Annotated in this window: 63 protein-coding genes, 1 tRNA gene and 1 pseudogene (1 of these 65 running past the window's edge); 26 read left to right on the forward strand and 39 right to left on the reverse strand. The window is 71.9% G+C overall.

Annotation, left to right across the window (positions count from 1 at the left end; genetic code table 11):
• The first annotated feature begins 163 nt into the window (after nucleotides 1-163).
• The gene (gene selA / locus BBK14_RS29970; protein WP_083391342.1) at nucleotides 164-1,660 is read left to right on the forward strand and encodes an L-seryl-tRNA(Sec) selenium transferase; all 1,497 of its coding nucleotides are present in this window, start codon (nucleotides 164-166) and stop codon (nucleotides 1,658-1,660) included.
• Nucleotides 1,661-1,684: 24 nt separating this feature from the next.
• On the forward strand, nucleotides 1,685-2,296 hold the full coding sequence (locus BBK14_RS29975; protein WP_071066516.1) for a hypothetical protein: 612 nt from the start codon (nucleotides 1,685-1,687) through the stop codon (nucleotides 2,294-2,296).
• A 5-nt stretch (nucleotides 2,297-2,301) separates the two neighbouring features.
• On the opposite strand, the gene BBK14_RS29980 is transcribed toward BBK14_RS29975, so the two are convergent.
• From BBK14_RS29980 to BBK14_RS29995, 4 genes are all read right to left on the reverse strand, one after another.
• Nucleotides 2,302-2,991 carry an ABC transporter permease gene (locus tag BBK14_RS29980; RefSeq protein WP_071066517.1) on the reverse strand — a complete coding sequence of 230 codons (690 nt, stop codon included), beginning with the start codon at nucleotides 2,989-2,991 and terminating at the stop codon, nucleotides 2,302-2,304.
• Nucleotides 2,988-4,016 (reverse strand): ABC transporter ATP-binding protein, encoded by a 1,029-nt coding sequence (locus BBK14_RS29985; RefSeq protein WP_338045524.1) that lies wholly within the window; start codon nucleotides 4,014-4,016, stop codon nucleotides 2,988-2,990. The genes BBK14_RS29980 and BBK14_RS29985 overlap by 4 nt, the downstream gene beginning before the upstream one ends.
• 145 nt (nucleotides 4,017-4,161) lie before the next feature.
• Nucleotides 4,162-4,905 (reverse strand): HD domain-containing protein, encoded by a 744-nt coding sequence (locus BBK14_RS29990; RefSeq protein WP_071066518.1) that lies wholly within the window; start codon nucleotides 4,903-4,905, stop codon nucleotides 4,162-4,164.
• A 226-nt stretch (nucleotides 4,906-5,131) separates the two neighbouring features.
• Nucleotides 5,132-6,667, reverse strand: coding sequence for a hydantoinase B/oxoprolinase family protein (locus tag BBK14_RS29995; RefSeq protein WP_071066519.1), 1,536 nt, complete (start codon nucleotides 6,665-6,667; stop codon nucleotides 5,132-5,134).
• A 307-nt stretch (nucleotides 6,668-6,974) separates the two neighbouring features.
• Between BBK14_RS29995 and BBK14_RS30000 the strand changes: the two genes are divergently transcribed.
• The 4 genes from BBK14_RS30000 (at nucleotide 6,975) to hpnH (ending at nucleotide 13,441) form a co-directional block, all read left to right on the forward strand.
• Nucleotides 6,975-8,624 (forward strand): NAD(P)/FAD-dependent oxidoreductase, encoded by a 1,650-nt coding sequence (locus BBK14_RS30000; RefSeq protein ID WP_071066520.1) that lies wholly within the window; start codon nucleotides 6,975-6,977, stop codon nucleotides 8,622-8,624.
• A gap of 1,216 nt (nucleotides 8,625-9,840) precedes the next feature.
• On the forward strand, nucleotides 9,841-10,314 hold the full coding sequence (locus BBK14_RS30005; protein ID WP_071066521.1) for a peroxiredoxin: 474 nt from the start codon (nucleotides 9,841-9,843) through the stop codon (nucleotides 10,312-10,314).
• A gap of 611 nt (nucleotides 10,315-10,925) precedes the next feature.
• Nucleotides 10,926-11,297 (forward strand): hypothetical protein, encoded by a 372-nt coding sequence (locus BBK14_RS30010; RefSeq protein WP_020463613.1) that lies wholly within the window; start codon nucleotides 10,926-10,928, stop codon nucleotides 11,295-11,297.
• A 1,145-nt stretch (nucleotides 11,298-12,442) separates the two neighbouring features.
• Complete coding sequence (hpnH, locus tag BBK14_RS30015; protein WP_020463614.1) at nucleotides 12,443-13,441, forward strand: adenosyl-hopene transferase HpnH; 999 nt, start codon at nucleotides 12,443-12,445, stop codon at nucleotides 13,439-13,441.
• Between the two features lie 123 nt (nucleotides 13,442-13,564).
• Here hpnH and BBK14_RS30020 read toward each other — a convergent pair whose 3' ends face one another.
• The gene (locus tag BBK14_RS30020) at nucleotides 13,565-14,419 is read right to left on the reverse strand and encodes a helix-turn-helix domain-containing protein (protein ID WP_241831961.1); all 855 of its coding nucleotides are present in this window, start codon (nucleotides 14,417-14,419) and stop codon (nucleotides 13,565-13,567) included.
• Between the two features lie 462 nt (nucleotides 14,420-14,881).
• Between BBK14_RS30020 and BBK14_RS30025 the strand changes: the two genes are divergently transcribed.
• The gene (locus BBK14_RS30025) at nucleotides 14,882-15,121 is read left to right on the forward strand and encodes a hypothetical protein (RefSeq protein ID WP_071066523.1); all 240 of its coding nucleotides are present in this window, start codon (nucleotides 14,882-14,884) and stop codon (nucleotides 15,119-15,121) included.
• A gap of 197 nt (nucleotides 15,122-15,318) precedes the next feature.
• On the opposite strand, the gene BBK14_RS30030 is transcribed toward BBK14_RS30025, so the two are convergent.
• From BBK14_RS30030 to BBK14_RS30045, 4 genes are read right to left on the reverse strand one after another with little or no spacing between them, the layout of a single operon-like run.
• Entirely contained in the window at nucleotides 15,319-16,290 is a 972-nt protein-coding gene (locus tag BBK14_RS30030) for an LLM class flavin-dependent oxidoreductase (RefSeq protein WP_071066524.1), read from the reverse strand.
• Nucleotides 16,291-16,337: 47 nt separating this feature from the next.
• Nucleotides 16,338-17,528 carry an XdhC family protein gene (locus BBK14_RS30035; RefSeq protein ID WP_071066525.1) on the reverse strand — a complete coding sequence of 397 codons (1,191 nt, stop codon included), beginning with the start codon at nucleotides 17,526-17,528 and terminating at the stop codon, nucleotides 16,338-16,340.
• Nucleotides 17,521-18,693 carry a vWA domain-containing protein gene (locus tag BBK14_RS30040; protein WP_071066526.1) on the reverse strand — a complete coding sequence of 391 codons (1,173 nt, stop codon included), beginning with the start codon at nucleotides 18,691-18,693 and terminating at the stop codon, nucleotides 17,521-17,523. Before BBK14_RS30040 ends, BBK14_RS30035 begins: the two co-directional genes overlap by 8 nt.
• Nucleotides 18,690-19,568, reverse strand: a complete 879-nt coding sequence (locus BBK14_RS30045) for an AAA family ATPase (protein WP_071066527.1) — start codon at nucleotides 19,566-19,568, stop codon at nucleotides 18,690-18,692. Before BBK14_RS30045 ends, BBK14_RS30040 begins: the two co-directional genes overlap by 4 nt.
• Before the next feature lie 83 nt (nucleotides 19,569-19,651).
• Between BBK14_RS30045 and BBK14_RS30050 the strand changes: the two genes are divergently transcribed.
• From BBK14_RS30050 to BBK14_RS30060, 4 genes are all read left to right on the forward strand, one after another.
• Complete coding sequence (locus BBK14_RS30050; protein ID WP_071066528.1) at nucleotides 19,652-20,287, forward strand: nucleotidyltransferase family protein; 636 nt, start codon at nucleotides 19,652-19,654, stop codon at nucleotides 20,285-20,287.
• Between the two features lie 141 nt (nucleotides 20,288-20,428).
• Nucleotides 20,429-21,934 (forward strand): molybdopterin cofactor-binding domain-containing protein, encoded by a 1,506-nt coding sequence (locus BBK14_RS30055; RefSeq protein ID WP_338045522.1) that lies wholly within the window; start codon nucleotides 20,429-20,431, stop codon nucleotides 21,932-21,934.
• The gene (locus BBK14_RS43050; RefSeq protein WP_338045523.1) at nucleotides 21,931-22,308 is read left to right on the forward strand and encodes a molybdopterin cofactor-binding domain-containing protein; all 378 of its coding nucleotides are present in this window, start codon (nucleotides 21,931-21,933) and stop codon (nucleotides 22,306-22,308) included. Before BBK14_RS30055 ends, BBK14_RS43050 begins: the two co-directional genes overlap by 4 nt.
• Nucleotides 22,309-22,319: 11 nt before the next feature.
• Nucleotides 22,320-23,018, forward strand: coding sequence for an SRPBCC family protein (locus BBK14_RS30060; RefSeq protein ID WP_071066529.1), 699 nt, complete (start codon nucleotides 22,320-22,322; stop codon nucleotides 23,016-23,018).
• Here BBK14_RS30060 and BBK14_RS36150 read toward each other — a convergent pair.
• Both BBK14_RS36150 and BBK14_RS30065 read right to left on the reverse strand, forming a co-directional pair.
• A pseudogene (locus BBK14_RS36150) lies at nucleotides 22,982-23,143 on the reverse strand ((2Fe-2S)-binding protein); the annotation flags it as partial. The gene BBK14_RS30060 and the pseudogene BBK14_RS36150 sit on opposite strands and share 37 nt — an antisense overlap.
• Before the next feature lie 88 nt (nucleotides 23,144-23,231).
• The gene (locus tag BBK14_RS30065) at nucleotides 23,232-23,975 is read right to left on the reverse strand and encodes an ankyrin repeat domain-containing protein (protein WP_071066530.1); all 744 of its coding nucleotides are present in this window, start codon (nucleotides 23,973-23,975) and stop codon (nucleotides 23,232-23,234) included.
• Between the two features lie 130 nt (nucleotides 23,976-24,105).
• Here BBK14_RS30065 and BBK14_RS30070 point away from each other — a divergent pair, with 130 nt between their 5' ends.
• A complete protein-coding gene (locus tag BBK14_RS30070) occupies nucleotides 24,106-24,432 on the forward strand; it encodes a DF family (seleno)protein (protein ID WP_083391343.1) in 327 nt (108 codons plus the stop codon).
• Between the two features lie 673 nt (nucleotides 24,433-25,105).
• A complete protein-coding gene (locus BBK14_RS36155) occupies nucleotides 25,106-25,480 on the forward strand; it encodes a hypothetical protein (RefSeq protein ID WP_241831970.1) in 375 nt (124 codons plus the stop codon).
• 107 nt (nucleotides 25,481-25,587) lie between these two features.
• Here the strand turns inward: BBK14_RS36155 and BBK14_RS30075 are convergent, their stop codons facing one another.
• The 4 genes from BBK14_RS30075 to BBK14_RS30090 form a co-directional block, all read right to left on the reverse strand.
• Nucleotides 25,588-25,950 carry a hypothetical protein gene (locus BBK14_RS30075; RefSeq protein ID WP_131802458.1) on the reverse strand — a complete coding sequence of 121 codons (363 nt, stop codon included), beginning with the start codon at nucleotides 25,948-25,950 and terminating at the stop codon, nucleotides 25,588-25,590.
• A gap of 65 nt (nucleotides 25,951-26,015) precedes the next feature.
• Nucleotides 26,016-27,023: a helix-turn-helix domain-containing protein gene (locus tag BBK14_RS30080; RefSeq protein WP_071066532.1), complete on the reverse strand. Its 1,008-nt coding sequence runs from the start codon at nucleotides 27,021-27,023 to the stop codon at nucleotides 26,016-26,018.
• Nucleotides 27,024-27,121: 98 nt separating this feature from the next.
• Nucleotides 27,122-27,541, reverse strand: coding sequence for a hypothetical protein (locus BBK14_RS30085; protein ID WP_071066533.1), 420 nt, complete (start codon nucleotides 27,539-27,541; stop codon nucleotides 27,122-27,124).
• 30 nt (nucleotides 27,542-27,571) lie between these two features.
• Nucleotides 27,572-27,790, reverse strand: a complete 219-nt coding sequence (locus tag BBK14_RS30090) for a hypothetical protein (RefSeq protein ID WP_071066534.1) — start codon at nucleotides 27,788-27,790, stop codon at nucleotides 27,572-27,574.
• A gap of 185 nt (nucleotides 27,791-27,975) precedes the next feature.
• Between BBK14_RS30090 and BBK14_RS30095 the strand changes: the two genes are divergently transcribed.
• The 8 genes from BBK14_RS30095 (at nucleotide 27,976) to BBK14_RS30130 (ending at nucleotide 32,886) form a co-directional block, all read left to right on the forward strand.
• Entirely contained in the window at nucleotides 27,976-28,614 is a 639-nt protein-coding gene (locus BBK14_RS30095) for a hypothetical protein (protein ID WP_071066535.1), read from the forward strand.
• The gene (locus BBK14_RS30100) at nucleotides 28,611-28,892 is read left to right on the forward strand and encodes a hypothetical protein (protein WP_071066536.1); all 282 of its coding nucleotides are present in this window, start codon (nucleotides 28,611-28,613) and stop codon (nucleotides 28,890-28,892) included. Before BBK14_RS30095 ends, BBK14_RS30100 begins: the two co-directional genes overlap by 4 nt.
• On the forward strand, nucleotides 28,889-29,140 hold the full coding sequence (locus tag BBK14_RS30105) for a hypothetical protein (RefSeq protein WP_071066537.1): 252 nt from the start codon (nucleotides 28,889-28,891) through the stop codon (nucleotides 29,138-29,140). Before BBK14_RS30100 ends, BBK14_RS30105 begins: the two co-directional genes overlap by 4 nt.
• Nucleotides 29,137-29,409 carry a hypothetical protein gene (locus tag BBK14_RS30110; protein WP_071066538.1) on the forward strand — a complete coding sequence of 91 codons (273 nt, stop codon included), beginning with the start codon at nucleotides 29,137-29,139 and terminating at the stop codon, nucleotides 29,407-29,409. Before BBK14_RS30105 ends, BBK14_RS30110 begins: the two co-directional genes overlap by 4 nt.
• Nucleotides 29,406-30,164: a hypothetical protein gene (locus BBK14_RS39210; RefSeq protein ID WP_071066539.1), complete on the forward strand. Its 759-nt coding sequence runs from the start codon at nucleotides 29,406-29,408 to the stop codon at nucleotides 30,162-30,164. The genes BBK14_RS30110 and BBK14_RS39210 overlap by 4 nt, the downstream gene beginning before the upstream one ends.
• Nucleotides 30,161-30,412 carry a hypothetical protein gene (locus tag BBK14_RS30120; protein ID WP_071066540.1) on the forward strand — a complete coding sequence of 84 codons (252 nt, stop codon included), beginning with the start codon at nucleotides 30,161-30,163 and terminating at the stop codon, nucleotides 30,410-30,412. Before BBK14_RS39210 ends, BBK14_RS30120 begins: the two co-directional genes overlap by 4 nt.
• The gene (locus BBK14_RS30125; protein ID WP_241831962.1) at nucleotides 30,409-32,529 is read left to right on the forward strand and encodes an FtsK/SpoIIIE domain-containing protein; all 2,121 of its coding nucleotides are present in this window, start codon (nucleotides 30,409-30,411) and stop codon (nucleotides 32,527-32,529) included. The genes BBK14_RS30120 and BBK14_RS30125 overlap by 4 nt, the downstream gene beginning before the upstream one ends.
• 138 nt (nucleotides 32,530-32,667) lie before the next feature.
• The gene (locus BBK14_RS30130; RefSeq protein WP_071066541.1) at nucleotides 32,668-32,886 is read left to right on the forward strand and encodes a hypothetical protein; all 219 of its coding nucleotides are present in this window, start codon (nucleotides 32,668-32,670) and stop codon (nucleotides 32,884-32,886) included.
• A gap of 103 nt (nucleotides 32,887-32,989) precedes the next feature.
• Here the strand turns inward: BBK14_RS30130 and BBK14_RS30135 are convergent, their stop codons facing one another.
• Both BBK14_RS30135 and BBK14_RS30140 read right to left on the reverse strand, forming a co-directional pair.
• A complete protein-coding gene (locus BBK14_RS30135) occupies nucleotides 32,990-33,547 on the reverse strand; it encodes a GNAT family N-acetyltransferase (protein ID WP_071066542.1) in 558 nt (185 codons plus the stop codon).
• On the reverse strand, nucleotides 33,544-34,842 hold the full coding sequence (locus BBK14_RS30140) for an NsdA family TPR-like regulatory protein (protein WP_071066543.1): 1,299 nt from the start codon (nucleotides 34,840-34,842) through the stop codon (nucleotides 33,544-33,546). The genes BBK14_RS30135 and BBK14_RS30140 overlap by 4 nt, the downstream gene beginning before the upstream one ends.
• A 311-nt stretch (nucleotides 34,843-35,153) precedes the next feature.
• On the opposite strand from BBK14_RS30140, the gene BBK14_RS30145 reads away from it, so the two are divergent.
• The gene (locus BBK14_RS30145) at nucleotides 35,154-35,786 is read left to right on the forward strand and encodes a hypothetical protein (RefSeq protein ID WP_083391345.1); all 633 of its coding nucleotides are present in this window, start codon (nucleotides 35,154-35,156) and stop codon (nucleotides 35,784-35,786) included.
• Here BBK14_RS30145 and BBK14_RS30150 read toward each other — a convergent pair.
• A complete protein-coding gene (locus tag BBK14_RS30150; protein ID WP_241831963.1) occupies nucleotides 35,783-36,172 on the reverse strand; it encodes a hypothetical protein in 390 nt (129 codons plus the stop codon). The genes BBK14_RS30145 and BBK14_RS30150 overlap by 4 nt on opposite strands.
• A gap of 155 nt (nucleotides 36,173-36,327) precedes the next feature.
• On the reverse strand, nucleotides 36,328-36,465 hold the full coding sequence (locus BBK14_RS40890; protein ID WP_241831964.1) for a hypothetical protein: 138 nt from the start codon (nucleotides 36,463-36,465) through the stop codon (nucleotides 36,328-36,330).
• A 15-nt stretch (nucleotides 36,466-36,480) separates the two neighbouring features.
• On the opposite strand from BBK14_RS40890, the gene BBK14_RS40895 reads away from it, so the two are divergent.
• On the forward strand, nucleotides 36,481-36,861 hold the full coding sequence (locus BBK14_RS40895) for a hypothetical protein (RefSeq protein ID WP_241831965.1): 381 nt from the start codon (nucleotides 36,481-36,483) through the stop codon (nucleotides 36,859-36,861).
• Nucleotides 36,861-37,118: a hypothetical protein gene (locus tag BBK14_RS30160; RefSeq protein WP_131802459.1), complete on the forward strand. Its 258-nt coding sequence runs from the start codon at nucleotides 36,861-36,863 to the stop codon at nucleotides 37,116-37,118. The genes BBK14_RS40895 and BBK14_RS30160 overlap by 1 nt, the downstream gene beginning before the upstream one ends.
• Before the next feature lie 543 nt (nucleotides 37,119-37,661).
• Here BBK14_RS30160 and BBK14_RS30165 read toward each other — a convergent pair.
• The 15 genes from BBK14_RS30165 to BBK14_RS30235 all read right to left on the reverse strand — a co-directional run bounded on the left by BBK14_RS30165 (nucleotide 37,662) and on the right by BBK14_RS30235 (nucleotide 46,386).
• Nucleotides 37,662-38,477, reverse strand: a complete 816-nt coding sequence (locus BBK14_RS30165) for a hypothetical protein (RefSeq protein WP_071066545.1) — start codon at nucleotides 38,475-38,477, stop codon at nucleotides 37,662-37,664.
• A gap of 202 nt (nucleotides 38,478-38,679) precedes the next feature.
• Nucleotides 38,680-39,225, reverse strand: coding sequence for a hypothetical protein (locus tag BBK14_RS30170; protein ID WP_131802460.1), 546 nt, complete (start codon nucleotides 39,223-39,225; stop codon nucleotides 38,680-38,682).
• A gap of 124 nt (nucleotides 39,226-39,349) precedes the next feature.
• Entirely contained in the window at nucleotides 39,350-39,904 is a 555-nt protein-coding gene (locus BBK14_RS40900; RefSeq protein ID WP_241831966.1) for a hypothetical protein, read from the reverse strand.
• Between the two features lie 64 nt (nucleotides 39,905-39,968).
• Nucleotides 39,969-40,322, reverse strand: a complete 354-nt coding sequence (locus BBK14_RS30180; protein WP_131802461.1) for a hypothetical protein — start codon at nucleotides 40,320-40,322, stop codon at nucleotides 39,969-39,971.
• Nucleotides 40,319-40,489: a hypothetical protein gene (locus BBK14_RS38595; protein WP_157904365.1), complete on the reverse strand. Its 171-nt coding sequence runs from the start codon at nucleotides 40,487-40,489 to the stop codon at nucleotides 40,319-40,321. The genes BBK14_RS30180 and BBK14_RS38595 overlap by 4 nt, the downstream gene beginning before the upstream one ends.
• Nucleotides 40,486-40,824 (reverse strand): FDXHR family putative zinc-binding protein, encoded by a 339-nt coding sequence (locus BBK14_RS30185; protein ID WP_071066548.1) that lies wholly within the window; start codon nucleotides 40,822-40,824, stop codon nucleotides 40,486-40,488. Before BBK14_RS30185 ends, BBK14_RS38595 begins: the two co-directional genes overlap by 4 nt.
• 56 nt (nucleotides 40,825-40,880) lie before the next feature.
• Entirely contained in the window at nucleotides 40,881-41,252 is a 372-nt protein-coding gene (locus tag BBK14_RS30190; protein WP_071066549.1) for a hypothetical protein, read from the reverse strand.
• Nucleotides 41,253-41,306: 54 nt separating this feature from the next.
• Nucleotides 41,307-42,116, reverse strand: coding sequence for a phage Gp37/Gp68 family protein (locus BBK14_RS30195; protein ID WP_071066550.1), 810 nt, complete (start codon nucleotides 42,114-42,116; stop codon nucleotides 41,307-41,309).
• A 71-nt stretch (nucleotides 42,117-42,187) separates the two neighbouring features.
• Nucleotides 42,188-42,814 carry a hypothetical protein gene (locus BBK14_RS30200; protein WP_131802462.1) on the reverse strand — a complete coding sequence of 209 codons (627 nt, stop codon included), beginning with the start codon at nucleotides 42,812-42,814 and terminating at the stop codon, nucleotides 42,188-42,190.
• A gap of 68 nt (nucleotides 42,815-42,882) precedes the next feature.
• Nucleotides 42,883-43,074, reverse strand: a complete 192-nt coding sequence (locus BBK14_RS30205; RefSeq protein ID WP_071066552.1) for a DUF6011 domain-containing protein — start codon at nucleotides 43,072-43,074, stop codon at nucleotides 42,883-42,885.
• The gene (locus BBK14_RS30210; protein WP_071066553.1) at nucleotides 43,071-43,403 is read right to left on the reverse strand and encodes a DUF4326 domain-containing protein; all 333 of its coding nucleotides are present in this window, start codon (nucleotides 43,401-43,403) and stop codon (nucleotides 43,071-43,073) included. The genes BBK14_RS30205 and BBK14_RS30210 overlap by 4 nt, the downstream gene beginning before the upstream one ends.
• Complete coding sequence (locus tag BBK14_RS30215; protein WP_071066554.1) at nucleotides 43,400-43,588, reverse strand: hypothetical protein; 189 nt, start codon at nucleotides 43,586-43,588, stop codon at nucleotides 43,400-43,402. The genes BBK14_RS30210 and BBK14_RS30215 overlap by 4 nt, the downstream gene beginning before the upstream one ends.
• A complete protein-coding gene (locus BBK14_RS30220; RefSeq protein ID WP_071066555.1) occupies nucleotides 43,585-45,594 on the reverse strand; it encodes a DUF3987 domain-containing protein in 2,010 nt (669 codons plus the stop codon). The genes BBK14_RS30215 and BBK14_RS30220 overlap by 4 nt, the downstream gene beginning before the upstream one ends.
• Before the next feature lie 259 nt (nucleotides 45,595-45,853).
• Nucleotides 45,854-46,135, reverse strand: a complete 282-nt coding sequence (locus BBK14_RS30230) for a hypothetical protein (protein ID WP_071066557.1) — start codon at nucleotides 46,133-46,135, stop codon at nucleotides 45,854-45,856.
• Nucleotides 46,132-46,386, reverse strand: a complete 255-nt coding sequence (locus tag BBK14_RS30235) for a helix-turn-helix domain-containing protein (RefSeq protein ID WP_083391346.1) — start codon at nucleotides 46,384-46,386, stop codon at nucleotides 46,132-46,134. Before BBK14_RS30235 ends, BBK14_RS30230 begins: the two co-directional genes overlap by 4 nt.
• Nucleotides 46,387-46,505: 119 nt before the next feature.
• On the opposite strand from BBK14_RS30235, the gene BBK14_RS30240 reads away from it, so the two are divergent.
• Entirely contained in the window at nucleotides 46,506-47,591 is a 1,086-nt protein-coding gene (locus tag BBK14_RS30240) for a hypothetical protein (RefSeq protein WP_131802463.1), read from the forward strand.
• Between the two features lie 800 nt (nucleotides 47,592-48,391).
• Here the strand turns inward: BBK14_RS30240 and BBK14_RS40905 are convergent.
• The 5 genes from BBK14_RS40905 to BBK14_RS30270 form a co-directional block, all read right to left on the reverse strand.
• Nucleotides 48,392-48,892, reverse strand: coding sequence for a hypothetical protein (locus BBK14_RS40905; protein WP_241831967.1), 501 nt, complete (start codon nucleotides 48,890-48,892; stop codon nucleotides 48,392-48,394).
• A gap of 280 nt (nucleotides 48,893-49,172) precedes the next feature.
• A tRNA-Ser gene (locus BBK14_RS30255) sits at nucleotides 49,173-49,263 on the reverse strand.
• A 155-nt stretch (nucleotides 49,264-49,418) separates the two neighbouring features.
• Nucleotides 49,419-51,857 carry a [protein-PII] uridylyltransferase gene (locus tag BBK14_RS30260; protein WP_071066560.1) on the reverse strand — a complete coding sequence of 813 codons (2,439 nt, stop codon included), beginning with the start codon at nucleotides 51,855-51,857 and terminating at the stop codon, nucleotides 49,419-49,421.
• 165 nt (nucleotides 51,858-52,022) lie between these two features.
• The gene (locus tag BBK14_RS30265) at nucleotides 52,023-52,361 is read right to left on the reverse strand and encodes a P-II family nitrogen regulator (RefSeq protein ID WP_020463624.1); all 339 of its coding nucleotides are present in this window, start codon (nucleotides 52,359-52,361) and stop codon (nucleotides 52,023-52,025) included.
• Nucleotides 52,358-53,641 carry an ammonium transporter gene (locus BBK14_RS30270; protein WP_071066561.1) on the reverse strand — a complete coding sequence of 428 codons (1,284 nt, stop codon included), beginning with the start codon at nucleotides 53,639-53,641 and terminating at the stop codon, nucleotides 52,358-52,360. The genes BBK14_RS30265 and BBK14_RS30270 overlap by 4 nt, the downstream gene beginning before the upstream one ends.
• Nucleotides 53,642-54,111: 470 nt before the next feature.
• On the opposite strand from BBK14_RS30270, the gene BBK14_RS30275 reads away from it, so the two are divergent.
• Nucleotides 54,112-54,591, forward strand: partial view of a C40 family peptidase gene (locus BBK14_RS30275; protein WP_071066562.1) — the 5' end (the start) only. Its footprint extends 786 nt past the window's final position; only the first 480 of its 1,266 coding nucleotides appear in the window; its start codon is at nucleotides 54,112-54,114; its stop codon lies beyond the right edge, outside the window.

The raw sequence follows: 54,591 nt of genomic DNA on the forward strand, positions 1-54,591 counted from the left end.
ACACGGCGGGGCTACTCCCCTTCAGCTCCGAAGCTACCCCCAACAACGCCCTGACGGAACCCACGGCGATCCCGTCTCAGGACGACAGTCAGGCCACGCATCGGGGACAGACGACGGAGAGCCAACCATYCATCACAGATAAGTGCCATTAACATCACCCAAGGTGACCGCCGATCCAGGTCGACCTCTTACCGAGCCGACGCGGTTCCTCACCACGCCCGCGCCGACCGCCGTGCTGGTGGCGCCCGCCCGGCAGGCCGGAGGCCCACGCCCGGTGATCAACGCCACCGGCATTCTCCTGCACGACGGCCTCGGCCGCGCGCCGCTGTCCCCGGCGGCCCGCACCGCGCTCGACGCCGCGGCCGGGACCTGCGACGTCGAGGTCGACCTGGTCACGGGTCGCCGCGGCCGGCGCGGCCGCACGGCGATGACCGCGCTGGCCGCGGCCGTGCCAATGGCCCGTTCCGTGCACGTGGTCAACAACAATGCGGCCGCGCTCATCCTGTCGGCCGCGGCGCTCGCGGGCCGCCGGGAGATAGTCATCAGCCGCGGCGAGCTCATCGAGACAGCCGACGGGCTCCGCCTGCCCGAGCTGCTGACGTCGACCGGAGCCCGGCTGCGCGAGGTTGGGGCCACAAATCGGACCACACTCGGCGACTACGCCGACGCCATCGGGCCAGGCACCGGTTTCGTACTTCGGGTACATCCGCCCAGCTACCGGGTCGTCGGGCTGACGACGGCCCCGGCGCTCGCCGATCTCGCCGAGCTGTGCGCCGGCCGCGGTGTGCCACTCGTCGGCGATCCCGGATCCGGACTGCTGCACCCCGAGCCCGCCCTGCCCGACGAACCGGACGCCTCGACCTGGCTGAGCTGCGGGGTCAGCCTGGTCACCACCTGCGGCGACAAGCTTCTCGGCGGGCCGCAGTGCGGCCTCGTCCTGGGCCGCGCGGACCTGGTCGACCGGCTGCGCCGGCATCCGCTCGCCCGCGCCCTGCGGGTGGGCAAACTGACGTTGGCCGCGTTGGAGGCCACGCTGGGCACCGGGGACAACCCCGTCCGCAGGTCGCTGCGCGCCGAGCCCGCCGAGCTGCGGCACCGGGCCGAGCGGCTGGCGTCCTGGCTGCGGCAGTCCGGGGTCCCTGCCTCCGCCGTGACCAGCCGGGCGGTCGTCGGCTCGGACGGCATCGACGACACCGCCCGGGCCGGGGCCGCCGTGCGCCGCGGCGCCGTCGGAACCGGAGCGGGCCACGGCGGCCACACGGTCTACGGGTCGGGGCCGGACGTGTGGGAGAGCGGCCTGCCGAGTGCGGCCGTCGCGCTGGACGCGGCCCTGGCCGCCTTCCTGCGCCGCGGCCGCCCGTCCGTCCTCGGACGGGTCGAGCAGGGCTGCTGCCTGCTGGATCTGCGGTCGGTTCCACCGGACCTGGACCCCGTCCTCGCCGCGACGGTGCTCGCCGCCGCGGCCGAGTCGGGTACCGCCACCGCCGGCGACCTCCACGCGCTCTCCGCGGACACGCCCGCCTCCACCGTTCCTTCGGCGGCCACCGGCTGGACGGATCCGGCACGCCGGGAGGATCCGGCGGGCTGGGAAGGGCCGACGGGCTGGGAAGGGCCGGGCGCCGACGCCGGGTCCGACGTCGACGCGGTCACCTTGCAGTGAGCGAACCGGCGTGAGCGTGGCCCGGTGACCCTCGGCCCGGTCAGCGAGGGCTCGGTAAGCCGTGGCCCCGTCAGCCGAGACTCGGTCGGCCGCGGCGCGGTCAGACGTGGCGCCAGCTGGGCCGGCGGATTCGTCATCGTCACCCACGGCCTGGTGCACCTGCTGGTCTGGCCGGGCGCACCGCTCGGGACGGCCGGCGTGGGCGGCGGCAAGCGCCTGCGCTGGAACGGCGACTCGTGGTCGTGGCAGCCGGGGTGGCTGCCGGCCGTCGTGGTCCACTCCGTCGGGGGGGCGCTGCTCGCGGGCGCGGTCCTCGGTTGTGTGCTGGGCGGGCTCGCGCTGCTCGGGCTGCCCGGCGTCCGCCGCTTCCCGCTGCTGACCAGCGCGGTCGGGGCCATCTGCTCGCTGCTGCTGTTCGCCCTCGTCTGGCCCGGCCTCGAACCGGACGCGGCCGAGTTCACCGCCGGGCCGGTGCTCAGCGGAGTCCTGCTGGCCGGGGCGGGCGTCGCCGCGCTGCTACGCCGACGAGCCCGCCGCTCCTCCGGCGACGCACCCGCCACCAGCCCGCCCGCCGGCAGCCCGCCCGCCGGGCATCCGACGCCTGGCGGACGTCCGACACCCGCCACCGGCAGGTGAGGCCGTCAGGAGACCTCGCGGCGCAGGGTGCGGACGAAGCCGGCCACCAGCGGCACCAGGACCCACAGCGCAGACGAGACGGCCATCTGGCCGAGATGGCCGTCGAACCGCGCCTCCTGCATCCAGGTCACCGACTGCGCGCTGTCCAGCCACGGACTCAGCTTCCGCAGCACTCCGAACGAGAAGACGACGCCCCACAGGGTCGGGATGAGGTAGACGCTCACGATCGCGGCCGCGCTCGAGCCGAACAGCGCCGCGAAACCCATCGCCGAGACCGTCCCGACCACCGAGGCGAGCACGAGCCCCAGGACGAGCAGGCCCCACGGGCGGTCGGCGACGACCGAGCGGCCCAGCCCCCACTCGGCGACCGCCATCCCGCCCAGCCCGATCACGAAGGTCGCGACGACCGCGAGCAGGGCCAGGATCACGCCGACCGGCAGCAGCACGCCGAACCCGACCGAGCCGAGGCCTAGATAGACCGATGCCCACTGGTCGACGTCGTCCGGGAGCAGGAGCGGGACCAGCTGGCACAGGACGGACACGGCGGTGGCGACGGCCAGCAGCCATCGCGTGGCGCGGGTGCCCAGGCACTTGTCCCACTCCACCCGCACCAGCCGGGCGAACGGGATCGGGACGGCGGCCGGCCGCGGTGCCACCGCGCCGGGGCCACCGGTTCTCGTGGCGGTGACGGTCATCGGGCCACCTCGGTCCGGGCAGCGGTGCCGGCGGCGGAGCCGGCAACGGAGCCGGCGGCACCGCTGCCGCTGCCGGTGCCGGTGCCGGTGCCGGTGCCGGTGCCGGTGCCGGCGGGCGTATCCGTGGGGAGGGAGGCGGTGAGCGAGAAGAAGAGGTCCTCGAGGGTTCCGTGGTCCGCCGGGCGCAGCTCGGTCACGAGCACGCCGGCGCCGACGGCGGCCCGGGCGACGTCCGCCGCGGTCGTGCCGGACGAGACGTCCACCAGCAGGGCCCCGTCCGGATTCGGCGTGAACGGGATCGCCGCCCGGGACAGTGCCGCCGCCAGCGCGGCCCGGTCCGGCGCGCCGACGATCAGCCCGGCGGGGGCGAGCAGCTCGTCCAGCCGCCCGCGCGCCACCACCGCGCCCGCGGCGATGACCACGAGCCGGTCGACGGTCGCCTGCACCTCGCCGAGCAGATGACTCGACAGCAGCACCGTCCCGCCGCGCGCGGCGAACTCCCGCAGCAGCCGGCGCATCCAGGCGATGCCCTCCGGGTCGAGGCCGTTCGCCGGCTCGTCCAGGATGAGGACGTACGGGTCGCCGATCAGCGCCTGGGCGAAGCCGAGCCGCTGGCGCATCCCCAGCGAGTAGGTGCCCGAGCGGCGGCCGGCCGCCGGGCCGGCGAGACCGACCAGGTCGAGCATCTCCTCGACCCGCCGGCGGGGTACGCCGGCCATGTCCGCGGCCGTCCGCAGGATCGCCCGGCCGCTGCGACCGCGGTGGGTCGCGGACGCGTCCAGCAGCGTGCCGACCGCGCGGGAGGCGTTGGGCAGCGCGGCGAACGGATGTCCGTCGACGGTGGCCTGGCCGGCGTCCGACCTGGTCAGGCCGGTGATCATGCGCAGTGTGGTGGACTTGCCGGAGCCGTTCGGGCCGAGGAAGCCCGGCACCGTCCCCGGTTCGCAGGTGAAGGAGACGTCCCGTACGACGGTGGACGCCCCGTAACGTCTGGTCAGCGACTCGACACGAATCGTGGCGATGATCGTGCCGGCCGACGCCCGTCGCGGGCATCGGCCGAACGGCGACTCCGCATCGACGACCGGCTCTGTCTCCGCTCCGGCCAGCGACGGTCGGCCGTGGCCGGAAGGTGATCCGCGCCGGCGGCCGAAGACAGCCCTCAGACAGCCCTCAGGTCAGGGAGAGCGCCGAGAGCTCGCGGTTGAGGTTGGCGCGGGCGGCCGGCTCCCAGTGCCTGCGGGCCCAGGAGGTCGCGTAGATCTCCCCGTCCAGCAGATGCCGCAGGATGGCGCCGCGTCCGGAGGCCCAGGTGCCGCCACCGACCCAGGCGTACTCCAGGCGCACCCGGCGGACATACCGGTCGTAGGCGGGCGCGGGACGCGCGAGCACCCGCAGGTCGGCGTCGTTGACGAACGCCTCGTCGGCGGACACCGCCCGGTGCCCCGCCGTGGCCTCGACCAGGCGGCACACGTCGGCGATCGCCTCGGCCTGGCAGCCGAGACGGGTCAGGACGCCGGCGGCGAGCTCGGCGGAGCGCTGTTCGTTGTCCCTCGCCCGGGAGTCGTAGACGACGTCGTGGAAGTGCACGGCGAGGAGGCAGACCGGTAGCCGCACCTCGGCGGCCTCGGCACGGTCGGCGGCGATCAGCAGGTGGAAGGCGGCGGTCGTCTCCGCCACGTGCCGCAGGGTGTGGTAGTGCCGACCAGGTTCCTGGTACCTCCGGACAAGGTCCACGAACGCGGCGACCCGTTCCCCCGGGTCCGCCGTCGCGCCGACCGCGACCAGCGCGCCGTCGAACGCCCTGGCCAGCGGTGAGCGTGGGGCAGGGGCGGTCACGGCCGCGGGCACGGGCACGGGCACACCGGGCACCGCGGCCACCGCCATCGCGGCGCCAACACCGAACTCAGCCTCCATGCGGCCTCCCGGTTCCTCGCATCCCGGTCGGGTCATCCTCGATCGTGAACGCTGTGTGGTCCGTCCGCAGCCGATTACATAGATCTACCGATCACACCTTTGGCCTATGGGTAGCCCAGTGCACAGTGCCGCAGTCGAACACGCGCGCGAAGGTGGGCGTGTGGCCGTCCAGATAACGATCGACAGCCAGACGTACACCCTGCGTGACGATGTCGATCCCGAGGAACTACGGCGGCGGGCCCCATCCGCCACCGCCCGGTGTGCGCAGGGTGACGACCGACCCGGCAGGGAGCTGCCGGGTCGCCTTCGGCGGGAGCGGAACACCGTCAACATCGTTGTGCCCGACCGCGCCGGGCCCACCGCCCGCCACCCCACCGGGCGCGTGCCGCCGCCGGTCGGTCAGGACGGACAGCGTCGCCGGCTCCAGCACCCGCACCGAGCGCACGAGGCCGTCCCCGCCCGGATGCCTGCCGGGCCCACCCGTGCCGTCGGCCAGCTCGTAGCGCTCCACCCGCATCGGGTATTCCAACTCGAGCGCCTCGATCGGGGTGTTCAGCGTGTTCGTCATCCCCACGTGCACCCCGGAGGGGCCACGGCCGCGGGCGGACGCGCCCTGCCCCCCGCCCAGCGTCTCGTAGTACGTCCAGGTCGCGCCGCCGATCACCAGATTGTTCATCGTCCCCTGCCCGGGCGCCGCCAGGACGTCCGACCCGGCGCCGACCGCCAGCCGCAGAGCCGCCAGCACCGTGTCGGCGATGCGCTGCGATGTCTCCACGTTGCCCGCCACGACGGCGGACGGGCGTTGCGCGTCGACCAGCGAACCGGGCTCGGTCACCACGGTCAGCGGGGCGTAGGTGCCGTCGCCGGTCGGGACGTCGTCGGGCAGCAGCACCCGCAGCGCGAAGCAGCACGCGGAGCGGGTCACGGCGCGCGGGCAGTTGACGTTGCCGCGCACCGCCGGTGACGTGCCGGTGAAGTCGACGGTGATGCCGTCGCCCTCGATGGTCACCGCGACCCGCAGCGCTATGTCCCGGTCGTCGACGCCGTCGCCCTCGAGCTCGCTCTCCACCCGGTGGACGCCGTCGGGCAGCCGCGCGATCACCGCCCGGCTGCGCCGCTCGCCGTAGCGGAGTACCTCGGCGAACGACTCCAGGACGAGCCCGGTGCCGTGCCGGCGCGCGAGCTCAACCAGCCGGGTGGCGGCCAGCCCGTTCGCCGCCGCCTGCGCGCGCAGGTCACCGCGGCGCAGGTCGGGCGTCCGCGAGTTCGCGCAGATGAGGTCGAGCAGGTCCTCCTCCCAGCGCCCCGCCCGGACGAGTCGGACCGGCGGGATGATCAGGCCCTCGGCGAAGATCTCGGTGGAGTCCGCGGGCATCGACCCGGGACGCATCCCGCCCATGTCGGAGTGGTGCGCCCGGGTGGCCGCGTAGCCGACCACCTCGCCGTCGAACGCGAGCGGGGAGATCAGCGTGACGTCGGGCAGGTGGTTCCCGCCGGAGAACGGGTCGTTGAGCACCCACACGTCACCAGGCAGCGGCCCGCGCTCGGCGACCACCCGGACCGACTCGTACATGGCGCCCAGGTGCACCGGCACGTGGGCGGCCTGAGCGATCATCCGGGCGTCCACGTCGAAGATCGCCGCCGAGCAGTCGCGCCGCTCCTTGATGTTGGACGAGTACGCGCTCCGGACGAGCAGCGTCCCCATCTCCTCGGCGATGCCGCCCAGCGCACTGGACACCACCGACAGCGTCACCGCATCCATGCCACATCCATGCCACCAGCGTGGCAGCCCGCCGGCCGCCGCCGTGCCGGGACGGGCCCGCCGACGACTCTGCCCAACGGACGATTCCGGGCATTTACCTTAATTGGTAAATATCGGGCGAAAACTCTATACCAAACGATATCAGGAGAATTGCCCGTCCATCCGAGTTTATATTGCGTTTATCTAGACCAACGGACGGATAAGTGGTTCAGTACGCGATTGTGAAGGGATCGGGGGATCTCGAGAGCCCGCAAGCGGAGCGAGACCCGCCGATCATCTCCGATAGCGGCGTACAGGGAGTCACGCAATGAGCGAGTACGACTATTCGGTTGCCATTCTCGGCAGCGGCATCGCCGGCTCGACCCTGGCCAACATCCTCGCCCGCCACGGTCACAGTGTGGTACTCATCGACAGTGGAACACACCCGCGATTCGCACTCGGGGAATCGACGATCGGCGAGACGACCTATCTGCTGAAACTGCTCGCGCAACGTTTCGACGTCCCGGAACTCGGCCATGTCAGCAGCTTCGAGGGCGTCCGGAAGCACGTCTCGTCCGCGTGCGGCGTGAAACGCAATTTCGGCTTCGTCTACCACCGGGAGGGGGAGGTCCAGGACCCGGAGGAGGTCACGCAGTGCAGTGTCTCGGAGTTCCCGAACGGCCCTGAGATGCACATGCACCGCCAGGACATCGACTCCTACCTCTTCTACTCCGCGGTGCGCCACGGCGCCCACCCGCGGCAGCGGACCTTCGTCGACCATGTAGAGATCACCGACGACGCGGCCACCCTGACGACGCGGGCCGGCGAGCGGATCCGGGTCCGCTACGTCGTCGACGCCTCCGGGCGGAACTCGGTGCTGGCCAACCAGTACGGCCTGCGCGAGGACCCCTGCCGGTTCAGGACACACTCGCGGACGCTGTTCACCCACATGGTCGGGGTCACCCCGTTCGACGAGGTGACCCGGCCCAGCGGACAGCCGTCGCCGTGGCACCAGGGGACGCTGCACCACATCTTCGACGGCGGGTGGCTCTGGGTGATCCCGTTCGACAACCACCAGAGCGCCACCAACCCGCTGTGCAGCGTCGGCCTCAACCTCGACACCCGCCGCTTCCCGAAGCAGCCCGGCGTCACCGCCGACGAGGAGTGGCAGACCTACCTGGACCGTTTCCCCAGCGTGGCGCGCCAGTTCGCCGCCGCCCGGCCCACCTGGGACTGGGTGTCCACCGGGCGCACCCAGTACTCCAGCACCCGGACGGTGGGTGACCGCTGGACCATGATGAGCCACGCCGCCGGCGCCATCGACGCATTGTTCTCCCGCGGCATGGCGAACACCATGCAGGTCATCTACGCCTTCGCGCCCATGCTCATGGACGCCCTCACCGACGGCGACCTCTCGGCCGAGCGCTTCGCCTCCATCGACCAGCTCAACCAGACGATCCTTGACGTGAACGACCGGCTGGTGGCCAGCTCGTACACGTCCTTCCGGGACTTCGACCTGTGGCGGGCCTGGTCCAAGGTGTGGTTCATGGCCTGGAACCTGGGCATCTCGCGGATCGTCGGCACCTACTTCGGCTTCCTCGAGCGGGGCGACCCGGCGCTGTTCGACCGGCTCTTCGACGCCCCCTTCCCCGGTACCTTCTGCCCGGACCTGCCCGAGTTCCAGGACCTGTTCCGCCGGCTCGGCGGTGTGATGGACGAGGTGGACCAGGGCCAGGCGACACCCACCGAGGCGGTCGGACGCCTCGCGGACCTGCTCGGCACCGCCGCCTTCCTGCCCGAGCCGCTGCGCCTGGGCGACGTCCTGCGCAGGTGGCACGATGGCTCGTTCGACGCGCAGCGCCAGATGTACGAGTGGGGCCGCTCGGCATCGCCGCGGCTGCTGCGCCGCTGGTACGACTACGACCTCGACGTGCTCCTGGCCCGCAGCGGCGGCGTTCCGCAACCCGTCACCTTCTGAACCAGCCATTCCGCCGTACCGCCGAGCGCGTCGCCTGCTCGGCGCTTCGGCGCTACGGCGCTACGGCGCTACGTGACGCAGTGGCGTGACAGGACTACGGAGCTGCGATTCCGCGGTTCCACGGAACCGCGGCTGGGCGGCTCCGCGGAACCGCGGCGGCTCCGCGGCTCGGCTACCGCGGGAGGGCATGCTCGGCTACCGCGGGAGGGCATGGCGGAGCCGCGAGCGCGGGGCGTGGACGCGAGCCACCAGCGCGTAATGTGACTCAAAGTAGTCGACGGAGACGGCCAGCGGATACGAAAGAAGTCGCTCGGCGACGGTTCCACCGCGTCATAAATCGACCCTTCTTTCACCGCCGAAGAGGTCATCCTCCACCATTCCGCGCGCTACGGAACCCGACGGAACGCAGGTCGACCAGCTGGAGGATCCGGGGCCTCCGACCACGTGCCGCAGAGCCATCCGACGACGCAGCCGCCGGCGGAATACCAGGACCGTGCGGTATGCGTTCCGTGTAACCAGAAATGCCAGCCATTCACTTTATCGGCACATTGGCGACTCGATATGAGCCGGACCTGGGTGGGCAGGCCTTCGCTCGGAGCGGTGCCACAGGCCTGCAATCCCGACCGGCCATTGTCGCGGCGCGGAAGGCACCGCGGACTCCGATTCCCGGAAGCCGGGACCATCGCCGCAGACCAGGGCCCTTGGTCCCTCAATAGAAGAACAATGTCCAGACGACACCACCGCGCACCACCCGCCCCTACACCGGACCTCCCGGCACCTGCCCCGAGGCCCGAGCCGCACCCCAACCCGATCCCATCCCGGCACCGGACAGAAGCGTGGCGACCGAGTGACACCATGGACTCTCTCAGTCGCCACACTTCAGATCCCACGCCCGCTCGGGGCTCGGACGCCCCGCTCCGCGGCCCGTGGGTGGGCGGAAAGGTGACCGAAACAGCCGAAAACGTGACACGGCGCTTTACGCCACCGGTACGGTTACCTAATTCAGCCATCCACGGCTTGGCCGTCATCCACCACGGGCGCGGGTCCAGCGACCCGGCGCACGCGACCGGTCCCCGCCGCGGCACACCCGGAAGGAGCCAGATGTCGAGTCTTCTCGACGATCCCACCAGGCGGGTTCACCCCGGCTGCCCCCGTGACCCGGGCCGCCGTGTCATGCCCGGCGGGTCGCTCGGCCGCGAGTGGGGGGTGGCCTGAGATGGCGACGCCCGCGATCGGTCAGCCGGCGCCCGACTTCACCCTGCCCGGCCTGACGCTGACCGGTGAGGAGGCCACCCGGTCCGAGTTCGCCCTCTCCGGGGAGCGGGGCCACCCGGTCGTCCTCGCCTTCTACCCGGGTGACAACACTCCGGTCTGCACGAAGCAGATGTGTTCCTACGCCGCCGGCATCGAGGTGTTCCGTGACCTCGGAGCCCTGGTCTGGGGAATCAGCCCGCAGGACCTCGACAGCCACGAAGCCTTCGCCCGTTCGTATTCTCTCAGCTTTCCCCTGCTCGCGGACGACGACCGCACGGTCGTCAAGCAGTATGGCATCTCCCTGCCAGGACTCGGACTACGCCGGTCGGTGTTCCTCGTGGATGCGAACGGCATACTACGCTGGAAGCAGGTCGGGCTGATCGGTGTGACCTACTCCGATGTGGAGACGATCGCCAAGCAGCTCGCTCAGCTCTGAGCACACGTTCCGCCCTGAGCACACGTTCCGCTCTGAACGCGTGCTCGGCGTGGCCCGTGGCATCGCGGGCGGCTCCCGGTTGTGGGCCGTAGGACCGGAGGGCCGTCCACGGAACGATGGTGGATCGCCTGCCACGTGGGGGCTTCGGGGCGGTGTGGCGGGGCCGAGACCACCGCGGCCACGGGACGAATCGGCCGGGTCGCGTGCCCGTCCCGCCGGCGCCGCCTGCTCCTGGGGCTCGACACCTGTCTTGACCTGCGGTTATACGAATTCAGGTAGACAATCCCACGGACCTCTCAATTTATGCACTCGCGACACTCTAATTGCCTGGTCAGCCGATCACCGTGCGAAGTGCTCCACCAATGCACGGGTCAGATCTGCCCGAATCCTGGTGAGATGACCCTGACAGGCACCTGCGAGTTGGCATTGCCGGGAGAGAGGGCCGCCACGACATGGCGCTCGACGACCCGGAGAGTGCCCCCATTTTCAGGTGGGGCGAAATGCGGATAAGGCTCGGGGCCTGGTGGTTTGCACGAGCGGACCGATCCGCCAACGACGAAGGCAGTGACCTGGCTGCCCTGGAAGAAGTTGATGATCACGTGGGAGGCGACATGAACAGCGTCGACGTTGCGCTGAAGGAATCGCTGGAGATCGAGGGGGCGACCGGGGTCGCCCTCGTCGACTTCACGAGTGGGATGACGCTCGGCAAGCTGAGCAACATCCATAACTTCGACCTGGAGATCGCGGCCGCCGGGAACACCGAGGTCGTCCGGGCGAAGATCCGCACGATGGAGAGCCTCGGCCTGCAGGACACCATCGAGGACATCCTCATCACCCTCGGTCGGCAGTACCACCTGATCAGGCTTCTGAGCAGCCACACTGGGCGCGGCCTGTTCCTGTATCTGGTGCTGGACAAGAGCCGCGCGAATCTGGCGATGGCCCGCCACCGGTTGCGCACCATCGAGTCACGCCTCGACATGTGACGTCCGCCAGCTCGTGGTCGGCCGCCGCCGGCACGGTCCGCCCGGGACGGCGCTCCCGCGGCGGGGCCGAACCACGAGCGCGCCGGTGCCGGCCCCAACGACGCTGACCGGCACCGTTCCCGATGACGCCGCCCGACAACGGTTCCTGACAACGGTTCCCGACAACGCCGCCCGGCACCCGCCGGATCGTGTCGGCTACGAAGCCACCCCGGCTCCAGCACTGGACGATCAGGCGCACCGCGCCCGGCACCGTGATCACCACCGGTGCACACCACCTCGACGGCACCGACGCCCAAGCCGGCGAACGGAACCGTCGGCCCGCGCGACCGGGCGGGCCATACGTGGCCGCGCACCGCCCGCGCCCACGCGATCTCCGCCGTCTCCTCGACTGCCTCTGCGCCCCCGTCTCCTCCGCGCGTTCCACTCCCTCTGCGCCCGCGGGCTCCTTCGTCTCCCCCAGGCCGGGATGCCGCGGCCGAGCGTCTGCTCCCCCGCATACACGTCGATCGCCCCCGCCGGCCGCCGGGACCGGCTCCGCCGGGCGCCCCCGTACTGGTATCGGCGCCCCGAGGCCGCGCCGGGACGATTCCGCGTCCCGGGACCGGGCCCGGTGCCGGTGCCCGCCGAGACGTACCGCGTGACCGGGGTCTTCAGTCCGGTGGCGGCATCCGACGGCCCGCCCGCGTCCCGGTACCGGATGGCACGGTGACCCGCCCGCCCGATGACCCGGCACGTTCGGGCGCGGCGCATTTCCGCCCACCGGGTTACGGTCGTGGCTCCGACCTGCTTCGCCGGGCCTGACTGGCCGGGCAACGGCTTTCGCGGGTGCGTACGCGAGCAGTCGGACGTCCGCCGCCTCGACGGGCGTTGTGCCCTTGACGATGACCTAAGACGGGCCCAAAGGTCCAGTTCGATGTGAGACCGCGGTAGCCGGCGGGTACGTGAAAATCGCATCTCGCTTCGGTAAACGGGCTGGTGGCGACATAGTTGACCGGAAAAAGATCTCGGCCAGCCGGTTAAGTAGCTCTCATCGAAGAATTTTTCCAAGAACTAGATAAGGCGCCTCCTTAGACTTAGGGGAGCGGTACGGCATCGCGACTCCACCACCCACCAGGCGAACGTAGATCAACACCGGAAGGGTGAATATGAGCATTCCGCGGCGTCAGGCGATCAAGATCGGTGCCTATCTGCTGAAGCAGAAAATCGCACGTCGAGACAAGTTCCCGATCACGCTCGAGCTGGAACCGCTGTTCGCGTGCAACCTCTCCTGCGAGGGCTGCGGCAAGATCCAGCACCCCGCGGACGTCCTCAAGCAGCGCATGCCGGTCGAGCAGGCGCTCGCCGCCGTCGACGAGTGCGGCGCGCCCGTCGTGTGTCTGGCGGGTGGCGAGCCGCTGATGCACCCACAGATCGAGCAGATCGTGGAAGGCCTGGTCAAGCGCAAGAAGTTCATCTACCTCTGCACAAACGCGGTGCTGCTCCCGCGCAAGATCGACAAGCTGAAGCCCTCGCCGTACCTGTCGCTCGCGGTGCACATCGACGGRCTCGAGGACCGCCACGACGAGTCCGTGGCGAAGAAGGGCGTCTTCGCCCAGGCCGTCGACGCGATCAAGGACGCGCAGGACCGCGGATTCCGGGTGACGACGAACACCACGTTCTTCAACACCGACACCCCGCAAACCGTCATCGAGGTGCTGGACTTCCTGAACAACGACCTCAATGTCGACGGCATGATGCTCTCGCCGGCCTACGCCTACGAGAAGGCCCCTGAGCAGGACAAGTTCCTGGGCGTCAAGGAGACTCAGGAGCTTTTCCGCAAGGCGTTCGCCGACGGCCGGCGCAAGCGCTGGCGCATCCAGCACTCGCCGCTGTTCCTCGACTTCCTCGAGGGCAAGGTCGACTTCCCCTGCACCGCGTGGGGAATTCCGTCGTACTCCCTCTACGGCTGGCAGAAGCCGTGCTATCTGATGGGTGACGGATACGCCTCGAGCTACCAGGAGCTTCTCGACACCACCGACTGGGAGTCGTACGGCCGCGGCCGCGACCCCCGCTGCGAGAACTGCATGGCCCACTGCGGCTACGAGCCGACGGCCATCGCCGCCACGCTGACCTCGCTGCGGGAGTCCATCCGCGCGACGCGCTGAGACACTCGGCGAGCGGATGCGGAAGATGATCTCGGTGACGGCGGTCGCGTCCTCCGGCCGGAGGGCGACGACCGCCGCGCCGAGGTCCTCCACGCTGCTCCGGCTCGCCGGTTCCAGCGGCCGTCACGCCACCTTCGGAAACTGTTTCTTGAGGCGGTCGATCAGGGTCACGGTGGCCTCCTCCGAACGAGCCATCGCTCCCCACCCCTCGATGAACAGGCCGTCGTAGCTGAGGCCGACCCAGYGGCCGGTGAGCCGGTCACCGTGCGGGTGCAGCGAGAGGAACAGCGTGCCCTTCGACCGCACCGGGCCGTCGACCGCCACGTACCACCCCATGACGATCTCGTTGTCGAAGACGCGCAGCTCGCCCGACCAGAGGTAGCCGCCCTCCTCCAGGGCCAGCCCGCGCGAGACCGCCTCGATRCGGAGGACCTCGCCGGCCTGCTCCACGCTGACCTCCTGCGAGGAGCGGATCTCCTTGCCGTCCCGGAAGGTCTGCCAGGACGTCCACCACCGCCCCGACAGGTCGATCCGGCTCGGTGCCGGGGGCCCGGCCGCTCCGGACCGGGGCGCGGGAACGGCCGACGCACCCGACGATGCCGACGCGCCCGACGATGCCGGTGCATCGGACAGTGCTGGCACGGCCGGCAGGGCCGCGGCCGCCGCCGGCCCGACCGCGACGGCGCCGCCCCCGACGATGAGCTGTCGGCGATCCGTGATGTCCACCTCCTCCGGGACTCCCCGCCAGATGACGCCCGCCTGACCGCCCTTGTCCTCCAGCCACGCGTGACGGCGCAGCTCGACGAGCGCGCCGCCGGCGTTCAGCTCCGCGTCGATCGCGGCCACGAGCGACTGCGACGGCACGCCCAGCAGGCCGCGCTCGGCCTTCGAGAGGTAACTCGGTTGGTAACGCACCCGGTTGGCCAGCTGGGCCTGGCTGAGCCCGGCGGCCTTCCTGCGCTGGACGATTGCGCCCAACAACTTGGCGAGACAGGGTTGTATGTGCTTCACATCGTCTACCCGGGGTCCTCGGTTCTGGTTCGTCGCCGACCGATTCCAGCTGGTCTGACTGTTGTCACACCCACGCGGGCGAGGCGCCGGCCGCCAGGGCCGCCACAATTCGTCCGCTGATCTCCCGTGCTGATCGTGCCATACCGGACCGGCCCGTTGACCGTGCCGCATTCGACGCGCCGGTGGCTCTGTGTCCCTTCCTCCGCATGCCTGCAGTATGACGCCACTCACACCCTCGCCTGATCGCCCGTCATGGTGGACCGTTGGTCGAAGGGAGAGGGGACGCCATCCAGCAGGAACACCGCCCGGACCGGAGCGATACATGACAAAGGGGCGCCGACTCGTCGAGGCCGACCTCGTCGAGGCCGACAGAGTGGCATTAGATTCATTTAAAGAAGTTAAATTCATTTTCCGCAGAGCGAGGCCGGCGTGACGACACCGAGCCCCCTGCACCCCCCGTCCGAGGAGAGCTGGCGGCGCGTCGAGCACGCCGTGCGCGGGAAGTGGGCGGCACCCAGCGCCTACGCCGTCGTGCTCGTCGACGACGCCGGATCCCCGACCTCCGTCGTCGGGACGTTCCCCGGCCCGATGTCAGCCGAGATGTACGGGCGGATCGTCGGCGCCGACTTCCGCGTCGTACGGGTGGACCCGGCCGATCCGGGGATCTGACCGCGCGGGCCGCCGGCCCGCGAACACGAACGCCGGCTGGAATCGCGAACCCGGGGTTCCACGGGCCCGAAATGCTGATGCCCGAAGCCGGTTCCGGCTTCGGGCATCAGCATTCGGGAACCAGGGATCAGTACGGTCCGCCAGCGGCCAGAAGCGGCGTCGACCGCCGGCGGGCGCGGATCAGACGGGGCGACGGATCAGCGGAAGGCCGGCAGAACCTCGCGCTCGAACAGGCGCAGGCTGTCCCACGCCGACTCGGGCGGCATTCCCCCGCACAGCGGGTGGAGCTGGGTGAACGCGAATGACGCGGCCTTCTGCTCGGCCACGAGCCGCTCGGGCGTCAGCACCCGGTACTGCCCGGTCGTGCGCAGATGGTCGGCATCGACAGCCGTGCGGTACGGAGAGGCCGCGTTGTTCTGGGCCTGCCAGACGCCGTAGGCGTTCGTCTCGTGGAGGAAGAACGGCGACATTCGCTTCCAGCCCTCGTCGGCGTCCTCAGCGAGCGCGGTGACCTGGTTAGGGCCGATCGGGCTCGGTCCGGGATCGGGCCGGCCGAGCTTCTGGACCTCGTCGCGGTAGAACTCCCAGACCTCCGGCACCGAGGGGACGAAGCCGTCGGCGATGCGCGCCGCGCGACGGGCGGCCGGCTCGCTGCTGCCACCGAGCGAGATCTGCGGGCCGCCGGGGCGGAAGGGACCGGGGGTGAGGTGGACCGTCCGGCCGCGGTATTCGAACGGCTCGCCGGAGAACGCGGCCTTGAGGGTCGTCACGGTCTCGGTCACCCGGCGCCCGCGTTCGGACATCGGGATGTCGAACATGGCGAACTCCTCGCGGACGTACCCGCCCGCGACGATCAGGTCGACGCGACCCTTGCTGATGTTGTCGAGGAAGATCAGGTCCTCGGCGAGGCGCAGCGGGTCGTGAAACGGTGCGATGAGCGCCGCGATACGGAAGCGCACCTTGGTGGTGCGGGCGGCCATCGCCGCGAGCATCGGGATCGGGCTGGGAAGGTAGCCGTCCGGCGAGCCGTGGTGCTCCGAGACCGCGATGGTCACGCAGCCCAGCTGGTCAGCCCACTCGGCCATGTCGAGGGCCGCCGCGTAACGGTCGGCCATGGTCGTACCGGCGAGGTCCGGATTACGGAAGTCGAAGCGTAAGGCGAACAGCACGGCCGGAGAGTAACAGGAATCAGATCCGTGCGATCGGCACTCGACGTTCAGCCGTCATGGGCCGACGCCCGCACGTCACCGGCCGGCGCGGATGGATCACCGAACGTCGTGGATGGGTCACCGGCCGGCGCGGACAGGTCATGGTGGATGGGGCCGGACAGCTGCCGTAGCTGGGCGCCCGATCCCCCGTGCCGCGTCGCGATGATCTCCGCGGCGATGGAGATCGCGGTCTCCTCCGGTGTGCGCCCCCCGATGTCCAGGCCGATGGGCGCGTGCAGGCGGGCCAGGTCGGCGTCGGAGAAGCCGAGCTCCCGCAGCCGCCGCGCGCGGTCGGCGTTGGTGCGGCGCGAGCCCATGACGCCGAGGTAGGCCAGCGGCCGGCGCAGCGCGACCTCCAGGAGCGGCACGTCGAACTTCGGATCGTGGGTGAGGACGCAGACGGTCGTGCGCTCGTCCACCGCCGTCGCGGCGAGGTAGCGGTGCGGCCAGTCGACGACCACCTCGTCGGCCTCGGGGAACCGCTTGCGGGTGGCGAACGTCGCCCGTGCGTCGCACACCGTCACCCGGTAGCCGAGGAAGGCGCCCACCCTGGCCAGCGCGGCGGCGAAGTCGATGGCACCGAAGACGATCAGCCGCGGCCGCGGCGCATAGGAGGCGACGAAGACGGCACTGTCGTCACCGCGCCGCTCGCCGTCCGGGCCGTAGCGGACGATGCCCGTCCGGCCCTGCTCCAGCATCCCGCGCGCGTCGTCGCGGACGGCCGTGTCGAACCGCGCGCTGCCGAGGGTGCCCTCGACGGAGCCCGGCCGGACGACGAGGCGGGACCCGACGGGGCTGGTGCCCACCCCGCTGACCAGCGTCGCGACCGCGACCGGCCGGCCGTCCCGGACGTCGGCGAGGATCCCGCCGAGCTCGGGGAACGTCCGCCGGCTCACCGCCTCGACGAAGACGTCGATGATGCCCCCGCAGGTGAGGCCCACCGCGAACGCGTCGTCGTCACTGACCCCGTAGCGCTGCAGGACGGGGACGGACGTCGCGCGGCACTGCTCGGCCAGGTCGTACACGGCCCCCTCGACGCAGCCGCCCGAGACACTGCCCACGACCGAACCGTCCGGGGTGACAGCCATCGCCGCGCCCGGCTGGCGCGGGGCCGACTTCCAGGTGCCGACGACCGTCGCCAGGCCCACGGTCTCCCCCGCCTGCCACCAGCTCTCGAGGTCGGGGAGCACGTCACGCATCGGAGATCACCTCGGCAAGTCCTCGCAGTGCCTGGAACGTATGCCCGGCCAGCAGGTCGTCCACGTGGGGAAGCGCCGCGGACATACCTGCGGCGGTCGGCGTGAACCCGTCCCGGCCGGTGTGCGGGTTCACCCAGAGGACCCGGTGCGCGAGCCGGGCCAGCCGGGCCATCTGCTCGGCGAGCAGGGTGACGTCGCCGCGTTCCCACCCGTCGGACACGATCACCACGACCGCCTGGCGGGCGGTGCCCCGCTGCCCCCACAGGTCGAGGAAGGCGCGCAGCGACTCCCCGAGGCGGGTGCCGCCGCTCCAGTCGGGAATCGCCTCGCCGGCCGCCCGCAGGGCCTCCCCCGCGTCCCGCAGCCGCAGCGGACGGGTGAGTCGCGTCAGCCTGGTCCCGCAGGTGAACACCTCGGTGGCGAACGGGGCGACCCGGACGGCGGCGTGCGCGAAGCGCAGCATCACGTCGGCGTAGGGGCTCATGGAACCGCTGACGTCGACGAGGAACACCAGCCGCCGGGGCCGTACCCGCGGGCGCGCGCGGACGAGCTCACCGGGCTCGCCGCCGTCGCGCAGCATGGCGCGCACGGTGCGGCGCGGGTCGAGCCCGCGGTTCCCGCCGGGCCGGCGCCGGCGGCTGGGACGGGACCCGACCCGGGGGGCAAGCAGGCCGACGAGCCGGTCGATCTCGGCCCGCTCCGCCGGGCTGAGGTCCGCGACGTCGCGGCGGCGCAGCAGCTCGACGTCGCTCGCGCCGACGGGGAGCGGGTCGGCCGGGCTGTCGTCACCGTCGTCGCGCGCGGTGCCGGCGCCGCTGGACGGCCAGACCCGCACCGCCCGCGACGACGGCGCGACGGCCCCGGCGGCGGCCTGCCCGGGCAGCCCGTCGAGGCGCCCGCGGAACCACTCGTCGAACAGCGCGTCGTAGCGCGGCAGGTCGTCCGGTTCGGCGCACAGCGCCAGGCGACCGGCCCAGTACACGTCGGCGGCGCTGGTGGGATCGAGGTGGGTGAGTGCCTGCACCGCCGTCGCGACCCGGCTCGCGTCCGCCGCCGCGCCGGCGCCGCGCAGCGCGCGGGCGAACCCGGTCAGGGCGACCAGCGGGTCCGGTTCGGCGAGCGGACCCGCGGCGGACGGACCCGCGGCGGACGGCCGCGCGTTCACGTCAGCCCGCCGACGATCTCGCCCAGCTCCCGCTCTGCGCGGACGATGTCCTCCCGGTACTTCAGCACCGCGCCCAGCGTCATCCGCGCCGCCTCCCCGTCGAGGCGGGAGCGGCCGAGGGTGTGCAGGGCCAGCGCCCAGTCGATCGTCTCGGCGATGCCGGGCGGCTTGAGCAGGCCCGCCTCCCGCAGCCGCGCGGTGGCCCGGGCGACGTCCGCGACGAGCTGGCGCGCCGCGCCCGGCACCCGCCGCCGGACGATCTCCACCTCCCGGGCGAAGTCCGGATGGTCCAGCCACAGGTAGAGGCAGCGGCGTTTCAGCGCGTCGTGCACCTCACGGGTCCGGTTCGAGGTGATCACCGTCAGCGGCGGGACGTCCGCCCGGATCGTGCCGATCTCCGGGACCGTCACCGAGCCCTCGGCGAGCACCTCGAGCAGGAACGCCTCGAACTCGTCGTCGGCGCGGTCGATCTCGTCGACGAGCAGGACGGCGGGGCTCTGCTCGAGTGCCTGCAGCACCGGGCGGGCGATCAGGAAGCGGCGGTCGTACAGCGAGGCCTCGATCTCGCCCGGGTCCGCGCTGCCGGCGGCGGMACGCAGGTGGAGGACCTGGCGCGGGAAGTCCCAGTCGTAGAGCGCCTGGCTCACGTCGATGCCCTCGTAGCACTGCAGGCGGATCAGGCGGGCCTGGCAGACCGTGGCCAGTGCGTGCGCCAGCGCGGTCTTGCCGACGCCGGGGTCGCCCTCCACGAACAGCGGCCGGCCCATCCGCAGGGCGAGGAACGCGGCGGTGGCGACGCCCTCGTCCGGCACGTACCCGGCCGCGTCGAGCGCACCGGCCACCGCCGCCGGGTCGGCGAAGTCACGTAACGGCATGACGGCGAGTTTGGCATCCTCCCCGCCCCGGTTCCCGCCACGCGGGCGGGACCAGACTGACCGACGGGACCAGACTGGCCGGCATGACCGGACACGCACCGGCCCGGATCGTCGCGGCCGTGCTCGCGGCGGGCGGCGGCAGCCGGATGGGCGCGCCGAAGGCCGAGCTCGTCGTGGGCGGGGCGCGACTGGTGGACCGCGCGGTGGCCGCCGCGCGGGACGCCGGCTGCCGCTTGATCATCGCGGTGGTCCGGGACGGCACGGCCGTTCCAGGCGCGGACGTCGTGGTGAACCCTGACCCCGGCCGCGGGCAGCGCAGCTCGCTCACACTCGCGCTGGACCGCGCCCGCGGCCTGGCGCCCACTGCCGATACGGCGGGGGTAAACGCGGTCGCGGTGCTGCTGGTCGACACCCCCGGGATCGGCGCGGACGCGGTGCGCGCCGTCCTGGCGGCCTGGCGGCCGGGCCGGGTCGCCGTCGGCCGCTACGGCGGCCGGCGCGGACATCCGATCGTCATGGCGCCGCGGCTGTGGCGCGAGGCGATCGCGCTCGCCGGTGCCGACGAGGGTGCGCGCCGCTTCCTCGCCGCGCACCCGGATCTGGTCGACGAGGTGCCGGTCCCGGGTGATCCCGCCGACCTCGACACCCCGGAGGATGTACGGCGCTGGCCCGGTTCCCGCCCGTCCGCGGCCGGCACCGCCGCGGACGCGCCCTCCTGAGCGGTCGCCCAACATCGTCGGGCCCGGACGGCTAGAGTCGTGCGCCGGCGGCATCTGTGACGTACACGGCATCCATGACGTACGCGGTATGCCGGCTATCCGACCGTCCGGCCGTCCGGCGCACGAACGGAGCAGGTGCTCATGCGCGAGACCACCGCGGCGCGTTATGCGGGCACCCGGGTCCAGCGGGTGGAGGACGGGCGCCTGCTCACCGGGCACGGCACGTTCGTGGACGACGTCCGGCGGCCGGGCATGCTGCACGCCTGCTTCGTGCGCAGCCCGTTCGCCCACGCCCGCGTCACCCATGTCGACATCTCGGCCGCGCTGGACCTCCCCGGTGTCCACGCCGTGTTCCTCGCCGCCGATCTCAACCCGGACATCCGCGAGCAGTGGTACACCTCGATGGGCAAGGACATCCCGGACACGCCCCGGCCGGCGCTCGCCTCGGACGAGGTCCGCTTCGTCGGCGACCCGGTCGCCCTGGTGATCGCCGAGAGTCGGTACATCGCCGAGGAGGTCTTCGCCGCCGCGGCGCACGTCGCCGACGAGACCATCTACCAGCAGGGCTACGCCGCGGTGCCGATCGAGACCCGCGGGCTGGTCGTCGAGTGGTCCGCCGGTGAGCTCACGATCTGGGCTGCGACGCAGGCCCCGCACGAGGTCCGGGCGTTCTGCGCCCGGCTGCTCGGCCTGCCCGAGCAGCGCGTCCGGGTCATCATGCGCGACACCGGCGGCGGCTTCGGCCAGAAGGTCATCCCGCTACGCGAGGACATGTGCGTCATGCTGGCGGCCCGCAAGGTCCCCGCCGCGATCAAGTGGATCGAGGACCGGCGCGAGAACCTGATGTCGGCCGGCCAGGCCCGCCACGAGCACGGCCGGGCGCGGATGGCGTTCGCTGCCGACGGCGAGATCCTCGCCGCCCACATCGACCACGTCCAGGACGTCGGCTCCTACCCCAGCCCGTGGCCGGTCGGGACGTCGGCGGCCGTCGGGATGATCTTTCCGGGCCCGTACCGGATCCCCCAGGCCACCTGGTCGACGGTCTCGCTGTTCTCGAACACCAGCGGCCGGACGGCCTACCGGGGCCCCTGGCAGTTCGAGTCGATGGCCCGCGAGGTGCTCCTCGACATCGCCGCCCGGCAGATGGGCCTCGACCCGGTCGCGCTGCGCCGGCGCAACCTGCTCGGCCTGGCCGACATGCCGTACGTGAACCCGTGCGGGATGCCCTACGACCACATGTCCCTGCGGGAGACCTTCGACCTAGCGCTGGAGATGCTCGACTACGAGGCGTTCCGCCGCGAGCAGCACGAGGCCCGCGCGGCCGGCCGCTACCTCGGGGGCGGCACCTGCAGCTATGTGGAGCCCACCTCGACCGGGATGGGGTACTACGCCACCGAGGGCGCCACGATCCGTATCGAGCCGTCCGGCGCGGTGAACGTCTATGTGGCCGGCGGCTCGACCGGCAACAGCATCGAGACGACGGTGGTGCAGCTGACCGCCGACGCGCTGGGCGTCGACCTCGACCAGGTCGCCACGATCCAGGGCGGCACGGCGGTCACACCGTTCGGCGCCGGCACCGCCGGCAGCCGCAGTGGCTCAAGGTCACGCTGCTGCGCCACATCGTCGGCGAGGACGTCGGCCCGATGATCAACCCGAACGTCGTCGAGGGGCAGATCGCCGGCGGAACCGTGCAGGGCATCGGCGGCGCCCTGCTGGAGAACCTCGCCTACGACCCCGACGGCAACCCGCTCGCCTCGACGTTCGTCGACTACCTCCTCCCGACGACCACCGAGGTCCCGACGATCGAGTACGGCCACCTGGAGACCCCCGCGCCCGGCCCGGGAGGCTACAAGGGGGTCGGCGAGGGCGGCGCGATCGGCTCGGCCCCGGCGGTCGTCAACACCGTAGCCGACGCGCTGGCCCCGTTCGGCGTGAAGATCACAAGTTTGCCCGCCAGCCCCGCGACGATCGTCTCGCTGCTGGAGAAGGCGCGCCGGTCGTCCGCGGCGCCGACACCGTGAGGACATAAGCAGTGGAGCTGACCAACGAGTTCCGGGTCGCCGTGCCGATCGACCGGGCATGGGACGTGCTGACCGACCTCGAACTGATCGCACCGTGCATGCCGGGCGCCGAGCTGTTGTCGGTCGAGGGCGAGGAGTACCGCGGCGCGGTCAAGGTGAAGGTCGGGCCGATCACCGCCCAGTACAAGGGCAAGGCCACCTTCCAGGAGAAGGACCACGCCGCCCACCGGGCCGTGATCAGGGCTGACGGCCGCGAGACCCGCGGCCAGGGCAACGCCAGCGCGGTCATCACCGCCACCCTCACCGAGGACGGCGACGCGACCGCCGTCCGGCTCTCCACCGACCTCACCATCTCCGGCAAGGCCGCGCAGTTCGGCCGCGGCGTGCTCGCCGACGTGAGCGCCAAGCTGCTCCGGCAGTTCGTCCAGTGCCTGGAGAGCAACGTCCTCTCCGCGGCCCCCGCCTCCGTACCCGACTCAGCACCTGACGACACTCCCGTTGCCGCGGCGGACGTTCCCGCTCCTCATCAGGAAGCTGCCACGCGCCCCACTCCGCGCCCGGCCGGCGGGGACATCGCAGCCGCCCGCGCGGAGACGCGCGGCCAGGAGCCCGTCCCGGTGAACCTGCTCGGGACGATCGCCGTGCCCGTGGCGAAGCGGATGGCACCGGTGGCCGCGGCGCGGCGCACCGCCTCGAGGATTCCCTGGTAGCCGGTGCAGCGGCAGTAGTTCCCCGACAGGCCCTCGCGGATCTCCTCGTCCGACGGGCTCGGGATGTCGCGCAGCAACGCGGTGATGGAAATGACGAAACCCGGGGTGCAGAAGCCGCACTGCAAGCGCCTCCGCCGGGCCCACCCGGCTCAGTGGACCGGCAGGGGTGCGGTGGTCCGTGGAGGCGGTGTGCAGAGGATGCGCTGGTGTTCGTCAGCACTGTGTCTTGATGGTGGTTCCGGTGGACCGGGCGCCGCGGTGGTGTAGCCAGGCGACGAGTTCGTTGGTTCCGGCGCGTTGGGCGGCGTCGAGAGGTGTCAGGTCGTCGTAACCGACCCAGTTGATGTCGGCGCCGTGGTCGAGGAGGTATTCGGCGGTGCGGCGTTGGCCGCCGTGGCAGGCGCTCCAGAATGCGTGGGTGGTGTCTTCGGCGGTCGGGGGCGGTGTCGCGTCGAAGGCGGCGGTGAGGCGGTCGAGCAGGTCGAGGGCGGCGGCGTGCCAGAGGGTGGTGCTGGCGCCGCGTTCGACGAGCCGCCGGGCGGCTTTCCACTGGCCGAAGGCGCAGGCGTCGTCGAGCGGGGTGCCGCCGCCGATGACCGCGCCTTCGGCCTCGATGTCGGCTCCGGCGTCGAGCAGCGCGTCGAGGACGGCGACGTCGTCGCTGCTGGCGGCCCAGTGCAGCGGGGTTTCCGTGTGGGGCCCGGTGAACCGGGCGTCGACGTCGGCGCCCGCCTCGACCAGGGTGGCCACGGTGGCGGGGCCGTTCGGGTAGTGGCCGGGCCAGTCGGTGGCGACGTGAAGCATGGTCCGGGACATCCCCTGGTCCCCCTCGTCTCCGAGGTGAACGGTGGCAAGTTCGGGGTGGTCGGCGAGTAGCTGGCGCAGTGTGGGCAGGTCGCCGGCGTGGACGGCGGCGACCGCGGCGACGGCGCGCGGGTCGTCGGTGCTGATGAACACAGCCGGTCCTCTCGCTTTGTGACCGGCACGTGCCGGCGGCGGGCGTCGTCGCCCGGGTCGAGTGTTGCCGGGCGTGAAAGGTCGGTCAACGCTGGTGTGGGCCACTCGCTCTGACCGGACGGAGGCGAGGGTGACGGTGCTTGTCGAACTGCTCTATGTCACGGACTGCCTGAACTACCGGCCGTTGCTGGCCCACCTGGGTGACCTGCTGACACGTGCGGGCGTGCACGAGCCGGTGCGGCTCGTCGAGGTCGAAGGTCCCGAGAGGGCGCGGACGCTGCGGTTCCTGGGCTCGCCGACGCTGCGGGTCGACGGCCGCGACGTCGACCCGTCGGCGGCGAGCCGGATCGACTACGGGTTGCAGTGCCGGGTCTATCCCACCGCCGACGGCTTGCGCGGCAGTCCGCCGGACGACTGGGTGCTCGACGCGGTCACGGACGCCGCCGGGGGCCGCTAGCTGGGGCGGCCTTCAGGACCGACGCCACTCGGGCGCGCAGCGGGGGACCCGCAGGCCCAACTCACCGAGTCACCGAGCAGAGTCACCGAGCAGGGCGGCGAGGCCAGGGCTTTCGGTGTCGAGGGCGCCGAGCAGCAGGCGCTCGTGCGGTTGGGGCGGCGGAGTCCCAGCGTGGGCCGTCGCCCCGCCCGCCGCTTCCCGCGCTAGGCCGCCGGTCCCGGGGTGGGGCAGCGGGGCCGGCGGTCGAGGCGGGCGCTCCCGGCCACACAGTCGCCAACTCCGGGAGTGGCCAGGCAGCACCCAGCTCGCCCCCTGCCCTGTCTCCAGCCGGGTAAACCCGGGGCGGGCAGCTTGCCGCCGGGCCGGGCTAAAACGGCCGCGCGGTCGCGGCTGGTGTCGCCTGTCCTGTGTGTCCTGTGTGTCCTGTCGCCTGCTGTCGTGTCACCTGCGGAAGGCCTACTCAGAGGAGGTGACGACAGCCCCGGGGGCAGGTTCAGGTGGTCTCGGTCGAGCAGATGCGCGGCACCCGCGCGCGGCTGCACCTGGCCGAGCCGCTGCCGGTCGACGTCGAGGTCGGGGCCGAGCTCGGCCGGGACCTGTTGTCCCCGCATTGTCCCCGCGGTGGCTGCACGACCTGCGGCACTCGTCGGCGTCGATCCAGCTTGCGGCCGGGGTGGACCTGGCCCTGGTCTCCAAGCGGCTCGGTCACTCGTCGTCGTCGATCACCGCGAACCTGTACGTCCATCTGCTGCGCTCGGCGGGGCAGCAGGCGGCGGAGACAGTGGCCGCGGCAATCCCCCGCCCTGCGCCACGTGGGCACCCTGTGGGCACCAGCGGAAGCGCGGGCACCGGGATTTCAGAGAGTGGAAAGAAGTACCTGGTCAGAGGCCCGTCCGTGCTGGACGGGCCCGACCGCGAGGGGCGGAGGCTCGGGGATTTGAACCCCACCGGCAACCGGATGGGCGAGAGTGCGAGTAGGCGGAAGTGCCTGCAATGCAAGGGGTTTCGAGTCGCGGACGGGTGCGGACGATGGTGGTCGAGGGGCTGAAAGTGGGGCGGGTGTCCTCACCATGTCCGCACCAGTGCCCGCACCAGACAAACCCGCGACGGGGTGACAGTCCGTGACCTGCGGCCGGTCGTTGACGGCATCACTGGTCAGGGCCGCGTTTCGTCGGCGGCGGGGCAGAGGTTCTCCGTAGCGGTGGTGAACAGCGCCATGTGGTGTGAGGGTGGGTCACCGGTCTCGTCGGCAAGCATCTCGGCCGTGGCCTGCCAGTCGAAAGTGGATCCGTCGAGCAGGTCGCCTAGTAGGTCGCAGAGGGTTCGGCCCATGGCGAGTGCCTCAAGGTTGGTGCCGGTGTAGCCGAGCCGGCGGGTGTCGCGGATGAACTGGTCAGGGTCGGGTGCCTGCTCGGCCGGCCGGCTTGGCTGATCTGGCTGGTCGACTCTGCTGCCGCAGCCTGCGGTGAGCGTGAGCGCGACGAGCGCGAGCACGCCAAAGACGCCGTGTGTCCTCATGTGTCCCCCCGTGTGAGGAAGGCAGCGTAGCGAGCCATTCCCCGCCACCGGTGACCCTGTGGTGGTCATCGGCGCCGCCGCCGTGGGCCCGGCTTGCGGGGTAGCCGGCCGCGGACCGCGGTCAGGGTGTCCAGGGTGGCCGCGGACAGCACCACGGCCGCCTGGCGGGGGTCCGGTCTGGCGGGGGCCTGGACGTCGTCCACGTCGTCCGCCGCCGGGCCGGCCTCGAGGCGTTCGCAGACGGGGCAGGGCCCGGCTTTGCCGTGCTGGCACATCGAACGCACGTTCGGCGGCACGTAGACGGTCGGTGCGACCGGCCGGGCAGGTTCGGGTGCCAGGTCGCGGATGCGGGTCCGGCGGATCGCGGCCGGGCTGGACACCGTGCCGGTGATCGGCGCCCGGTAGGCGTCGCCGATCTGCCCGACGGTGCAGCCGCGGTCGAGGGCGGCCCAGATGTCGGCAGCCCACGACGCGGGGATGCCACCGTCGCCGGTGAGGGCCTGGACCACGTCGCCGTGCGGGTCGACCTCGACGGCCGGGGCCTGGCCGTGGCTGGTCTGCTCGGTGCCGGGTTCGTGCTCGTCGAGGGCGTCGCCGTGGTCCTCGTCGGAGAGCTCCGCCGCTGCTGCTGAAGAACCTTCTGAAGAACACTTCTGATTGGGTCCCGCAGCGGGACGGGTACCCGTCCCGTCGTGAGACTGGTACCCGTCCCGTTCCGGGACCCGTCCCGCTGCGGGACTGGTCGGCACGGCGAGCGTGTACCAGGTGCGGACACCGCTGGCCCGGTGCCGGATCGCCCACCCGTCCGCCTCCAGACGGTTGAGTTCCCGGGCGACGGTGGCGCGGCCGAGGCCGGTTCTGCTGGCGAGCCGGTCGAGCGATGGGGAGAACTCCGGCGGGACGACCGCGGTGCMGCGGGCGGTGGCGGCGCAGAGCACGAGGGCGACAAGGCGGGCGTTCGCTGGGAGGTCGGACGCCATGACGGCGCGCTCGACATCCCACCGGGTTACCGGGGGTGCCTGGTCGCCGTTCTGGTCGTCCCCGGGCAGGCTGCCGCGGGCATGATGGGACACGGGTTGATGGCCCTTCTTACGCAAGGGTGATCGATCAAGGGCCGGTTCGGGTGTTGGTAGCACCCGGCCGGCCCGCTTCGTGTGCGGGTGGTGGTCTTCTACTCGGCGCGGGGGAACGGGTCTCCCGGCCACATCTCGAGCGGATCGGCCATTCGGTGGGCGGTGCGCAGTAGTTCGGGATCGCCGGTGATCCGCGCGGCCGTGTCGCCGGTGTGGCCGATGATCAGAATCGGCTGGTCCGCATCCGTGTGCATCTGCCACAGGAAGCCGGCCGGCACCGCGCCGCCGCCGTCATCCTCGCGGACGATCACGGTCACCTTGCGGCGACGCTTCCCGGTGATCTCTGGGGGGTTGGCGCAGACCTTCCGGTGGAAAGCGAGGTCGTGGCCGCTGCCGGGCGCGAGCGCGTCACTCAGCTCGACGGCCGGGACGGTCTGGCCGTCGACGAAGACGCCGTCAGGCAGGACTGCGAACACGTCGCCGATGGCTATCTGATCAATAGTCGTGATCTTGTGCACCCGCGATTCTCCTTCCTCGGTTGCGGACCACTACGACTGTCGGAGCACGATCTTCACGGTTGCCGTCGAGACGTGGGCGGCAGCGGCGAGCTGGTCGACGGTGTGCCCGCCTGCGGCACGGAGCTCGCGGATGGCCCCATCCCGGAGCGGACGCGCATCCTCAACGCGCTGGGCGAGTTCAGCGATGACGGCCAGGCGCTCGGCGGCGGGCAGGGCGCGGATCTGGTCGAGCGTCGGGTGTATCTGCATGCTCAGAGCCTAGCCGATCGCGGATATCCGCTACCCGCTATCTCATGGGTGCCCGTTGTTCAATATGGGTGTACCAGATACCCGCTATCCGCTATCGTATGGCTCTGTAAGGCAGAGCGGCCCCGAACCGGTGTTGCGAGCACCGGCCGGGGCCTACGGACCACCTGAGTGCACAGGAGACCCGCGTGTTCTACGTTCCCACGACCACCCCGCTCCGCGAGCGGTTCGCCCACACGGCCCGGCGCCTGGCGCTCGTCGCCGCCGTCCGTGTCCTGGACCGCCTCGAGGCCGTCGCCGGCGAGACCACCACCCCGACCGGGGCCCCCGCCCTCCCCGCGGCGGCCCCGGCGGCGTCCTGCTGCGGCCACGGCCCCGCCGACCACGACGCGCTCGGCTGCACCGCGGCCGTCGGCTTCCCGGGCATGTCCGCGGCCCGCTGCGACTGCCTCACCCCCGCCCCGGCCGTCGAGGTCATCCCGGCCGGCCCGGCCCTGCTCGCCGCCGCCGACATGCCGCCGGTCGAGACCATCGAAGCGGCCGCCGCCGAGTACGACGAGGCCGCCGAGCAGGCCCGCACCGCCGAGCGTGGCAAGCGCCGGGCACGGAAGCTGCTCGACCACATCCCCGCCGGCACCTACGGCCGGGCGCTCGTCGAGCGCGTCGAGTCCGCCCGGACGACCCCCGACCTGGACGCGATCCGCGCGGCCTACGCCCGTGCCGGCCTCGGTGAGGTCCCGATGAAGCCGATCGCGCCGACGCTGCGCGTCACCATGGCCCCCGCCGTCGAGGTGGACGGCGTCGAGGGCCTGGCGGTGGCCGCGTGAACCCCGGCCGGATGATCCCGCTGGCCGACCTCGAGCCGGACGCCGGAGAGACGGACCACGCGGCCCGCCTGTTCGCCCGACGCGACACCCTCGACGCCGCGGACCGGACGATGGCGACGTACGCGGCGATCCACGCCGAGATCCTCGTCGACGCCCTCGAGGAGGGCAACGCGCTGCTCGCCGCGGTGGCGCTACGCGGCCTGATCGCCCACATCCGCGCCGGCCGCGCGCGCCGCACCCAGCTGGCCGCAGAGACCCCGACGGGCGGTGCCCGGTGAGCGTGAACGACTTCGGGATCGCCGAGCGATTCGAGATGGCGCGGATCCTGTCGAACCTGGCCGCGATGGCGGTCACCGTCGACGACTCCCGCAGTGAGCCGGACATGCTCACCGACATGGCCGCAGTCGAGCTGCTGCCGGTGGTGCGCCGGCTCGACCGGGCGGTCCGGGACTACGCACGCACCGACTACGAGCAGGCCGTGGCCTACGCCCTGCTGGCCGACCTCGACCTTGGACGGTCCCTGTGAACGCGGTGGCGCAGCGGGTGGTGGAGCGGTCGAGCGCGGCGATGACGACCCTCGTCGACGATCCGCGCGACGAGTTCKCCGATGGTGCCGCGGACACCTGCGAGACGTTCGCGGTGTTCCTCGAAACGCACAACCACGACGTGATCCGCCGGGCGTTGGCGGGGCTGGACGGACGCAGCGCGGAGTACCGGGCTGGTGCCGCGGCGGCGGCCGGCGTCGTCATCGAACTGTCCGCGGGGCTACGCGCGGCGCGGCGTGATGCCACGTGAAGCCGGCCGGGAAGTTGGAGCGGCTCCTGGCCGCGGCCCTGCCGTTCGCGCTCGGCGCCGCCGTATTCGTGATCGCGTTCTGGCACATCGTCGAGATCGCCAGGTGGGCCGGCCAACCCGACTGGGCGGCACTACTGATCGCCAGCACCGGCGAATGCATGGCGGTCGCGGCGATTCTGGAGATCCTGGCCCGGCGGCGGACCGGCATCGGGGTGAAGACGCCGGTGCTCGTGCTCGTCGCCGCGGTGCTGTTCTCCGGCGCGGTGAACCTCGCCGCAGCACTGGTCGACCGCGACACCGCCGGCCGGCTCGCCGGCGAGCCCGGGGCCTGGCGGCCGGTGATGGCGGTGTGGCCGGTGATGGCGTTCGCGCTCGTCGCCGCGCTCAAGGCCACCCGCGGAGGAAAGGCAGTCGAGCACCTCGAGGAGGAGGGGCCCGCCATCGCGGCGGGGCCCGCCCCCGGCGGTGCCGAAGTGGTCGAGGTGGCACCCGTGCCGGCCCCAGCGCCACCCGCAGCGCCGGTAAAGGCACCCCCGCCGGCCGCCGAGCTGGCACCGGGGCCGGACGAGGGTGGCTCCGGAGCCACCCCCCGTGGCTCCGGCCGGCTCGCCCTGGCCGAACTCGTCGCGAATCTGCCCGCCGATGACCCACGGTCGGAGCGGCAGTTGGCCGCGGACCTGGCACCGGCCGCCGGTCTGGCACCGGCGACGGCGCGGCGCTACCTGGCGGACCTACGGAAGTCGGTGGCGGCATGAACGGCATCCGTGCGGACCTGCGGTCCCTCCCGCTGTGGTGCGCCGGCCTGCTCGTGGCCCTGGCGGTCGTCGTGCTCATGCTGCGCGCCGCCGGCCTGCTCGTGTGCCTGCTCGTCGAGGTTGCCGGCCTGGCGGCATGCCGGGTCGTGGACGGCGCCGAGCGGGTCGAGGCGGCCGTGTCGGCGGCGGCCGGTGTGCGGCCGTTGGCGGCGTCGGTCGTGGTGTTCCCGGACGGTGGTGCCCGGTGACCGAGCAGTTGGAGCGCGCCGTGGGTGAGGTCGTCGCGGGGCCGTGGGTTCCGCGGCCGGCTCCCGAGCTGGTGGAACCAGCGCCGGCTCCCGCCGCGGTCGTGGTGCCGAGCGGGTCGCTGGTCGACCCGATCCGACTGCCCGCGTGGGCGACGGATCGGGCGGTGCGCCGCGCCACCACCCGGCACGTTGGCAAGCTCGCCGGGCGGGCCGCGGCCCGGTCCGCCTGGCGGGCGCCGATGTCGGTACTGCGCGGGTCGTGGCGGGCGGGGCGGTTCTGGTGGTCGTGGGTGCGCGCCGAGGACATCGCCACCGAGCTCCGCGGCGACGACGGCCGACTCGGGAAAGAAATTTTCGTGATCCGCGATCACCGTAAGGCCCGGTGGGTCATCACCAGCGGGGCGGCCGGCGGCGGGGTGGTCGCCGAGCTGGTGGGTGCTCTCGCCGTGGGCGAGTGGGTACCCGCGCTGTCGGGTGCGGTCGCGGTGACCGCGGCTGGTGTGGCCGGACGGCGGCGGCCCGCGGCGGGGCCAGGCGGGTCGCTGGCGATCGAACCGGACACCCGCGTGGACCTGGCACCCGACCATCTCAACGGCGCGTTCCGGGCCGCGGGCCTCCTCAAGCCGAGTACCGGGCTGGTGCTGTGCGCGCCGATCGTGCGCGACCGCCTCGGCCGCGGCTGGGAGACCGTCCTCGACCTGCCGCGCGGCGGCGGGAAGACAGCGGCGCACGCCATCGAACGCCTACCCGTCATCGCCGCCGAGCTCGGCGTCGACGAGATCCAACTGCTCATGCGCCGCGTCCGCGCGCACGAGGGTGGGCACGGCCGGCGGCTATCGCTGTGGGTCGCAGACGACGATCCGTACCTCGGCCCGCCGACACCGTCCCTGTTGATCGACGTCGAGCGGTTCGACTTCTGGCGGGCAGTGCCGTTCGGCCAGGACGCCCGCGGCAACCGCGTCGAGGTCGCCCTGCTCTGGCAGTCCGCGTTCTTCGGCGGGCTACCGCGGCGCGGGAAGACGTTCTCGATGCGGCTGCTCGTCGCCGCGGCCGTGCTCGACCCCTGGTGTCAGCTGTGGTTGGCGGACGGCAAGGGCGGTGCGGACTTCCGGGCCATGGCCGGTGTCGCGCACCGCTACGTCTCCGGTGCCGACCCTGACGACCTGGCCGCGTTCGAACACATGCTCGACGAGCTGATCAGCGAGATGTCCCGACGGTTCGCGTTCCTGGCCACGCTGCCGGCCGCGGTCTGCCCCGAAGGCAAGCTCACCCCGGAGATCATGCGGCGCCACAATCTGCCGCTGATCCCGCTGGTGATCGACGAGCTACAGGAGTACTTCGAGGCCACGGAGGAAGAGAAGGACCGGGCGCGGATCATCGGCAAGCTCGCCCGGATCGCGCGGCGTGGTCCGGCCGCCGGGATCATGCCGGTGTACGCGAGCCAGCGCCCGGACGCGAAGAGCGTCCCGACCAAGCTCCGCGAGATCGTCACCTACCGGTACGCCACGCAGGTCACGGACCGGACGTCGTCGGACATGGTGCTCGGCGCTGGTAAGGCCGCGGCCGGCGCCGATGCCTCCGTCCTGTCCGAAGAGCACAAGGGTGTCGGGGTGCTGGTCACCGGCCCGGCGTCGTTCGTCACGGTCAAAGCCGACCTGTTGGACAACCCCGCGTTCGAAGTCATCTGCGCCCGTGGCCGCGCGCTGCGCCTGGCCGAAGGCACCCTCACCGGGCAGGCATGCGGAGACATCGGCGCCGCGGCGGCCGGCGCCGGCTACGTCATCCCGGCCGTCATCGGCGACGTTCTCGAGGCCTTCGGTCAACGGGCACGGATCTGGACCGAAGAACTCCTCGTCGAGCTCCGCAACCTCGACGAGGACACCTACGGCGACTGGGACGGCACCCGCCTGGCCGACGAGCTCGAGGCGGCCGGCGTGAACCGCACCCGCAAACAAGTGAAGATCGACGGCGAGAACCGGGCGGGCTGGTACCGGTCCGACGTCGAGGGCGCGATCCCACCCGACGTGCTCGCCGCGCGACCGGTAGAGACCCCCCGCCCTACCCCGGTCGGCACCGCGGCGGCGTCTACCACCACCGGTCCAGACCCGGCCATGTAGCGGGCCCCCTCTACCGCCGTAGCGGGGCCGGTAGCGGCCCTGACCTGCGAAGTAGCGGCGGTAGAGGGCACCCGGCCGCCCCCGCCCCGCCGGGCCCTCACCGACCGGCCTGGCCCCGCCTATCCCGAGGAGGCCCCGATGGGTCTGCGAAACGCCATCCGCCGCGCGGCAGCCGGCAGCTACGAGGCACCGTCGTCCCGGACACACTGCGAAGCATGCGGCAGGGAGTACACGAAGAACGACCCGATGGTTCACGCCCGGGCGACCGCGCCGGGTGAGATCACCCAGGCCCGGATTCACCGGTCGCACCTGTCCGACCTGAGGTCGCGCTACTACGAGGGCCCGCGGCCGGCGTAGGCACGGCCGATAGGGTGTGCCGATCCCTCTGTGGGGTTGGAATGTGCAGGGGCCGGCGGGCGCTGAACCACCCAATCCGCCGGCCCCGTTCCATGTCCGGCTGTCACGCGGCGCGAGCGGCCTCCCAGGACTTCCGGTCGGTGGCGTAGACCTCGTACTCGGCGCCCTGCAACATCTCCGCCCGATCCCGACGCAGCCCGAGCCGGGTCGCCACCCGGATCGAACCAACGTTCCCCGCTGTCATGATCGAGATCAGGTCGTCCTTGCCGGCGACGTCGAACGCGAACTCGACCGCGGCGGCCCCTGCCTCGGTTGCCAGCCCCTGCCCCCACCGGTCCCGGCGGATCGTCCACGCCACCTCGCAGCCCGGCCAGCCCAGCGCCTCATATAGGCCAGCCCGGCCGAGAAGCTGCCCGCTCACCCGGTCCTCGACCGCCCACATGCCATACCCGCGAAGCGCCCAGTGACCGATCTGAAATGCGGTCTGCGACCAGGCTGCGGCCTCGGTCTTCGGCTGGGGGGTGTGGTCGGCCATCCCTTGCGCTGTCACGATCTCCAGATACGTGGGGACGTCATCCGGCCGCCAGCCGCGCAGCACCAGCCGCGGCGTGAGCACGGTCGGAACGCCCTGCGCGTCCGGCTGGCCGAAGTCGAGGGTCATGCGCTACTCCCTGCCGGTAGTGCCCGCCGATGGGCCTGCAACCGCTCGCCGAGCTCGACGACGGCCCGCTGACCCTCCCAGCGTGCGCCCAGCTCCTGCCAGATCTGCCCCGAACGTTGGATAACGGTCCGCGTCGGCCGGCCCTCGAGGGCGGCCAGCGCCCGCGACGCCGCGTCTGCGGCCTGCTCCGGATCCGGCTGCGATCGGCGTAGCAGCGCTTGCGCGAGCGCGTTGTACGTCCCGCCGATGTCCTCGTAGCCGCCGCCGGCCGCCTCCAGGATCGTCAGCGCCCGACGGGCATGCGGCTCCGCCGTCTCACCGTCACCGAGCCGCCCGGAGACGACCGCGACGAAGGTGTGCGTCAGCTCCTCGCCGAACGGCTCCGTTCCGGGCTGCGGCTCGCCGAGCCACACCGCGTCCTGCATATCCCGGAGCGCCTGCCGGGCCTGGTCGTGCTGGCCGGCCGCAGCGCGGGCACGGGCCTCGTAGGCGGCGAGCCGGGCCCGCAGGTACGGGTGGGCGCCGATCCGGGCCTGGGCTGCGATGTCGGCCGCCGCGGTGTGCCGGCCGGTGTAGTAGGCGATTGACGTTTGCAGGGTCGCTACGGAGCCGGTCAGCAGCGGGTCGCCGACGTCGCGGGCGTACAGCTCGGCGAGCGACGCGAACCGGCGCGCGGCAGCGTCGTCTCCGACGTTGAACGCGAGCCGGCCGCCGTAGAACGCGTACAGGCCGGCGACCAGGGTGAGCCGGCCCCGGACCCGGCTGGACAGCCGGCCGTCGAGGAGCCGTTCCACATCCCGCCAGCCACCCACGATCAGCGGGGTGAGCACCGCGTGCGGGGTGGTGGTGTACGCCGCGCCGATCTGGTCGAGCCGCTCGTCGAGCTCGTCGAGGGTGAGCGGGTCCGGGTCGCCGCCGGCGATCCGCCGTGACACCTCACCTGCGAGCCCCGCGGCGACCGCCAGGGCGCCGAGCTCCACTACCTCTCGCCGGTCCGTCTCGACCCCTCTCCGCGCCCGCGGGCCGGGCAGCTCCGTGTCGAGCTCCTTCCGGAGCTCCTCGAGCTTGGCGTCCTTCCACAGGCTGATCAGCTCGCCGCCAGCGCGCAACTCCCGATCCAACGCTTTGATCAGGTTCGGGGACGGGACGATTCTGCCGGCGATGGCCCCGCTGACCTGCGGCCGTTTGAACCCGGTCGCATCAGCGAGGCTCTGACGGCTGTACCCGTGCCGGCTCATCAGCTCCTCGAGCCGGCGAGCGAGCCGGCGGCGCGCCGCGTCCTCGTCAGAGTGCATCGGAACTCCCACCGTCTGCCCCCGTAAGCGCAGCCGTTACGGCCGTAACAATAGTTGCGGCCTGTTGCGTCTCTGATGCGGAGTGTGTCATGGGTCGTGCGCGGCGGGGCACAGACCGGCCACCCTCGCAGACCCGGAGGAGAGCGACGGCGCGTCCGTCGCTCGGGTCTGTAGGCCGGACCCGCCGCACACGGGCACGCCGATCGTCCCCGCTCGCCGCTAGGACGGTCCGCGGCCCGAGGCGGGGCGGGAACGGAACCACTGAGCCGTCCCCGCCCCGCCGTCCCCCATCACAGCGCCGGGAGGCTCCCGTGAACCACAACACCGCCAGGCACGCCACCGCGACCATGACCAAGCACCAGCCCGACCCGCAGCCGGCCGCCGCCGACCGGCCGATTCCGTACGCCATCGGCCCGCAGGCCGCCGCGTTGCTGGACGCCATCGAGATGCACCCGCTGTTCCCCCGGCTCCGCACGAGCACCCTGAAGTACCCGGAGTGCTGGGCGACGTTCACCGGCTACCCGATCATCTCGGAGTGGGACCTCGACGAGGACGGGCCCCGGTTGTTCGTCGAGGCGCTCCGCGTGATGGCCATGAAAGCCGCGGTGTTCGCGGCCACCGGCGACGAGCGGGCCGCCGAGCTCGAGGTGTCCGCGCCGGTCGACGAGATGGTCCACGCCCTCACCGCGCAGTTCACCATCCTGAGCCGCATCCAGGCCGACCTCACGGTCTCCTTCATCCACTCCACGGACAACGAGCGGTTCACCTACGAGGAGGACGGCTACACCGACCAGGTGTACCGGGCCGCGGGCTGGGGTGAGCTGCCGCGCCGCTACTGGATCGGCCAGGCCGAGACCCGCCGCCGGCTGGGCATCCTGCTCGAGCACTACGAGTCGATCGGCATCGGCCACGGCGGCCGCAGCCACTTCTTCACCTTCCGCTAAACCGCCGACAGCGCCACCCGCAGCGCGTCCACCACGGCATCCGGCGGGAACCGTTCCGACGCGGCCCGCTCCGCCTCGGCGAGCACCGCGTCCAGCTCACCCGCGCCCGCATGCCGGACGAGCGCCGTCATCCACGCGGCGAGCGCCCCCGGATCGTCCGGCATCGGGCCCGGGGGCGGCCCCAGATCGGCCTCCGCGGGCCAGCGTTGTCCCGCGGAGGCATACCGGCCCGGCGGGAACCCGATCTTGTGCGGGTGGACGCAGACCGGCACCCCGCTCACCGCATCCCGCCGATACCCGCGGCTGGTGTCGTACCGGCTGGCCGGGCCCGGCCCGGCCACGATGTCGAACCGGCCCCGGTCGTGCACCAGGGCAGGGCAGACCACACAGAGCGCATCCTCATCCCAAGGACGATCCATGTCGTTGTCGCCGGACGTCACCGGCCCATCATCGCCAGCAGTCGGGCCGGTCGGGGGGCTGACCCGACGGGGCGCCCGCACTCGCACACGCGGTCCGCGTCGCGGCCCTGCTCGGCAAGCACCTACCCGACGCACCACCCGCGCTCGTCGCCGCCGTCCTGCTGCACGACGTCCCCGACTACACCGGGCCTGACCAGTTCGGCGCCGAGGTCGGCGACCGCTGCGGCGCCGAGACTCTGGTCGGCCTGTGGCTGATCCACGGTGAGCACATCGCCATGGAGCAGTACCGGCACGACCCGGACGGCGCCACCCGCCGCCTGGCCCAGCTCCGCCCGGACATCGCGGCCGTACTCGCCGCCGACAAGGTGATCAGCCTGTCGTACGTGCTCGCCGGTGCCCGGCGGGCGCCGGACATCCGCGCCTACTGGTCGACCCGCCGCGCCTTCCTGCTGCTCGTGCCGTACTTCCGGGCATTCCTGGCCGCGACCGCATCCAAGCTGCCCGAGGGCCTGGCCGACGAGCTCGGCGGACTCGTCCGCGAGGCCCGCCGCGCCGTCGTCCTCGCCGCGCAAGTGCCGGTTCACCGGCCTCGCCGGCCGGTGCGGAGCCACTCGCAGGGAGGCCGGGCCCGGTCTGAGCTGCCAGGGCAGGGGTGATGGCAGATGGCCCGGATCTGCCCGCGCGGGTAGCCGGCGGGCGGCCGGCGATGACCGGCGTCGAGGCGCGTTGGAACCGTGACGGCCTGGACCTCACGCTTCCCGCGGGACTCGGCCGTGACGACCTGCTCGCCGTGTTCCTCGAGCGGGTGCCGGCCGACGCCCGGCTCGCGCGAGTGGACACCCGCGGCGGGGTAGGGCTCCTGTTCGCGTGGACCCACCTCGAGGCCGAGCCGGCGGCACGGACGATCACGTGACGATCGTGCGGCCCGCATCTCTCGGGGGGATGCGGGCCGCAGACCCAGAGCCCACCCACCAGCCGGCCAGGATCGGCGCTCTCCGTGGCTCTGAGCGGCTCGTCCTCGGCCCCCGGAACGGCCACGGCCCGCCGGTGGTGTCAGCGGGCCGATGGTCCCGCCCGGGTGTGCGGATGATCGCCAGCTCCGCCCCGGACGGAGGGCCACCCCCGGCACCGAGGTGACGCCAGCAGCGCCGGGGGCAACGTCTCCAGACCGCCGGTCCCGAGTTGGGCAGAGTGGGGCCGGCGGCCGAGTGGGATGCCGCCGGCCATGCCGGCATCCCCTTGCAGTAGGCCCAGCCGGCACCCCAACTCACTTCCTGCCCGGGACGGGCCGGTCAAACCCCCGATCCGGGCACCACCCCCGGCCGGTATCCGAACGGCTCTCTGCGTCCATCTCAGGGTGCCGTCTATGGCCCCTGGAACGGCCGCAGTCCGCCGAACCGTGCCGGCGGGCTGATGGGGTTGGGGGTGGTTTGTCCCGCCCGGGCGTGCGGGGAGATCAAGCCGGCGGTGTCTCGCCGCGCCGCACCAGGGCGTGATCGTCCTCCGGTCCGTGCACCGGCGCCGAGCCCAGCAGGGAACGCCGGTCGGTACCTGAGTCACGAGCCACTCCGGTCGGCCGCCACTCCGCGGCAGGCATAGCACCAGCCGGATCATCCGGTCGGGTTCGCGGCCGCCGGTGCTCGACAAGCTCCGCCTGCGGCGGCAGGGGGCCGAGTTGGCGCAGCTGCGTGACCAGCTCGCCCATCCGCCGCCCCCGGGCGACCGCATCCGGGTCGGCTACAGCACGCTCGTTGACCGGCAAGGCGGCGAAGCGGGTGACACGCAGCTCGCCCACACGCCGCCGCAGTTGGACGAACAGCTCGTCGACGGCCGGTCTACGCCACAGCAGGACCATCCCCCACCGGTCGGCGTCAGCCCGCCTGGTCGCCGCGGCCTTCTGCTCCCGACGTGACCGCGGTGTCCTCTCGGCAGCCCTCCCCGCGCCGGCCACAGCCGGCGGGACATCGTCCGGCGGGGCATCGTCAACGGCACCGGACGGCAATCCCAGCGCGGACACTAGGAGGCCGTAGGTCAGACGCTGCTGTCGCTCCTCGCTGGCGAGACGGGTCCAGTCCGGGTTGGTCGGTGACCTGACGGCAGCCAGGGTGCGGCGCAGCGCCGCAAGACGATCCGCCGTCCGGCACATCTCGACCACCAACAGCTCCTCGTGCGGGTCGAGGATCAGATTCCGCTCGTCGAGCCAGCTGGTGATCCGCCCCCACAGGCTCCGCCCGTCGCCGTCGAGGTCACGCGGCGCACGGGGACCGCTCACTACCCACCTCTTTCTGATCACGGGCCGTGCGCCAAGCATGGCGCGCGCAACGCAGAGCTGTGTCCGCCGGGCTTCCGGCCGGAACCCAAGACTTACGACTACTCTACGTGTCAATGACATTACGTTGAGGTGGGTGGGTGGCCGCCCGGCGGGGCCGGCGTTGGGCCGGTCCGGCGGTGGGGCGGTGACGCGGTGGGCACGGTCAGCGGACCCGGCCGAGTTGACGACCCAGGTCGTCGAAGACCACCCGGAGTTCCTCGATGCACATCCGGCCACCCGGCCGCGGCCACCCGGCGCAGTACGGCTCATGGTGGCCGCGCGCCGGTGCCCGCATCACCACCCCCGGGATCGCCTCCGCCATTGCGTAGCCGGGCCGGTGTACGCGGAATCGGTGGTCGTCACGTCGTTCCGGCGCCGGCGGCGGCGAGTACTTGCCCCAGCCCTCGGCGAAACCGACGAGCACGGGCGACCGGGCGACCTCGACCGGGTCCATCTCCAGATGCCGGGCCGCTTCGATGATCCGGTTCACCCGCCATGCGGTCTTACGCTCGCCGAGCGTCTTCGCCTCGCGGTCGAACGCTCGGTGGAAGTCGTCGAGGATCATCCGCGTGTTCGCGACCTGCCGGGCGTTCGGGGACGCGCCGCCGTGGGCCCGGCAGACCCGGCCGCCGCGGATCGCATACGCCCGGCACGGTGAGCCGTCCGTGCGGTGCGCCCTGCACGGCACCGCCCATCTCACTCTCGGCATCCGACATGCTCTCTTTCCGCCACCACTTGGGTGGGTATCGATGGGAACGGTTCCATAGGTCTCGGGCGCGCACGCGCGTTGAGGTCCGAACGCCCGCCCGACGGCCCGCCCCTCGCCCGTGGGGTCAGTGGTCGGCCAGGTGCGGCCGATGCCGGGAGATCCACGTCTCGACGTCGCACGCTGCCCAGTAGCGGGTGCGGCCCTCCCACGCTTCGGGGGCGGGGAATCCGGGCTGGTGGGAGAGCTGCCGGGCACGCTCCCGGCTCACACCGAGCCGCCGCCCGATCCCCCCGGTGGTGATCAGGACGTCCCGCGCGCAGACCGGGATGTCACCGTGGATGCGGCGGATGGGCCGGCGGACCGCCGGGTTGTCGATGGGCCATGTCGGCAGGTAGGGCCGGCCAGATGGGCACCGCCGGGTTCCGCGCTGCGGCGGGAACGGGCCGCGCGGCAGGCCCTCGCTGTCCGGCAAGGTCCAGGCGAGCATCCACCAGTAGCGGCGCCATGCGGTCGTCACGGACAGGCTGAGTGTGCCGGCCGCGGCGCGGATCGATGAGCCGGCGGCGACGAGGCGGAGCACGGCCAGGCCCTCGTCGAGCTTCACGTGGGGTGGGGTCTGGCGGAGCAGGTGCGGGACGGGACCGGCTCGGCGCCGTTCGGGGATCATGGTGCCGTTCATGATCGCGGGTGTTTCACCTTCTACGGTGTGCCGGTGACGCAAGTGGGTTGATGCGGCGAGCCGGTTATGCGTCGCGGCGTGCGAGCACCACGCCCTCGACGACGTGCGGTGCGGGTCTGCCGCGTCGGGCGCGTTGGTCGGGCCAGTTTCCGGCTTGCACCCACCGGTCGCGGGTGGGTATGCCGCCCCACCAGGTGAGTGCGCCGGCGCGGCTCGCGTCTGACAGGATCCGCCGCGCCGAGGTGACTTTCAGTCCGCCTGCCAGGCGTGCGGCGAGTTCGACCTGGTCCCACCGGTGTGCCTGCCCGTCGGCGAGCACAGCGGCCACGGCTGCCCAGGCGGCGGCGGTGCGCGGGGTCACTGCCGGGTCGGGAGGCCAGCGGCCTGCGTGGGCGCGGTGTCGTTCCAGGGCTGTCACGGGGCTTCCGTGGTGGCCAGGTGGTCGAGGCCGAGGGCAGCAAGGACGTCGGCCTGCTCGTCGGGGTCGGGGACCACCCGGCGGACGGTGGCGACGGCGCGGGCTGCGGTGTCCTGGTCGACGCCGACCGGGAGCACGTCGTAGGCGATCGTGTCCTTGACGCTCACCCCGTCGTCCTCTCGGCGAGGCGGGCGGCGGCGTCCGGGTCGATCGGAACCCGCCAGCGGTCGAGGTCGTTCGGCGCGTAGCCGAGGCCGCGGAGTTCGGCCTCGTCGAGGCACCGCCGGTGGTGGGTGGTGGGGCCGGCGCGGTGGGCGTCGAATCCGCCGACGCTGGCGAACGTGAGGTGGCAGGTCGGGCAGTGGGCGACCGCTCCGGCGCCGATCGGCCAGCGTGTGGTGCAGCCGGCGCATCCTGCGGTCTGGCCGTTGCGTATCCCAGGGTCGCCGGTGAAGGCACGAACAGTGGGTGACGTGGGGGCAGGTGTGGACGTATGGATCATCAGGTTTCCTGGGGGTGGGCCCGGCGCGGTCGAGGTGGCCGCGCCGGGCGGGACGATCAGATGCGGGCGGTCATCTCGGTGGTGTCGAGCAGGTCGGAGAGCCGGGTCGCCAGGTCGCGAGCGGCGTCGAGGTCGCTCTCCCAGAGGAGCTGGCCGTCGTTGAACAGCGCGATCCAGGTGAGCCGGCCGCCGCGGGTGGCGACGGCGCGCAGCGTTCCGTCCTCGTCGAGCTGGACGTCACCGAGCGGCACTTCGGGGGTGAAGTCCTCCGGCTTGGGGTACGGGTTGCCGCTGGCCCAGTAGGAGTTGATGTTGAGGATCACCTGTGCCAGGTCGAGGGGCGTGCAGTCCTCGGGGTTCTTGCCGAGGTGCATGCGGGTGATGCCGCGGAGGCCGTCGTGGTCGGGGTGGCTGCGGATGTCGTCCATGGGGGTTCCTTCTCAGTTGGCCCGGCACGGTGACGACCGCGCCGGGCGGGATGGTCAGAGCAGGGCGTCGACGGAAGCGGCCGGGACGGCCGGTGGTATCTGCTGCACGCGGAGGTCCTCCGGCCACAGCGCCGGTTCCTGCCCGTCGCTGATGCCCTTGCCGCGGTGGCCGTTGGCCCGGGCCCATGCGGTGCCCATCTGCTTCACGAACACCGGGATGCCGGCCGCCGCGCACTGGTCGCGGATGCTGCGCGCCCACTCGAGGTCGAACGGCCGGGGCCGGCCGCCGGACTTCCCGCCGACGATCACCCATCCGATGCCGTCAAGATCCAGCTCGACCGGGCCCAACAGCGGTTCGCAGGACAGGAACCGGACCGCGACCGGCAGGGAACGCAGCACGGGGAGCCGGGTGTCCGCGTACTGCTGGTTCTCCACGCTGGTGCCGAGTAGGACGTGGTCAGGCCACCGGTCGGCCCACGGCACCATCCGCGCAACGTTCTCGGGTCGTTTGGTGAGGAGCTGCCAGCGGAGCCATGGCGTGGCGTCGATGAGGTCCCAGAGCCGCGTACGCGCGTCGACGACGCCGGGGTGGTCTTCGAACACGTCCGCCATGGATGCGCAGAAGGTGAACGCGGGCCGGTTGGCCTGCTGTGCCTCGCGGTTCCACTTGACCGGGTTGCGCCATGTGGAGTCGGACATGACCATCCGCTGGCCGTGGCGTCGCCACAGCGGCTTGTCGGGGTGCCAGCGCCGGGCCCAGTCGTTGTCTGCGTAGCAGTCCTGGCATCCGGGTGAGATGCGGGAGCATCCGGCCCACGGGTTGAATGTGTGGTCGGTCCAGCCGATCAGGCTGTTCTCGCCCATGATGCTCTCCTGATTGGTTCGATCGGCGGCGGCGCCGCGGGTCCAGCGCGGCGCCGCTCGGCATTGGTGGGTCAGTAGTCCTCGGGGAACATCGCGGTGAAGCCGCGACCGTTCGGCTGCACCCACACCGGCCGATCTCCCAACGCGGGGATCGGCGGAGTGGCGAACAGATACCCGGCAGGTTCGCCGTCTTCGGCGGTGTCGACCGCGCCGGTCAGATAGGCGGCGAGCAATTCGCCACGGTTACCCCAGAACGGCACCTTGGCCTCGTCGGCAGTCCAGTCCGGGAACGTCTCGCGAACGGTCTCCGTCGGCACCCCGGCGGTGTCAGCTCGAGGGAATGCCTCTCCGAGCGCCCGGTGCAAGGCCAGGGAGACGCGGTCGAGAGGCTTGCCGTGGAAGTCGACGACTCCCCACCCGTCCATGTCGACGATCTCRCCCTCCGCGACGGCTTGCGCGTCGGTGATGGCGACGTGCGGGGTTGCGTGAAGTGCTGCGGCGATGCCACCGGCGGCGTCCGCCTTGAGCTTGTCGATCTCGGCGAACAGCTTGTGAGCCTCGGCAGTGAGCTCGTCGACGAGCCGGTCGAGGTCGTCGACGGTGCAGACGTTCAGGGGCTTGCCGAGCCGCTCGCGGGCAACGGCGTCCAGCTCGACGCGGATCGGGTACTTGGTCTTCACGGGGTGCACTCCAGTCATCGGTGATCGTTCTTAAGGTCTGTGTCGCCGGCTCCCGCTGGCGGCCCGCGCGCCCGGCGGGGGGGCGGTCATCCCTCGTCGCCGGCGAAGTCGAGCGGGAGCTGTGCGGTTGCACGGGCCGCCGCGGCGGCGAGGGTGTCGAGGTCGGCGGGGCGGAGCCCGGTGGCGCAACCGGGCCCAAGGCCCAGCGCGACCGACCGCGGGTCGAGGAGGACCCGTCCGCACCGTCGGCACACCACGGGCATCTCCGTGGTGTTCACGCCACCTCCCTGGTGGCGAGGCGGATCAAGGTGTCGGCGTGGCACGGCTCGTCGGGGTCACAGGTGCACCCGACGTATGGCGCGGTGGCGACCGGTGCCAGGTTCGCGAGCACCCACGACCGGGACAGGTGGAACTTCCGCTTGCCGTTGGGGTAGCTGTCCGGTCCGGCGCCGACGAGCCACGCGGCGTGGAGGCGAACGGCCTTGTCCTGGCCGTGCTCGTCGACGAGGAACGGGTTGCCGTACCGGCCGATGCGGGTGACGTTGAGCGTTCCGGCTGCGGCCTTTCGGCGGCGCGGGTAGACCGTGATCCTCGTCGGGCTGGTCATCGGTTCTCCTGGTTCTGGTCTGCGAGCCGCCGGAGCTTGGCGGCATGGCGGGCGTCGACGCCGGCGGCGCGGCGGGCCCTCTTGGTCTGGTTGGCGGCGCGGCGGGAAGCGGCACGAGGGCGGGCGGCGGCGATCTGCGCCTGGACCCGGGCCAGGGAATCGGCGCGGAGGTCGGCGGAGATCACGCCGCACTGCCGTGGATGAACTTCGGGTGGATGTCGTACGTGGGGGACGGCGGCCGGCCACCCTTCCGCGGCGGGTCCGGCCGGCGACGGATCCAGCCCATCTCGGTCAGCTCGTCGAGCACGGCCTGTACGTCGGCGGCGGTCTGCGCCCACGCCCGTCCGCGTAGCGCCTGCCACGCCTCACGGGCCGAGAAGGCATCCCCAGAACACCCGGAACCCTGGTTGGTTGCCGGTTCTGGGTGTTGTGGGGATGTCCGGCGACGTAGCCACGCCAGTACCGCGACGTGGCGGGCGTCGCGCTGCTGACGGTCCAGCGCCAGCGCGGCGCAGGCGTGCGCGATCAGGTACGGGGCCAGGCCGACCGCGGCAGACACGTCCTCGGCGGACACCATCCGCGCGTCAGGATCACTCGCCAGGGCGAACAGCGCGGCGATGCGAACCAGCGCGCCAGGCAGCTTGGATGCCCACGCCATCACCGGGGCCAGGTCGCCGAGATCGGGGTGCATCCTCGGTTCCAGCTCGTCACGGAAGGCGTCGAGCGCGCGGCGGGCATCGCCAGTGAGACGCAGATCGGCCTGACCGCCGTTCCCGGCAAGCGCGCGATCAAAGAGGGCCTCGACGGACGTACGCCACGCTTTCGCGGCGTCGGCCGGAATAGCCGGAGCCTCCAGCCGGCGGGTCCCGACGGTCGTCCGGGGCAGCGCGAACAGCATCCGGGGCAGCAGCCCGCGGCTGACGAACTCGGGAACCCGGACCGCCTCGGCAATCACGTCCGGCTGGACGATCAGACCCAGCGCGAGGAACGGGTGTTCGATCTCGACCGGGTCACGCGAGATGCGGTCGGCCTGGAAGTACTCGCCGTTGAATGCCTTCAGCACGAGGTCGACGTTCACGGCGTCGGAGTAGCGGCCGGCCAGCGTCCCCAGCAGCCCGCYCTCGGCGGAGAGCACGGCGGCCGGTCCGCCCTGTTCGTCCATGAGAACGGCGAGCTTCTCCGGGGTGATGTCGTCCACGAGGAACCGGAACTGCGCCGGGCGGACAGCCTCGCCGAACTCGCGAGCAAGGCCGCGGGCGTGGGCCGTGTCGTCGGCGGTCGCGTTCGGTTTCGCCGCGGCGTTCTCGGCGGCAAGGGCCTGCTTCTCCAGGATGCGATAGGCGGCGGCATCTTCGAGGTAGGCGGCGCGGCCTGCGTCCCTGGTGGCCTTCTGAGCATCAAGGAGAGGCCGCCCGACCTCCCGGACGACAGCGCTCTTGCGGGTGCCGGAATCGGACAGGGCGGCGAGGTAGAGCGCGGTCTGTTCGATCCACTCGGGATCGACGGTCACCACCCACCGGCCGCGGGTGGCCGCGGACAGCGTCGCCAGCGCCGTGAACGCGGCGAGGTCGGACGGTGTCTGCGTCGATCGGGCTACGGCCTCCACGATCCGGCCGAGCGTGCCCGGCAAGATCGACACTGGGAACTCCGGCAGCCGGGCGGCCAGTGGCACCGGATCGGGCCAGATGCCGGCGGCCGGGCCCTTCTCGATTGCGTCGAGGGCGACCCGGACCTTGGCCATCTCCTCGTCGAGGCCGGCGCCGCCGTCCAGGCGGCCGGCGGATGTCCGCAGCGTCTCCGCCGTTCTGCGGCTACGGCCGGCGTCGGCAACCTTGTTGGTGAACCAGCCGATGTTGCCCAGTGTCGGTACGGCCTCCACGCACTCGTCGAGGTAGTTCGTGGTCACGCCGAACGCCGGGTGCGTGCCCTCTTCCTTGGACCGTCGATGCAGCTCGAAGTACACCGCGTGCTGATCAGTCAGGCCGTCGCACGCCCACAGTCCGCAGACCGCATCGAAGACTGCGCGGTGTGCCGGCCGGTAGAAGTCGTCCGTGTCCAGGCGGCCGGCGACGAGCATCACGATGTCCGACCCGCCGGACATCATCCCGCCGAGCACGATCCGCTCCGCGTTGATGATCTTCTCGTCGGGTTCTGGGTGTTGTGGGGATGTCTCACGGCGAATCGAGCTCACACTCACTCGCCCACCCGCGCGATCCGAGCAAGCTCACCAGCGCGGCGCCGGTCGGCGTGCTCGGCCTCGTCGTGTCGGGTGCGCAACGGACGTCCGGCAGCATCCGCCATCCGGCGGAGGCGGGCACGGGCCCGCTCCCGCTCGACGATCCCGGGGGCCCATCGCGGGGTACGGTGATTGCGATCCGCGCCGTCGCCCGTGTGCTGATCTGTCCGAACGCGGTCTCTGTCCAGGGGGCCGCGTTCGTCGTTCCGGGAGATCATCTGGCGGCCCGCCCGTCCACATCTGCAGGCTCGACGTCCAGCAGGGCCAGGATCGGCCGGGTCGGGACGACATACCGGGAGCCGTGGCGGATCACCGGTACGGGGAACTGGCCATCGCGGATCAGGGCCCGGGATTTCCAGAGGCCCATTCCCAAGATCGACCCGGCGGTCTCGACGTCGGTCGTCGCGGGCAGGGCCCGAAGCTGAGACACGGTCCACTGCCCGCGGCGCGTCTTGCGGGTGGTGTGGCGGCCGTACGGCTCCGAGGGGCTGCTCACGCCGACGCCCGCCGGTCGGCCTCTGCCTTCTCCTGCTCGGCGATCCACTCGTCGACGACCTCACGGCGGTACAGCACGGTGTTCCCGGCCTTGAAGCCGCACGGGCCGTAGCCACGCATCCGCCAGTTCCTGATCGTGCCGACAGGCCTACGCAGCTTGAGCGCCAGATCTTCTGTGGTCAGGAACTCCCGCTTGACCTCCAAGAACTCCTGCCAGCGCTCCCGCTCGTCCGCGCTCACGGTGTCGTCCACAGCACCATCCCTCGTCTCACGCTGATGAACCTGCATCAACGTGACCAGAGTGAACAGGCGTGATCCGATCCCTGTCAAGTAGGTGGGTCTGCATCAACGCGTGCGGTATCGTCCGGCGCATGACACCGGATCACACCGACTCACGATCACTGCGTGCGGTGGTCGGTGAGGGCGTGCGCCGCGTACGTACGGCACGGAAGGGCGTCCGGCAAGACGACGTCGCCAAGGTCGCGCGTTCCTACGGCCTGAACTGGGACTACTCCCGCGTAGCAGCGCTCGAACGTGGTGAGAAAGCGATCAGCGCAGAGGAACTCGCGCTCCTGCCCGACATCCTCTCGATCGCGTGTACCCGGCCGGTGAAGCTGCCGGACCTGATCGACCCGGATGTCTGGGTTCAGGTCGGGGCCCGGATCATGCCCGGCTCAGACCTGGTCAAGAAGTACGCCGGGCAGGCAGCTCTCAGAGTCCAGGCAGCGCAGAGGGCTCCCGACGAGTGGACCCGGCGCAGCGCCGAAGTCATGCGGGCGTGGGAGGACAGGGACCGGCTCATGCGACTCGGCGCAATCGTCGAGAACTCCGACCACTTCGACCTGCACGCCCTGGTCGGCTTGGTAACCGTCGGCCTGACCGAGGAACGCACCGCCCGGCGCATCGGCGAACGCCCCCTGGTCGTGGCTTACCTGTCGCGGGTCCTGTGGGGTCGTCCGCTCGGCGAGCAACGAGACCGGCTGGTCTCGGAACGGGTCGATGCCGGAGACGACCCGGCCCGTCTGCGTGCGCTGCGCGGCCGGGTCACCAGACAACTGATCGATGAGATGACGGCGGAGATCGGCCGGCGAGAGGCCCACGGCGACCTGTACGCCAAGCTCACCCGCCTCGTCGCTAAGTGGACGTGGCAGCACCACCGGTTTCACGGCGTGCTCGCCGCATCCGACCCGGAGCTTCACCAGTTCCGGGTCGACACCGACAACCCGGCCGCCGTCGACAAGTGGCTTACCAACACCAGCCACCGCGAGATCGACGACATCGAACATGAGCTGATCGACGTCCGCGACCAGTTCCGTGAACTCGGGTTGCCGTGGCCACTGATGCCGGCCGGCTTCCCGGATCTGGACATGCGCCGGCTCGCCGAGTTGAGCGAACCGCTAGGCGAGGGCGAGGCGGAACGCATATGGGGTCGAACAGATGACCGGGAGCAGCAGTGAAGATCACCGCCAAGCATCGTTGCGGTTGCCGCGATCCGCTGACCAAGGCCAAGTACCCGGCCGGGACCTGCCCCGACAGCGCCAAGCGGGGCCACGGGTTCTACAGCGGCGAGTTCCGCGTGCCGAAAGAACTCGTCGCCCTGGCCGGCACGGACCGGGTCCGGTTCAAGGGCGCGACCCGCAAGGAAGCCGAGGAAGACGGCGACCGGAAGTGGGCGGCGATCCGCGCCGGTCAGCAGCACATCGGCGACCTGGCCACCGGCGAGTACCTCGACCAGTGGTTCGCCGGGAAGCGGTCGCTGCGGCCGGGAACCCGCCGCCGCTACGGCGACTTCGTCAACCATCTCAAGCCGTGGCTCGGTGACATCCCGCTCGGTGGGCTGCGTTCCCACCACGTCGACCAGGCGTTGCGCCGCATCGAGGAGACCACCGCGACCCGGCCCCGGCCGGTCGGCCCGGCCACCCTGAAGGACATCCACGACATGCTGAAGACCGCGCTCAACGACGCGGTCCGACAGCGGATGATCCCATTCAACCCGGCGATCGGGGTCGAGCTCCCGGAGTACACCGCGCCGGAAGTCGAGCCGTGGGAGGCCGAAGAGGTCGGGGTGTTCCTGGCCGAGGCCGCCGACGACCGGCTGTCCGCGATGTGGGAACTCATCGCGCTGCACGGTCTGCGCCGCGGGGAGGCATGCGGGGCCACGTGGGGAGGTCTGGACGACGTCCGGTCGGTGCTCACGATCTCGCAGCAGATCACCGGCACCGCCGCTGAGATGGGCGTGTGGGCGCCGAAGACACGGTCAGGGAAGCGGAAGGTCGACCTCGACGCCACCATGCTCGGAAGGCTGGTGCTCGACCACCGGCCGGTCCAGGACGACGAGCGCAAGACCGTGGGCGCGGCCTGGGACAACGGGGTGCTGCCCGACGAGCACGGTCGGCCCGTCCAGCTCCGCGACCTGATGTTCACCCGCCCGGACGGCCGGCATCTGGATCCGCAGTGGGTGACCCGGCGGATGCAGCAGATCGCGCGCAACGCGGGTCTGTGCACCACAGTGCGGATGGCGGCAGCCGCCGGCGCCGAGCAGGTGATCGTGGGCCTGCGCCGCGCCGCGCCGGTCGGCGAGTGGACGCTCTACGTCGACCGGGAACCGGTGGGGCAGGTTCGGGTGGTCGAAGTCGAGCAGATGCGCGGCACCCGCGCACGGCTGCACCTGGCCGAGCCGCTGCCGGTCGACGTCGAGGTCGGAGCCGAGCTCGGCAGGGACCTGCTCTCCCCGCGCCGCCTGCACGACCTGCGGCACTCGTCGGCGTCAATCCAGCTTGCGGCCGGGGTGGATCTGGCCCTGGTGTCCAAGCGGCTCGGTCACTCGTCGTCGTCGATCACAGCGAACCTGTACGTGCATCTGCTGCGATCGGCGGGTCAGCACGCGGCGGAGACGGTGGCCGCCGCGATCCCCCGTCCGACGCGACGTCCGCACCATGTCCTCACCAGCAATGGTGAGAGCTCGGGGATTTCAGATGCCGATGGCGTTGTGCCTGGTCAGCGGCCCGTCCGACGTGGACGGGCCCGACCGCGAGGGGCGGAGGCTCGGGGATTTGAACCCCGGAGGGGGTATAAGCCCCCAACCGCATTAGCAGTGCGGCGCCATAGACCGGACTAGGCGAAGCCTCCTGAGTGTGCGTCCCAAGCATAGCGTCCCGCGCGGCGAACCAGACCCCGCCCCTCCCGGCGTTTGACGGGACATGTCGCTCGCCGGGCGCGAGCGGGGCGCGAGCCGGGCGACCGAGGCCGTCTGGCGGGCCAGCCCCGGTCGTCCCCGCGGGGGGTTAGCCGGGCTCCCCTGTGTCGAGCGCGGCCATGACGGCGGTCGCCACCTCGGCCCGCCGCGCGCCACCCAGAAGTCGCGGGATGGCGAGGCCGGTCACGGAGGCGGCGGACGCCGCGGCCACAGACTCGACAGACGCAGAGGTGGCCGACGTGGAGATGGTGGCCGAAGAGCTGGCCGTGCTGGCCGTGGAGGCAGCTGTGACCGGGGCCGACGAGTCCTCGACGTAGAAGGCGTCGACGACGTCCAGGCCGAGGGTCGCGACGATCGCGGTGCGGACGTCCAGACCGGCCTCGGCCAGCGCGCCGGTGATCCGGTGCAGCACCCCGGCACGGTCGGGGGCGCGCACCTCGATGACCGTCGTCGAGCCGGAGTCGTCGAAAATCACCTGAGGTGCCCCCGGCGTGTTCCACCGACGGGTGGTGGCGTAGTCCTGTTCCCGGCCGGCCAGGCGGGCGGTGACGTCGAGGGTGCCCGCCAGGGCCGCGCGCAGGTCGTCGCGCAGCCGCTTCGGGTCCGGGCGGTGCCCGTGCGCGGACGCGACGGCGGCCTGTAGCAGCGAGCGGCCGCCGGCGCCCCGCGCGGAGGCGCGGCGGACGTCCAGCCGGTTGAGCGCGAGGACGCCGGCGGTGGTCGCGAGCAGGCCCACCCGGTCGGCGGTGACGACCACGATCTCGAACATGCCCTCGTCGGGGAGCGGGTTGACCTGCACGGTGAGGTCGTCGGGCAGCGCGAGCAGGGCGGTCTGCCGTTCGGTGAGCGCGGGCGGGCACGGCGGTGCCTTGCCGTCGAGCACGGCGGTGGCCCGGTCGACGAGGTCGGTGACGAGCCGGGCTTTCCAGGCGTTCCACGCGGTCGGGCCGGTGGCCTTCGCGTCGGCTTCGGTAAGCCGGTGCAGCAGGGTGAGTACGCGCACGCTGCCAGCTGCGGCCGCCACCGACTCGATGGTGGCGACGTCGTCGATGTCCCGCCGGGTCGCCGCCTCGGTCAGCAGCAGGTGATGGCGGACCATCTCGACCAGCACCTCGGTGTCCTCGGGCGGCAGGCCCAGCCGGGGCGCCAACGTCTGGACGATGACGATGCCGGCGTCAGTGTGGTCTCCTGGGTACCCCTTGCCGATGTCGTGCAGCAACGCGCCGAGCAGCAGCAGGTCGGGGCGGTCGACGTCCCTGGTGTGGGCGGCGGCGCGGGCGGCGGCCTCGATCAGGTGCCGGTCGACGGTGTAGCGGTGGTAGGGGTTGCGCTGCGGCTTGCTGCGCACGGCCGCCCACTCGGGGATCAGCCGCACGAGCAGCCCGACCTGGTCGAGGGACTCCAGCACCCGCACCGCGGCGTCCCCGGTCGCCAGCAGGCTGACCAGGTCGTCCCGGGCGGCCTCGGGCCACGGCTCGGGCATCGCCGGCGCCTCGCGGCCGAGCCGGTCGATGGCGTAGCGCCCGAACGGGACGCCGGCGCGTGCCGCGGCCGCGGCCGCCCGGAGCACCAGCCCGGGGTCGGTGGCGGGGTCGGCGTCGCGGGCCAGCTGGATCTCCCCGTCCTGTTCGACGACGCCCTCGTCGAGGGGCCGTCGGACCGGTCGGCGCAGCCGGGAACGGATCTTCGAGCGTTGCGCGGCGGCCACCCGGTACCAGGTCGTGTCCCACGTCCAGGAGATCGTGCGGCCGGCGTCCGAGATGGCCCGGGACAGCGCGACGGAGTCGGGGTAGCCCAGTGCCGCGGCCACCGCCGTGCCGTCCTGCAGGAGCAGGCGGTCCTGCGCGCGGCCGTGGCTGAGCCGGCGCACCTCGCCGCGGGCGTCGAGCAGCACCTGGTAGGCGGCCTGGACGCGCTCCGGCGGCGCCTCGGCGACCCAGGCCGCGGCGAGGGCGTGCAGCGCGTGGACGTCCCGCATGCCGCCCCGGGCCTCCTTGAGGTCGGGCTCGAGCAGGAAGGCGAGCTCGCCCATCCGGCGCGCGCGCTCCGCGACCGCCTCGGCGAGCTCGGGCAGGCGGCGCGGTGCGCGTTCCCGCCACCGGGTCCGGACCCGTTCCAGCAGCGTGCCCGCGAGGCCGCCGTCGCCGCGGATCACGCGGGCGTCGAGCAGGCCGAGCGCCGCCTTGAGGTCGGAGTCGGCGACGGAGACGGCTTCGTCCACGGTGCGGACGCTGTGGTCCAGGCCGACTCCGGCGTCCCACAGCGGGTACCAGATCGCGTCGGCGACGGCGGAGATGTCGCCTCGGCGGCCGTCGTGGACGAGCACAAGGTCCAGGTCGCTGCCGAAGGCGGGCTCACTTCGCCCGTAGCCACCGACCGCGAGCAGCGCGACTCCGGGCCCTGGTTCCCCGAACAGCTCCCCGAGGGCCGCGTCGGCGCGCTCGACCAGTGCCTCCCGCAACGCGGGCCCGGTCACACCGGGAAAAGCGTCCACCCGGCCCCGCAGGGCCTGGAGCCTGTCGTTCACCCGCCACCCCCGTCGTACTGGGTCCTATCCCCCGCACCCGCAGTCTGTCGCGGTTTCTCGCGCGATGTTCACGGTTCCACGGCAAGATGTTCGCCGCGGCGTCACAGTGCCGAAAAGAAAGGGGGCGCGCCGTAACAGGCGCGCCCCCGGATGTTCTTCCCAGGCTTACAGGGCGTCGGAGCCCCGCTCACCCGTCCGTACACGGACGACAGCGTCGACCGGGACAACCCACACTTTTCCGTCGCCGATCTTGCCGGTCTGCGCGGACGTCGTGATCGCGGTGACGAGCTCGTCGACGGCCTCGTCGTCCACCACCACCTCGATCTTGATCTTGGGGACGAAGTCGACCTTGTACTCGGCCCCGCGGTAGACCTCGGTGTGGCCCTTCTGCCGCCCGTAGCCCTGCACCTCGGAGATCGTCAGCCCGTGGACGCCGATGCCCTCGAGGGCGGTCTTGACGTCGTCCACCTTGAACGGCTTGATGACCGCCGTCACGAGCTTCATGCCTTGGCCTCCTCAGGCACCTTGGTCGCGGTGACGGCGGAGGTGAACCCGCTGCCGCCGATGGACGTCAGCCGGTAGGCCGTCTCACCGTGCAGCGCCTCGTCGAGGCCGATCTCCTCGTCCTCGTCCGAGACCTTCAGCCCGATCGTGTACTTGAGCGCGAGGGCGATCAGGGCGGTCACGACCGCCGAGTAGCCCAGCGTCGCGCCGATGGCCAGCGCCTGCTCGCCCACGACGCTCCACGGACCGCCGTAGAACACACCGTCCTTGCCGATCTCGTTGGTGTCGAGGGTGGCGAAGAAGCCGGTCAGCAGCGCACCGAGGACACCCCCGACCAGGTGGACGGCGCCGACGTCGAGCGAGTCGTCGATGCCGACCTTGCCCTTGATGGACGTTGCCAGCGCGCAGATCGCACCCGCCAGCAGGCCGATGGCGATCGAGCCCATCGGCGAGACGAACCCACAGGCCGGGGTGATCGCGACCAGACCCGCGACGGCACCCGACGCGGCGCCGAGCGTGGTGGCCTTGCCGTCCCGCAGCCTCTCGATCGCGATCCAGCCGAGGATGGCCGTGGCCGCACCGATCTGCGTGTTGAGCAGCGCGATCGCGGCGACCTTGTTCGCGCCCAGCGCCGAGCCGGCGTTGAACCCGAACCAGCCCACCCACAGGATGCCGGTGCCCAGCAGCACGAACGGCACGTTGTGCGGGCGGAAGTCGCCGGTCGGCCAGCCGCGCCGCTTGCCTAGGAACAGCGCCAGCACGATCGCGGCGATACCGGCGTTCGCGTGGACGACGGTGCCGCCCGCGAAGTCGAGCGCGCCGCGCTTGAACAGCCAGCCGCTGCTCGCCCACACCCAGTGCGCGATGGGCGAGTAGACCAGGACCGACCACAGCGTGACGAAGATCGCGAAGGAGCTGAACTTCATCCGGTCCGCGGTGGAACCGGTGATCAGGGCGGGCGTGATGACCGCGAACATCATCTGGAAGGCGACGAAGGCGACGTACGGGATCGCCCCGTCACCCGCAGTGAGATCCTGGAGAGCGAAGAAGTCGAAACCGCCCCAGAATCCGTTCCCCTCACCGAAGGCGATACTGAAACCGACGACCGACCACACCAGTGTGATCATCCCCATGCAGAAGAAGTTCTGCATGAGCATGCCGAGCACATTCTTCGCACGGACCATACCGCCGTAGAAGAAGGCCAGGCCGGGCGTCATGAAGAGCACAAGTGCGGCGCTGACGAGCACCCACGCGGTATCGCCCGAGCTCAATTCGTCCATGTCTCTCCTGTCATTCCCCCCGCGCGCACCGCGCGGACTGCGCTACCCCGGTCCCCGGCCACGCTGCGCTCGTCCCGGTCCTTCGGCCGAAGAGTCGATAAGATCTGTTCCGATCTAGTGTCTTTCCTGTTTCTGACATGTGAAATCGATTAATTGGGCGACCCATGCTCCCCGAGCTTGGACTCAGCGTGGGTGTTCAGGGGCTTTCCGTGTCGTTCGGCGTGCTTCCGTGACTGTACAACTGCATACAGTTACGGTGCGGCGTCGTGACTAGTGTTCCGACGGAGGGCTGCCATAGCGCCGGTAGTCCGTCCCACGAGGCCTGCACTATCCCCCGATCGGGTGTATCTCCGCCCGTTTCGTCCCCGTACGGGGACCCGCCAGGTAACGCCAATGTAAGTACGCCAGCACTCGAAACAGACAAAGGTTCCCACCGGTCGGCAACGCGCCGGACCATTGACGGACGGGGCATGCGCCCGGTCCTCATCACCCTGCTCGGCGTTCTCGCCGCCGGGCCATCGCTGACCGGCGCGGGCGGTGGCATCGGGGCGGGCATGGCCCGCGCGGAGCCGAACGCGCCCACCCGCGGCGGCGACACCAACAGCGACACCAACAGCGACACCCCCGACGACACCCCGGGCGGCTCCGGCGGAGGGCCACAGGTCGGCCACGCCGAGGACCTCGGAAGCATCGCCGCCCAGATCACCGCGACCCGGGCCCATCTCGACGACCTCAACCACAAGATGTCCGTGGCCGCCGAGCAGTACAACGCCGAACGCATCCGTCTCGCCGAGGCGGAGCGCGCCGCGGCCACGGCCGCCCAGCAGCTGCGAACGGCGGACGCCGCCGTCCGGCACGCTTCCGACCGGCACCGCGGCCTGGCGACGTCGGCCTACCGCTCCGGCGGGCTGGAACAGCTCTCCATCCTGCTCACCGGCGATCCCCGCACC

The organism is Parafrankia soli (genome assembly GCF_001854695.1).
GTDB classification, from domain to species: Bacteria; Actinomycetota; Actinomycetes; order Frankiales; family Frankiaceae; genus Parafrankia; species Parafrankia soli.

Excerpts from the sequence above, each read along its gene's own strand:
- BBK14_RS29980 (WP_071066517.1), bottom strand. The coding sequence starts at position 2,991 with ATGACCGTCACCGCCACGAGAACCGGTGGCCCCGGCGCGGTGGCACCG.
- BBK14_RS30210 (WP_071066553.1), bottom strand. The coding sequence starts at position 43,403 with ATGACCAGCCCGACGAGGATCACGGTCTACCCGCGCCGCCGAAAGGCC.
- BBK14_RS30130 (WP_071066541.1), top strand. The coding sequence starts at position 32,668 with ATGGGTCTGCGAAACGCCATCCGCCGCGCGGCAGCCGGCAGCTACGAG.
- BBK14_RS30195 (WP_071066550.1), bottom strand. The coding sequence starts at position 42,116 with ATGGGCGAGAACAGCCTGATCGGCTGGACCGACCACACATTCAACCCG.
- BBK14_RS30090 (WP_071066534.1), bottom strand. The coding sequence starts at position 27,790 with ATGCAGATACACCCGACGCTCGACCAGATCCGCGCCCTGCCCGCCGCC.
- BBK14_RS43050 (WP_338045523.1), top strand. The coding sequence starts at position 21,931 with ATGATCAACCCGAACGTCGTCGAGGGGCAGATCGCCGGCGGAACCGTG.
- BBK14_RS40900 (WP_241831966.1), bottom strand. The coding sequence starts at position 39,904 with ATGAACGGCACCATGATCCCCGAACGGCGCCGAGCCGGTCCCGTCCCG.
- BBK14_RS40895 (WP_241831965.1), top strand. The coding sequence starts at position 36,481 with ATGGAGCAGTACCGGCACGACCCGGACGGCGCCACCCGCCGCCTGGCC.
- BBK14_RS30055 (WP_338045522.1), top strand. The coding sequence starts at position 20,429 with ATGCGCGAGACCACCGCGGCGCGTTATGCGGGCACCCGGGTCCAGCGG.
- BBK14_RS30265 (WP_020463624.1), bottom strand. The coding sequence starts at position 52,361 with ATGAAGCTCGTGACGGCGGTCATCAAGCCGTTCAAGGTGGACGACGTC.
- BBK14_RS30170 (WP_131802460.1), bottom strand. The coding sequence starts at position 39,225 with ATGCCGAGAGTGAGATGGGCGGTGCCGTGCAGGGCGCACCGCACGGAC.
- BBK14_RS30160 (WP_131802459.1), top strand. The coding sequence starts at position 36,861 with ATGGCAGATGGCCCGGATCTGCCCGCGCGGGTAGCCGGCGGGCGGCCG.
- BBK14_RS29995 (WP_071066519.1), bottom strand. The coding sequence starts at position 6,667 with ATGGATGCGGTGACGCTGTCGGTGGTGTCCAGTGCGCTGGGCGGCATC.
- BBK14_RS30185 (WP_071066548.1), bottom strand. The coding sequence starts at position 40,824 with ATGATCCATACGTCCACACCTGCCCCCACGTCACCCACTGTTCGTGCC.
- BBK14_RS30140 (WP_071066543.1), bottom strand. The coding sequence starts at position 34,842 with ATGCACTCTGACGAGGACGCGGCGCGCCGCCGGCTCGCTCGCCGGCTC.
- BBK14_RS30050 (WP_071066528.1), top strand. The coding sequence starts at position 19,652 with ATGACCGGACACGCACCGGCCCGGATCGTCGCGGCCGTGCTCGCGGCG.
- BBK14_RS30240 (WP_131802463.1), top strand. The coding sequence starts at position 46,506 with ATGACACCGGATCACACCGACTCACGATCACTGCGTGCGGTGGTCGGT.
- BBK14_RS30005 (WP_071066521.1), top strand. The coding sequence starts at position 9,841 with ATGGCGACGCCCGCGATCGGTCAGCCGGCGCCCGACTTCACCCTGCCC.
- BBK14_RS30075 (WP_131802458.1), bottom strand. The coding sequence starts at position 25,950 with ATGAGGACACACGGCGTCTTTGGCGTGCTCGCGCTCGTCGCGCTCACG.
- BBK14_RS30010 (WP_020463613.1), top strand. The coding sequence starts at position 10,926 with ATGAACAGCGTCGACGTTGCGCTGAAGGAATCGCTGGAGATCGAGGGG.
- BBK14_RS30190 (WP_071066549.1), bottom strand. The coding sequence starts at position 41,252 with ATGGACGACATCCGCAGCCACCCCGACCACGACGGCCTCCGCGGCATC.
- BBK14_RS30135 (WP_071066542.1), bottom strand. The coding sequence starts at position 33,547 with ATGACCCTCGACTTCGGCCAGCCGGACGCGCAGGGCGTTCCGACCGTG.
- BBK14_RS30120 (WP_071066540.1), top strand. The coding sequence starts at position 30,161 with ATGAACGGCATCCGTGCGGACCTGCGGTCCCTCCCGCTGTGGTGCGCC.
- BBK14_RS30000 (WP_071066520.1), top strand. The coding sequence starts at position 6,975 with ATGAGCGAGTACGACTATTCGGTTGCCATTCTCGGCAGCGGCATCGCC.
- BBK14_RS30270 (WP_071066561.1), bottom strand. The coding sequence starts at position 53,641 with ATGGACGAATTGAGCTCGGGCGATACCGCGTGGGTGCTCGTCAGCGCC.
- BBK14_RS29990 (WP_071066518.1), bottom strand. The coding sequence starts at position 4,905 with ATGGAGGCTGAGTTCGGTGTTGGCGCCGCGATGGCGGTGGCCGCGGTG.
- BBK14_RS30035 (WP_071066525.1), bottom strand. The coding sequence starts at position 17,528 with ATGCGTGACGTGCTCCCCGACCTCGAGAGCTGGTGGCAGGCGGGGGAG.